Genomic DNA, 41,240 nt, shown 5'->3' with positions numbered 1-41,240 from the left:
TGTTGACGCCGCGCAGCATGCGCTCACGGGCATCGCGAGAAAATTTTACGTCTTTGGCAGCCATTTTTAGCTCCTGGCAGGGGCTTGAATTGAGCCCTGGGATTTAAGTGATGGTGAGGCCGATATTCAGCCGATGATGCCCATGATGTCGGATTCCTTCATGATCAGAAGGTCTTCGCCATTGAGCTTGACTTCGGTGCCCGACCACTTGCCGAACAGGATGCGATCGCCGGCCTTGACGTCCAGCGGGACGAGCTTGCCGGCCTCGTCGCGGGCGCCGGAACCAACGGCGATGATGTCGCCTTCCTGCGGCTTTTCCTTAGCCGTATCGGGGATGATGATGCCGCCTGAGGTCTTGGATTCGGATTCGACCCGACGAACGACCACGCGGTCATGCAGCGGCCGGAAATTCGACTTTGCCATTTTGGATATCCCTGGTGCGGAGGTTGAAAGGTTCTCCGTTGCCGGAGCGTGGTTAGCACTCGCCAGTGGAGAGTGCTAACGTGGCGCTGAAATAGGCTGTGGGCTCGTACTAGTCAAGACGGACGAGGGGACGGCCGAAGAGCAAAGGATTTGGAATCGGCGCGGAAGCCTCGCCCCCGTTACGGTGCATCCAACTGCCTAAGCTAGCGTTTCGGCCGTAAGCTCTGGGCCAACTTTCGTCTCTGTTTGGAATGTGAAATTATGTGAAATTAATGGCCGAGGTAGGTTCCGAACAGCAGGTCGAGAGGAATGCTCGTTTTGAGGACGATGTTTGGGATTTCGTGATCGAGGTGGATTGTTTCCGTGGTGAGGTTTGCGTCGGCGGTTAGATAGACAAGATGGCGCGCCCGTCCAGTGCGCCTGCCGCGCGAATCTCTCCCTTCACGAATTCCGCCGTGAACGCAGCGCGTTGAGCCGCAACGGCACCGGAAAGCCTTGACGATCATGCCGGGTTCTGGCGTGTGCTGCGATGTTGTAGGTGGTCACGCGGGCCTTGACGTCATTGCGACGGTAGTCGGTAAATGAGCAGCGGGGACCGGGTGGGGGGCTTGGGGTTAGTCCCCGCTGCTTTGAGCTGCCTTCGCAGGGTGCAGTGGCAGCACAACTAAATAGTGACTGAGCGATGACAGGACCAGACAGCGGAGCCTTGGGCACCCTGTCAGTCTTACACCGGCTAGTGCCGCCCCCAAGGCCACCCGGGCGGGTGTCTCAAGAGTGCGGCCGGGGACGGGCCTTCAAAGATTGCGACTTCCGTACCCCAGCCTACACTCCGGCCTGACGCGCGTGCCCACCCAATCTACCCCAGCGTCAAGCGACAGGTCATTAGTAGCCGATAAAGATCGCCCCCAAATCGGCCGCTTGGGCTAGCTCGGATAGACAATTCGGGTGAGCGGGTTCAACGGGGTCAAAAGGAGGGATCGGAATATCCGGGCCAAATTTTCTTACGACCCATCGGATAACAGGCTCATGCGTGGCATCCCCCGTGCCCCTTCGGTTTCACGACACAGGCCCGAGCGAGACGACCGCCAGACGCCGAGAGGCTGCCCGGTGGCGGTACCTCAGACCGACATGAGCACGCGCTGGCGGGGCTATCCTTGTCCAGCGGTTGAAGTGCGTAGGGCAGACGGTACGGACCACCTGTTTACGTATGACGTGGCGAGGGGAGCGCTAAATGGCTCCGCTTCGCCAGCCTAGGCAAGGTGCTCCTGGAGGCCCCGGTTGCGGCCACGATGTTGTTCCAGGACTGGCCCGCCTTGAGCATCTTCACTATGGCCGCATTGCGCTTCTGGTCCTCAGGCCGCTCCCGGTAGCGCCCTTCCTGCTTGGCCTTCTGGATACCCTGGGCCTGCCGCCGCCGCCTGTCGTCATAGTCCTTGCGGGCAATCGCGGCGATCATGTCCAGCATCATCCCGTTGATGGCCTCCTGCATCCGGGCGGTGAACTCGTCGGTTCCGCTTGAAGCCATGCTCCAGGAGGTGGGGAGGTCGAGACTGGTCTTCGTCTGCGCCATGTGGATCACCGGCTTCGACGTGCCAACCTGCTCGACGATCTATCTCGACAAGCCAATGAAGAACCACACTCTGATGCAGACGATCGCGCGCGCGAACCGAGTTGTGCCCGGCAAGCAAGCGGGTCAGCGCGGGATCGATCCGCTGCGCGACCAAACGCAGTCGTTGCGCGTGTGCAAGGTCGAGGAGGCGATCTTCAAGTTTACGGATCCCAACATTGCGGGGAAATCCAAGCTCACGCGGCGACTCGCGCCCGGTCGGCCGGATTTCGCAATAACCATCCGCAGGAAACATCGCGGAGCGAACCGACGCCGGCAGACGATCAATGACAAGCGTCTGAATTGTGACGACCTGCTCGCGCCGATAGGCCCCTTCGGCGACATCCCGCCAACGAACGCGTCCGCGCTGGCGAACCCAACGGACCTCGGCGACGGTGATATGCATATAGTCGCCGGCAATGGCCAGGCCACGATCAGATCCATCGCAGCTTCGTTGCGCACCGGGACGACCGCGGCGACGGAGCACAGTAGCCTTCGGCCTGTTGGCCTTCGCGATACGTTGGTTTTCGCGCGCAAGCGTCCACACCGCGTCTGCCGCTCCCTTCGCGCTGCTGTATTCCTCTATAAGCCTTTTCGCGATCGCCTCCCGCATGGCGTCGTCCATTGACGCTGCATGCTCTCTGCGTAGCCGAAAGGCCTCGAGGAATCGCTGGTGCAAGGGAGAGACTGCCATCCGGAACTCGTTCACAATGTCGTTGATCACTGCTTGTGCGACAGAGGGGTTGGCGGGCCTTCGTTCTGAATGGTCTTGAGTGAAACGGAGCCGGGTCGGCTGCTTACGTCGACCGCTTAGGAAGAGGCGACCGTCGCGCGTTGGGCCGAGCAGCACGGAAATGGCTGCAGAGAGATAGCACGCGGGTATAGATATTGGGACATGCGAACAGCGTGTCGGAGGAGCACCGTGTCGATGTCATCATCGGCATCGACGTAGATTCCGCGCATCAGCTTCACCAGTTTGCCCGTCTCTGCGTGTCTTCTCGATCGTTTCCCCGACCAGATGGAGAGGCATTCTAGTTTTTCCGTACTTCAGTACGCGAAAGTACTGCCGAGAAAGCCTTTCTTGGGTCGTCTTCCGAAGCGGAAACGTTGAAGGACAGAGGAACATTGGGCCTATGTGTCCACGCTAGCACGGTGATTCATCCAAAAAAATGCACGACAAGCTCCATCGAACAGGAGATTTGTCGTCAACCTGCCAGCGTATTACATGATGTTGCTAGCACCGAAGAATTTCAAGCATCAAAGACTTGCCAATGAACGACCTCAAAAAGGTGTGCCCACACAATGTCACAGCAGATGAGAATGCGAAGCTTTGGTCGATCGAGGATCGACAGGATTCGACACGACACCCATCTCCTGCCAGCCCATTCCCGTCTACTCGACCTAGGGCTGTCGAGCATGAGCAAGACCGTCCTTGCCTTATGGTCTGTGAACTCCGGCTTTGACCTCGCCGAATGGCAGTCGTAAATAATGCAGTCAAAAGTGTGCATACCGCGACGGCGACCACATTGTTTTAGTCTTTTCAACAGCCTAGGAATCTGACGGTATTCTTGACGGCATTCCTTGGAAAGATGATAAGATTTTATCAATCAAAACAAGAAGTTATAGACCTAATTGATCATCGAGTGGGAGTGAAGGGGAGTACTGTCGATACCTGAGCATGGCACGGAAGACTCTCGGCGAACTGCTCCCGTCGATAGTTGCCGATAGTCCGCCCGTCTGCTGGTTAGCTTAGTCAGCGAACCTCGCTCCAAGAGAACGAGTCCCGCAAACGACATTGGATAAATTCCACCCCAGATAGCTCCGGGCAGACGAAAAAGATCGAGTCGAGCGCGTCGGCTGATACCGTCTTCCTTGTCTCGGCAATCCACTCGCGGTCCATTCTGCCCCTTAATCAGGCGACGAAACGGACCACGCCGCCATCCACCCGCAGAGCTGCGCCGGTTGTCGCCGAAGCCTGCTCCGAGCATGCGTAGATGATCATGTTTGCCACCTCATCGGTGATCGCGAAGCGTTGGATGAGGGTGGTCGGACGCATCGCCTTCAGGAAGCCCTGCTCGGCTTCCTCCTGCGTGATCCCGTTTGCGTCCGCCTGCTTCGCCATGAAGTCGCCCAGGATCTCAGAGCGGGTAGGTCCCGGCAGGACGGCGTTGACGGTGACGCCTGTGCCCGCGACCGCCTCGGCAAGTCCGCGCGACACCGCGAGTTGAGCTGTCTTGGTCATGCAGTAGTCAAGCATTTCCTTGGGGATGTTGACTGCGGACTCGCTACTTACAAACACGACGCGGCCCCAGCCTTTCGCCACCATCCGCGGCAGGTAATGACGGGTCACGCGCACGCCACTCATTACGTTCAACTGGAAGAGGCCAAGCCAGTCCTCGTCGGAGATCTTCGCGATGTCCTCGACGCCGCTGTAGCCCCTGATGTGAGCCGTGCCAACGTTGTTCACAAGGATATCGGCGTCCGGCGCCTGCGCGATCAAGGACTCGGCACCCTCCGCTGTCGCGAGATCGGCGGCGATACCCGAGATCTCGCTTCCGGGAAAGGCGTGTCGCATCTGCCGCACCGCCTCGTCAATCCGGGCTTCTCCACGGCCGTTGATGACGACCGATGCGCCGGCACGGGCCAGTCCCTCCGCGGTAGCACGGCCGATGCCTGCCGTTGACCCCGTAACGATCGCCTTGCGGCCCTTGAGTTCGATATTCATGTTATTTCATCTCCAAATTATAGGTGAACAAGGCGATCGATCCACTGATCCAGGCTGGAAGCGCAGATTGTCGCCCGTCGAGTACCGGCAGCACCCGGACGAAGGCAGCGTTGGGCAGCGTTGAAGCGTGGACAGCGCCAGGACGGGGGCGTCAGCTCGCTTTCTTTGCTGCTTCAGCCTCCGCTGCGCGGGCGAGGCTTTCGACCCACTCCTGGTGATAGCGGTAGAGCGCGCCGGGATGCTTGTGCCCGAGCAAGTCCAGAAACCAGGCTCCCTGTTGCGTCTCCTCGGTCAGGACATGGCAGCCATCGTTGGTCGGCGTGATAACCCAGCCGTGATATGCGCTCGAGCCGGTCTCATCGCCGTCGACTGTCGTCGCCCAAGCGAGCCGGCGCAAGGGCTCGAACTCGGTCACGATAAGGCTCATCGGGAATCCGACGGTGACTCGACTGTACCTGGTTCCCAGCGCCAGTTCCGCCTCACCTGTCAAGATCTTGACCTGATCTTCGGCAGGAAAGTAGCTCAGCCAATTTTCGGCATTGACGAGCAGCTTCCAGACCTTTTCAGGCGGCGCCTTAATGTCGATGTCGTTCAGCGCATAGATGGCCGACGTTCTGGGGTCATACCGCTCAGGCCAGATTACATGATCGTACATGGTTCATTTGTCCTTTTTGAACAGGTCCTGGAAGATCAATGGTGCCCAGCTCTTGTCCCGCGCCTGCACGAGCTGACCGCCTTCCGCGATCTTGCCGAGGTTAACCGGCGCGTAGCCGAGCCGATCGACCAGGGCGGCGACCGTGGCAGTCGTGCTCTCGTCATCGCTCGACAGGAATACTACCGGTCGTCCGCCCGTGATGGCCGGATCTTCAGCCAAGATGCCTGCGGGCAGGTAGTTGAAGCCCTTCACGAACTGAGCGCCGGGAAAGAAGTTAGCGCGCGCGACCAGTTCTCGGCGTCGATCACACGGTCGTAGATCGATTACCGCTCCTTCTTGAACAAATCCTGGAAGATCAGCTGGCCCCAGGTGCGGCCGCGTGCGTGCACCAGCGCGCCACCCTCGTTGAGCTTTCCCAGCTTGACGGGTGCGAACCCGAGTTGTTTGGCCAAGGCCGCCACGGGAACGGTCGCGTCCTCGTCGTCGCTCGACAGAAAGACGACCCGGTGGCCACCCTCGACGATCGGATCGGCAGCCAGGGTGGCCGCAACCAGGTGATTGAACCCTTTCACGAATTTGGCGCCGGTGAACGCCTTCGCGACCAAGGCGGAGGACGGGACACCGTCCAACTCTTCAGGGACTGGAAACGCGTTCATCGCGTCGATGACCGTCTTGCCTTTCCAGCTCGGCAGAGCTTTCGCAACTTCGCGGTGCTCCCCGAACGGGACCGCCAAGATGATTGTGTCGGCCTCGAGCGCATCCCGCAGCGACTTGGCGACGACCGTGGGTCCGATCGCCCGAGCCTGCGGCGCCAACGCCTCGGGCGGCCGGCGGCTCGCGACGGTCACGTTGATGTTTTTACGGGCGAAGGCGTGGGCGAGGGCCTGGCCTATCTTACCGAATCCTACAATAGCATAGCTCATAATACTTCTCCGATCCGTGTTGATTGATTGCCCGGCCTTCAACGGCGCTGGGTTATCCTTTGGCTGCGTGGCGACCCTTCGCGTAGGCGTCCCGTCGTGAACGACTTCCGCGCGGCCGAGCCGAACGTTCAGCGCGGAAGTCGTTCCACCATGGACTCTGCTAATTCCCGCCGATCAGCCACTTGCCGCGATCCGGCGCGATTTCAGATGGCCGAGAAGCCTCCGTCGACAGACAACTCCAGCCCATTCACGAAGCTCGAATCGTCTGAAGCAAGAAACAGCGCGGCCGTGGCAATTTCCTCAGGACGCCCCATCTTGCCCCGCGGGATCAGGGATTCGAACATCTGCTTCGCCTCCTCGGTGAGAACTTGGTCCTGCATCGGTGTGGCGATCGGCCCCGGGTGCAGCACGTTCACCCGGATATTCCTGCCCTTCAGCTCGTTGAGCCACCCGCGTGCGAACGCGTGCAGCGCCGCCTTGCTCGCCGCATACACGCTGTAACCAGGAAAACCTTTCAGCGAAGCAACTGATCCGGTCATGAAGATCGACCCGCCATCGTTGAACAGCGGCAACGCCTTTTGCACCGTGAACAGCGTGCCGCGCGTATTCAGGCCGAAGGTCGCATCGAAATGCTGCTCGGTAATCTCGCCCAGTGGGACGGCTTCGCCGATGCCGGCGCTCGCGTACAGGACGTCGATCTTGCCCTTTTCCCGCTTGACTGTATCGAACAGGCGGTCGAGGTCGTCGAGATTGGACGCGTCGCCGCGCACGCCGGTTACGTTCCGGCCGATCAGCTTGACGGCCTCGTCCAGCGGCTCCTGCCGACGGCCCGTGATGAAAACATAGGCGCCTTCTTCAACGAACCGCTTGGCGCTCGCCAGCGCCATGCCGCTCGATCCACCCGTGATGACTGCAACCTTACCCTCGAGCTTTCCCATGACTTCTCCTTTCGTGGTGTCGGACAGCATCTGCCGCCGAGAACCTCGAAATGGGTCCGCCGGCGGCAGTTGTTGAGTGCGGAAGCGCGCACATCGGTGGTGCGAAATCGATCCGGCTGGACGACTGACGCCACCCGCGACGATCGGTGTCTGCTGTTCGGAGTTGGGCCGCGCTTGTTGGCATAGGCTATGATAACCGGCTGTGTTACCAACAACGAGATGCTGTTCGATGTGTTAGATACGGGCTTTGGAAGGCGCACCCCGCGGTGCGGGATTGCACCATGATCGACTGGGATGACGTTCGCTACTTTCTTGCTGTCGCGCGCGGAGGCTCGGTGCGGGCTGCCGCCGAGCGCGTCGGTGTGAACCACTCGACCGTGCTGCGACGCATAGCCCAACTCGAGGAACGCCTCGGGGTGCACATGTTCGAAAAGCTGCCTTCGGGCTACCGCCTGACGGCAGCAGGCGAGGAGGTCCTCGAGTTCGCGGACCAGATGGAAGCGTCGTCGCACCTGCTGGAGACGCGCGTCTTCGGGCGCGACCAGAGCGCGCGCGGGCTTCTGCGGGTGACGCTGCCACCGTTCCTCGCAACACACCTGCTCATGCCGGACTTCGCCGATTTCGCGCGTCTGCATCCTGACATCGAGATGGAAATCTTGTCGTCCGGCGAGGTGGCAAATCTGACCAACCGAGAGGCGGACGTCGCGATCCGCATCGTCTCCGACCGCAAGACCCTGCCGCTCAATCTTCACGGCCTGATGGGACCGGAGCTGTTCGGCGGCGTCTACATGTCCTGCGAACGACTAGCCGAGTGGCGTGCGGGCGCGCCTGATCCCATCCGGTGGATCGTCGTAAACATTCATGGCATCCCGACTTGGGCCCACGAGGGTGAGGTTCGTACCACAGGGGTTCCGTTCAGGGCCCCGGACGCCGAGGCGCAGATCGTTGCAGCACGGCAAGGGATCGGGATCACGAGACTGCCGTGTTTCGTCGGAGATGCCGACCCCCTGCTGGCGAGGGTGCCGGGCACCGACCCGCACATATACGGAACGCTCTGGCTTCTCACACAGGGGGAGACACGCAAGACGAAGCGCGTGCGGCTCTTCACCGAGTTCGTATCCCGCAGGCTCGCCGCGTACGCTCCGCTTCTCGCAGGGCTATCCATATCGCGAGACTGACACCCGGGGCGCTGAGCCGCAATGGGCGCCCAGCTGCGTCCATGCGTTCAGCGACCTTCGCGAGCGATCGCCCTGGGGAAACGGCCCACTCGGCGAAAAGTCAAATCATTGCAGCCGGCTGTTGTGGCGCAGCACCAGGCCGACCGCGCCGAGCAAGGCATCGTTCTGCGTGTGCTTGCCAACGATTATCCGCGTGCGCAGTGCGGGCGCGACATCGCGGGACTTGATGAGAGTGTGGCGTTCATATGACGCGATCAGCGGTGCCAGGAGAATGTCGCCTGCCAAAGCCATGCGGCCACCGATGATGATGAGCGGCGGGTTGATCACCGAGCCGATCAGACCAAGACCGCGGCCGGCGAAGTCCGCAGTGTCCTCGATCATCCGCAGCGCCCCGACGTCGCCCTGTTCGGCCATCATGATCACCTCGTCCATCGTCACCGGCCGCCGCGCGATGCGCGCAATCTGCTGCAGCGGCCGGGCAAAACTCGCATAAAGCTCCAGGCATCCGCGATTGCCGCACCGGCAAAGATCGCCGCCTGGATCGATGCTGATATGCCCGAATTCGCCGGCGCCGCCGGCGATGCCCGTGACCAGCCGGCCATGCTGGACTATGGCCCCGCCGACGCCGAGATCGATCTTGAACAGCACGAAATCGTCTTGGCCGACGGCCGCGCCCCACATCAGCTCGGCAATGGCTGAGCAGTTGCTCTCGTTATCGGCGAAAATCGGCTGTTCGAGAACCGGCCCGAACACATCGCGGATGTTGACCCCAGCCCAGGTCGGAACAATACTCGCACGCTGCACCACGCCTTCGCGGCTGACAGGGCCCGAGACGGAAACCCCAACCCCCAGGAGCCCCGCCATCGGCAGACCGTTCTCTTCGTAGCATTGGGCAATTGCTGACTTGGCGAGCTCGGCCGCCTGTTGTGGCTGGTAGTCCAAGCCCATGGCGATAGTTTGTTCGGCGATGACAGAATGCGACACGTCGGCGATGAGGCACCGCATCTCATCGAGGCCCAGGTGGATTCCGACACAGGTGCCCGCAGCGGGATTGAGCGTCAAGGTCGCGGCAGGCCTGCCAATGCCCCTGGCGCCGTCATGGTGGGCCGAGGATTCGATCACCATTCCGGACTTTCTCAAGCCATTGAGCGCGGTTGAAACTGTCGACCGCGCCAAACCGGTGATGTGCGCGATTTGCGAGGCAGAAAGCACGCCGCGCTCCTGCAGGCACCGCACGATCAGGCTCTCCGGTGATGCGGAGGGCTTGTCGATCAGCCAATTTCTAAGCGAAGGTTTGTTCATGATGAGCACAAAGGACGTTGACTGATAGCTCAAATATGTCATCTTGGAAAGAACGGAGATACTGCATCTCCCTCTGCGACGAACTCGAATTGCGTCCACAAGCGGTCGATACGAACCGTGCATCACCTATGGGAGTGAAACGATGGAATATCTGAGGACGGCCGTTGCGGCCGCTACGGCGTACACCCTTGTTGCGGGAGCCGCGTTCGCTGAGCCCAAGACCAACCTGTTGCATCAATGGGCGTCCGGATCGGACGCCCAGGCTATTGCCAAGCTCGGTGAGATGTTTACCGCCAAGGGTGGCGCCTGGCAGCAGACCTCCATCGCCGGCCACACGGCCAACACGCTGGCGAAACTGCGCGCCGACGTGATCGCCGGCAATGCACCCCCCGCGGTGCAGCTCAAGGGACCCGAGATCGCCGAATGGAACGAGACCGGCATGACCGCCAATCTCGACGAACTGGCGACGGCGGAAAACTGGGAAAAGGTCGTCGCTCCCGAATTGCTGCCGGTGATGAAGCCGACCGGCAGCTGGGTGGCGGCGCCGATGAATATCCATCGCATCAACTGGCTGTGGGCATCGCCGAAGGTCATGCAGGAAGCAGGCGTCGCCGAGGTGCCGAAGACATGGGCAGACTTCAACGCCGCCTGCGACAAGGTCGTGGCATCGGGCAAGATCTGCATCTCGCACTCGACCGCCGACTGGACCGATTCGACGGTGTTCGAGGTCGTCGTCTACGGAATGGATCTCGATCTCTTCAAGAAGGCCTTCGTCGAGGGTGACGTCGAGGCGATGCGCAGCGACGGCATGGTCAAGGCCTTCGAACAGTTCCGCACCATGACGACGAAATATATGGACCCCGGCATGAACGGACGCGACTGGGATAGCATGTCGCATCTGGTCGGCCGCGGCGAGGCCGCCTTCCACATCATGGGCGACTGGACGCTCGGCCTGCTCACGGCCGGCGGCTTCAAGGAGGGCACCGACTATGTCTGCGCCCAGGCGCCGACCGATTGGGGCAAGCCGGGCTTCATCCTGAATTCCGACTCGGTCGTGTTCTTCCAGCAGAAGGATCCGGAATACGTCGAGGGGCAGAAACTGCTCGCCAGCACCATCCTGTCGCCCGAGTTCCAGACGGTTTTCAATCAAACCAAGGGCTCGATCCCGGCCCGTCTCGACGTCGATCTTTCGAACGGCTTCAATCCCTGCCAGCAGCTTTCGCAGAAGGACCTGCAGGCGTCGATCGATGGCGGCACGCTTGTCCGTTCGATGGCGCATAACATGACGATCCCGCAGAAGGTGCGCGGCGCGATCATGGATACCGTCACCGAATTCGTGGCGACGCCGGACATGACCGCTCAGGACGCAGCCAGCGCGATGGCCGATGCGGCCGAAGCGCAGATGTGAAGACGCTGCCGATGATGGCTTGTCGCGCGTCGCCCGGCCCCGACTTCGCCGGAGCAGAAGATGTCAACGCGTGACCTGACCGTACCGGTCGCGGCTACCGCAACCCCGTGGCGACAGCGCCTGGGCACGATGGTGCCCATCCTGGTGCTGGCGCCGTCGCTTGCGGCGAGTTTCATCTACGTCTTCGTCTTCACGCTCTGGACGCTCTATCTCTCGCTCTCCAGTTCGTCGCTGATGCCGACCTATGGCTTCGTCGGTCTGGACAATTACGCTTCGCTCTGGGCGAACCGGCGCTGGAACATCGCCTACACCAACCTTTTTCTGTTCAGCGGCTTCTATATCGTCGGCTCGATGGCCATCGGACTGCTTCTGGCGATCCTGATCGACCAGCGCGTTCGCGGCGAGGCGGTCTGGCGCACCATCTTCCTCTATCCGCTGGCAGTCTCCTTCATCGTCACCGGCACGGTGTGGAGTTGGCTCTATAATCCCGTCGACGGCATCCAGGCCTTTGTGCGGGGGCTCGGCTGGACCGACTTCAGCTTCGCCCTGACGGCCAACCGCCACACCGCAATCTATGCGGTGATCATAACCGGTATCTGGCAGTCGTCCGGCTTCGCAATGGCGCTTTTCCTGGCTGGCCTGCGATCGGTCGATCCGGATCTCATCAAAGCAGCGCAGATCGACGGTGCGTCGGTTTCCCGAACCTATCGGAAGGTCATCCTGCCGACGATCGCCCCGATTTTTCTGGCGGTGGCGGTCATCCAGATCCAGTTCGCCATCAAGACCTTCGACCTGGTGGCGGCGTTGACGCGGGGTGGGCCAGGTGTGTCGACTACCTTCCCGGCGATCTATGTCTACGACCTGATGTTCCAGCGTGGGCAGATCGGCGAGGGTGCCGCCGCGGCGATGATGATGCTCGCGGCCCTCGCGGTTGTGCTGGTGCCCTATTCCTTGTGGATCGTTTGGCGCAGGCGGGCGGAGGGCCGCAATGGCTGAAATTGTCACCAACGCCCGGCATAATCCCGAAGCGGCCGCGGCTACGCGGCGATATTTCTGGGGTCGCTTCCTTGTCTATGCGGTGCTGACGCTTTTCGCCGTCATCTACCTTGCACCGCTGCTGGTCGTCGTCTTCAACTCGTTGCGGGAGCAGTCCGACATTGCCCGCAACGGCCTCTTCTCGCTGCCGCGCAGCTTCCGCCTCGACGCGTGGGCGCAGGCTTGGGGCACTTATTGCGTCAGCGGCACCTGCGAAGGCATGAAGCGCAATTTCTTCAATTCGCTCTGGATGACGATCCCTGCAACGCTCATCTCCACGCTCCTCGGCGCCATGAACGGCTACGTGCTGTCGAAATGGCGTTTCAAGGGCTCGGAAATTCTGTTCAATCTGATGCTGCTCGGCGTCTTCATGCCAGGCCAGATCTCGCTGATGCCGTGGGCGTTCCTGCTCGGCAAGCTCGGCCTGACCAATTCGACATACGGGCTGGTACTAATACACGTCGTCCAGGGCATCTCGTTCACCACCCTGTTCTGCCGCAACTTCTACGTCAGCATACCCGACGATCTTATCAAGGCGGCACGCATCGACGGCGCCGGCTTCTGGCGGATTTTTCGCAAGATCATCCTGCCCCTGTCGCCGCCGATTTTGATCGTCACCGTCATCTGGCAATTCACCGGTATCTGGAACGAGTATCTGTTCGGCGTCGTCTTCACTTCCGGCCAGCAGCAGCCGATTACGGCGGCATTGGTCGCGCTCACTGCTGGCGGCACGACCGCACGCGCTTACGATGTGATGAGCGCAGCCGTGCTGATCGGCGCGCTGCCGCCGCTGCTGATCTACCTGTTCGGTGGAAAATACTTCGTGCGCGGCCTGACACAGGGCGCCATCAAATGAGGCATCGCCCATGTCCGCGCTGATGATCCGCGACCTTCACAAGAGCTATGGCGGGCTCGAGATTCTGGCCGGCATCAATCTCGAGGCGCGAACCGGGGAGTTCGTCGCCCTCGTCGGCCCGTCGGGATGCGGCAAGTCAACCCTGCTCGCCATGATCGCCGGCCTGGAAACCGTCACCTCGGGCGAGATCTGGATCGGCGACCGGCTGGTGAACTCCGTGCAGCCCAAGGACCGCGACATAGCGATGGTGTTCCAGTCCTATGCCCTCTATCCGACCATGACGGTGCGCCAGAACATCACCTTCGGCATGGAGAGCCGAGGCGTGCCCAAAGCGGAGCAGGCGGAAGCCGTAAAGCGGGTTGCCGTACTGCTGCAGATCGAGCAGTTGCTCAACCGCAAGCCCGGGCAATTGTCGGGTGGCCAGCGGCAGCGCGTTGCGATGGGGCGCGCCCTGGTACGCGACCCAAAATTGTTTTTGTTCGACGAGCCGCTGTCCAATCTCGACGCCAAGCTGCGCGTCGACATGCGCACGGAAATCAAGAAGCTTCACCATCGCGTCGGCAAGACGACGGTGTACGTCACTCACGATCAGGTCGAGGCGATGACGCTCGCGTCCCGCATTGCGGTGATGAACCAGGGCTCGGTGCAGCAGTTCGACACGCCGAAGCGGATCTATGACCGGCCGACCAACATGTTCGTGGCCGGTTTCATGGGATCGCCGGCGATGAATTTCATTCCCGCCCGGCTTACCGGCTCAACCAGCATCGCAGTGCGCGCCGCTGACGGCGGCGACGCCACTCTTGCCCTTGCCGCGCCACTGCCTGTCGGTGCGCCAAAGGATGTGGTGCTCGGTGTTCGGCCCGAACACATCTACCGTTTCACGGCGGACCTGAAGTCGCGCAAACCTGCTGTCGAGTCCATGCAGGCGCCGGTCGAACTGGTCGAGCCGACCGGCGCCGAGACGCTTGCCGTCCTCAGGCTAGGCGACCTGGAGATCACCGGCCGTTTCGAGCCGGATGACGCTCCCGTCATGGGCGAGACGATAACGCTCGGCATCGACATGTCGCGCGCCTGTCTGTTCGATCCAGCAACCAGGGCACTTCTGTGATCTGATGTCCGTGCAATTCGCGACTTACCCGAGCTTGACCGATCGCGTCGTGCTGATCTCCGGCGGCGCCTCCGGGATCGGCGCCGATATGGTTCGCGCTTTCGTGGCGAATGGCGCCCGCGTATGCTTTCTCGATGTGCAGGATGGACCCGCGGAGGCGCTGGTGCGCGAGCTCGGTGGCGTCGCCAAACAGCCCCCCCTGTACCTCCATTGTGATGTGACCGACGTTGATGCGCTGCAGGCTTCGGTAGAAGACGTGCGCGCTAGGCTCGGTCCGGTCGCCGTTCTGGTAAACAACGCTGCCGATGATCAGCGCCACCCCGTTGACACGGTGACGGTCGAATGTTGGGACCGCAGCTTCGACGTCAATCTCCGGCATCACTTCTTCGCTGCGCAGGCGGTGCATCCGCATATGAAGGAACTCGGCTTCGGCTCGATCATAAACTTCTCTTCCATCGCCTGGCGTTTCGGCGCGGACCAGATGGTGGCCTATGCCACCGCCAAGGGTGCCGTTGTGGCGCTGACGCGCGCATTGGCGCGGTCGTTTGGATCCGACAACATCCGCGTCAATGCAGTCGAACCCGGCGCCGTCATCACCGAGCGGCAGCGCCAGCTGTGGTTCAAGACCCAGGACGCAATCGACCAGACGGTGCAGCGGCAACTGATCCGCCGCGTCCTGCTGGGCGAGGAGATCGCGCGGACCGTGCTCTTCCTTGCCGCCGATGACAGCCGCATGATCACGAAGCAGTCCATCGCCGTCGATGCCGGTCTGCGCTGATGCGATCGCTTCCAAATCGTTCAACGGAACTGCCAAGCTGATGTTTCGTCTCGGCCTCAACCCATACGGACTGACCTACACTCTCGGCCTGCAGGGACGCGGCACGCCGCGGCATAATCCGGACGGGACGGGGCTGGGAGGCTTCATAGCGCTTGCGCAGGAACTGGGCGCACGCACGCTCGAGATCTACGAACCGTGGTTGACCGACTTGCCAGACCCCGAAATCGTCGACCTGCGCAGGCGTCTGGCCGCGCTCGACATCGTCCCGGTGGTCAGTGGCGGACTTCTGGTGGCCGGTCCGTTGGACAGCGCGTTTCGGGCGGCGCGCCTGCTCGAGGCGACAACGATCCGTATCGCACTGACCCCCGTCCTGTGCGGCGACCGCAACCTGTGGGGCCCGAAATGGAGCGAGTTCGACGCGACGATCCGCGCTGCCTTGACGGAATGGGGGCCGCGTGCGGCGGCTGAGGGCCGGGTGCTCGGCATCGAAAACCATCAGGACTTCGGCAGCGACGAACTGGTCGCGTTCTGCGAACTCGGTGGGCCGGGCGTCGGCATCACCTACGACACCGGCAACACCTTCCCTGTCGGCGAGGCGCCGCTTGCCTTCACGCGGCGCATCGCACCGCACGTCCGCCATGTCCACCTCAAGGACTATCGCGTGCAGTTCACCGATGAGGGCTATCGTCTGGTCCGCTGCGCAATCGGCGACGGCGCCGTGCCCTTCGCCGGACTGGCAGCCATCCTCGCCGAGCATCACGACACGCTGACCGCCGTGCTCGAGCCGGGCGCGCTGGAAGCCCGCCACGTTCGCTGTCTCAGCGACGACTGGTGGAACGGGTATGCGCCGAAGACTGCGCGCGAGTTCGCCGCCTGCCTGAGTGCTGCGCGCGTAAACCGCCTTGCTGACGACGCCGACTACCGGACGCCGTGGGAGCGCGACGATGACGGCGCGCTGGTTTCGTATGAGCTCGACATGATCCGGCGCAGCGCCGCCAACATGAAGAAGTTCGATTTCATTGCAATGGAGAAATCAGCATGACTGCCCGAGAACTCAGCGGCCTGACTGCCTTCGTGACCGGCTCGGGACGCGGCCTCGGCCGCGTCATGGCCGCCCGCCTGGCCGAACTCGGCGCAAACGTCGCCATCCACGATCTCGATTGGACCCGGCCATCGCAGTATGGCGAATTCGCGGACCTCGGCGAATCCGCCAGGGGTTTGGAAAAGCATGGGACACGGGTAACCGCGGTTACGGGCAACATCGGTGACAGGCAAGCCGTTGCCGAAATGAAGAGGAAGATCGAAGCGGAGCTCGGCGATGTGCACGTTCTGGTCAACTGCGCCGGCGGCGATATCGGCGCCAAGGGGGTAAAGCCCAGTCCCAACAACGCGCTCGACATCGACTATGAAGACATCAAGGTGCTGACCGAGAACAATCTCATCGGCACGATGCTGGTCTGCCAGGCGTTCATTCCGCCCATGGTCAAACGCGGCTCAGGCTCGGTGATCAACATTGCCTCAGCGGCAGCGCATATCGGATGCTCGCCGGAGGTGGTCTACTCCACGCTCAAGGCGGCCGTCGTCCATTATACGCGCTGCCTCGCCAAGGAACTGATCGACGATGGCGTGCGCATCAATGCGGTGAGCCCCGGCGCCACCAAGACGGCACGGTTCCAGGCGAGCCGCGTCGTCGATCCGGAGCGCATGGATTCGAGCAAGAAATCGCTGAACCGCTATGCCGAGCCTGAAGAGATCGCCGAAGCGGTGGCCTTCCTCGCCGGTCCGCGCGCGCGTTTCATCAACGGGCAGGTCATTCGCGTCGATGGCGGCTTCACCATCTTCCCAGGTTGAATCGCGGCCGGCACGCGAACTGTCGGGCTGAGCGCACCCCAATGAGCAGGGCCGCGACGGCCCATTTGCCGACCTTACTTCGTTGATGAGTTGCGACGTGCTCGCAGAGCCAGGATTCGACGGTGAAGTTCGGCAACACGTCAATTCTCTTGGCGACACGCTGACGTTACAGCCCGCCTGTATGCACCCACGCAATGGCTCAGTCTGGGTCGGTCTACTCGGCGCCCTGAGAAGGCGAAGATTCCGGATCGAGGCGCTTGGGCCACCGTGCGCCTGGGCAGAGCGAAACGGTCCGGTCTATAAGCTCAGAGGCGCAACATTAGAGGTTGGGGGAACAGATGAGGGAAGAGAACGACATTGAGAAGTTGGTGCGCACGCTGCGTGCTCGAGCCCCTGACGACGCGGCTGAATTGCTAGCCCGAGAGTCTCCCGAGTTCATCCGCGACGCACTAAAGTTGTTACCGGATAGGCACGCCCGGAAGGTGGCGGAGCATTTTCCCTCGCAAAGGAGGCCCATCAAATCTCATACCGACGGCAAGGATCTCGCGATCCCCGAGGCCATCGTTGAGCTGATGGATCCGATCCCCGCCAGCGTTGCTGTCGGGACGACGGTAGCCGCCGCTGTCGAGGCCGTCAGGCGCGCGCAGGTGCCGACCGAGTTGACTTACCTCTACATCACGGACGAGGGCGATAGACTGGTTGGCCTAGTGGTCTTGCGCGATCTGATGCTGAGCGAGGCCGACGCGACGGTGGATCAGATTATGCTGGCAAGTCCGTTCGCCCTTCACGTCGATATGCCTTTGAGCGAAGCCTGCAAGGCGGCGGTACGCCGTCACTACCCTGTCTATCCCGTGGTGGACGCGGAGAACCGGCTGCTCGGGCAGGTTCGCGGCTGGCGGCTGTTCGAGCAGCAAATCATCGAGATTTCTGCTCAGCCTGGCCAGATGGTGGGTGTCCAGAAGGAGGAGCGTTCTTTCACTCCGCTGTTTTCAGCCTTCTTGAAACGTCATCCGTGGCTGCAGCTCAACCTGCTGACGGCCTTCATAGCCGCTTTCGTGGTCGGCTCGTTCACAGGCACGATCGAGAAGATCGTCGCGTTGGCGGCGTTCCTCCCGGTGTTGGCCGGACAGAGCGGAAACACCGGCTGTCAGGCGCTGGCTATTACGCTGCGTGGCCTCGCCTTAGGGGATGTGGACAAACGACCGAAGCTGCACTTGGTGCTGAGGGAGGGAGCGCTCGGGATCGCCAACGGCTTGCTCGTCGGTCTGGTGGCGGCTGCGGCCATGTGGTTCTACGCTTCACGGCAGCCGGAGTCGGCATCCCAGGCGCCCATGCTGGCGCTTGTGATCCTGCTCGCCATGTCCGGATCGTGCCTCATGTCCGGGATCTCCGGCGTGCTGATCCCGTTGGGCCTGCGGCGGGTCGGCGCCGATCCGGCCGTGGCTTCCGCGATCTTCCTCACGACGGTGACCGATATTGTAGGCATGGGCCTGATGCTGGGACTGGCCACCATGCTCGTGCTGTAGGCACGCTCGACGGACGTGATCGCGGACGAGGACGTTGTTGCCTATGAAGTGACCTCGTCGGCGTTCAACAAGATAACAAAGGCTAAGCCGCACATCGCGCAGGCCGTCCTGAGAAGCATCGCCCGCCAGCTCTCTGAGCGCTTGCGCAACGCGGCGGAAGACCTTCGGATGAGCTCCATGTGGCCCTGATGCGTCGTGCGGCGACCAGATACGTGGAGAATCGCGCAAACAATATTGATCTTGTCGGCTGCGCAATCCACCGCTGATTATGATTTGACTTAGTTGCCGTTTGTAGAGAATACTTGCTGGAAGCCAAGCAACGCTGAGAAGGTGTTTGACCGACCAGCGTAGGCGAAATGCGAATGAACGCGATAGTTTGTTGCGCAGCTGCAACAGCTGCTGAAGACTCGGAGGTTTCCTGACAGTTCTGTCGCTTTTTTTCGTGCAGGCGTGCTAGATCCGCTGCACTAGTCGGGTTGGGGTGGGTTCTCGGCATGCATTCCTCGTTTTCAATGATCCTCGGCTTCGCCGCGGCGCTGCTTTGTACCGGCATATTGCCGGCCGGCGCACAAGGTCTCTATCCGGCCTATGACGATGCGTTTTCGGCCCGCATTGCCAATCCGACCGACAACGGAGCGCTAGCTCAATTCGTCACAGTTGCCGTCAACGCAGGGCAGTACGATCAGGCGATCTCGTCGATCGAGCAGTATCTCATTAAACATCCTCGCGATGCGCGCGCCCGGCTCTCGGCCAGCCGGTTGTATTATCATGTCGGCTCCTATGAATTGGCCCGGCGGCAGGCGCAGTACGGCCTCGAGGTCGGGGACCTGTCCGCGGATGAGCAGCAGGAAGCCGTTCGCCTGCTCGCCCGCATCGAGCGCGCGTTACGTGGCGTCACCTGGGAAATCGCTCTGACTGGCGGCATGTTCAGCGCATCCACCGTTTTTGAGCCGGGCGGGGCCGAAGACGACCGCACCTTGGTCTCGCCCTATGGGCGGGCGGAAGGTTTTGTCCGATGGGACCTCGGCTCGCCAAGTTCTGACGCGCTTGTCCTCTCGGGCTCGCTGGCAGCGACAGAGCGCTTTTTCACAGAAGACCTCTCGGTTCCCGGAGATGAGGAGACTTTTATCCACGGGAACGCCGCCATTACCTTGGACAAGGGACTGCCCAACAGCGGGATCGATTCGCTACGGCTGCTGCTTTCCGCGTTCGCTGTTACAGATCGCTTCGACAGCGATATCCACGAGACCGGCGTCGGTCTAAGTGGGCGCTTCCTCGTGCGCCCCACCGTCGAGACGACGCTTTTTGCAGGTGCAGGCTACATCGATCTAAGCGGCTCGAAAGGCATCTTCGCCGATAGCAGGGTCTTCTATGAGGCAGGCGGCAGCTACCGCTTCCGCAATGGCCAGGCGCTCGGACTGCGCCTGGTCGGCTCGACTGACTTCGCCTCCGGAGCTGGCGAAATCGGCCGCAGCTATATGGGAGAGGTCCGCTACGGCGGCGTGCTGATGGAAGTTCCGGACCTGTTCGTATGGTCTCATCAGGTCGCCGTCTCGGCCGGCCACAGCGACACTCCCGACTTGTCCTTCGGCATCGGCACGAACATAGAGAGCGACTTCTGGCGCATTGCCTCGGAAAGCGATTTTCAGCTCACTGAATGGCAGAAGGTCAGTGTCGACCTCGCCTATCGCGAAACCGACTTCGAGATCGCCAGCGGCGACCGAAATTCATTCGAATTGCTCGTGAGCTACACGTTGACGCTCAACTGAAAGAGGCCGCGATGAACACCCTGTATCGTCAGATAGCCACTTGTATCGCCTGCCTTGCCTTTGCGGCACCATCTGGCGCTGAAACGGTTGGGTCCATGACGGCCTACCAGACCAACATTATCCGCAATCACGGCGAGGCGATGAACGTCGGCGCTGGCGTCGAACTCGGCGACCAGCTGCGCAGCAATATCACCGGTCTCGGAATGCTCGTGTTCCGGGACGAGTCGAGCGCCAAGATTGGTCCGAACACCAGCCTGACGATCGATGAATTCGTCTACAATCCGGGGTCCCGATCAGGAAAGATCGACATCAGGATGAACAGCGGCCTGGCCCGTTTCTACGGCGGCCAGGTTTCGAAAGGCGGCGACATGCAAGTTGCGACGCCACACATGGTGCTCGGAGCCAGAGGTGGCATCATTGAGGTGCTTGTGATTGCTGGTCAGACCGTCGGCATACTGCGCGCCGGCCGCATGACCTGCATGATGAATGGTCGCAAGCTCGTGATCACAAACCCGGGCCACGCCTGCACGTCGGACAATGACAAACTGCTGACCGGCTACGGCGGTATCGACGCGTTCCCGATTTTGGACAGCATCGATCGAATAGCCGGCACCGGCCTGCCAGGCGAACCGGGTCCGGGGCTGAACGTAAGCGCGATTTGTGCGTCAGCACTCGGCAATTCGCTCAAAGCCTGCAAGTCCACCGACGGCGCATTGCCCGGCGTGGCCATGGAGTTCCCTGACAGCCCAACGCCCCCTGTAGGCAGTGGGGTGGATGATGAGGATGATGACTGCTTTCCCGACTGCCGGTAAGGCTGGCCGAGCGGCATGAGCCCCTCGCTTGATTGGCGGCGGGCTGCCAGGCGGAAAATACCTGGTCTTGCGGTCGTACTCTTGCTGCTCGCTTGCCATTTTGCTTTCGACGGGCCGCTGTCGCGCCTGCGCGAGCGCACGTACGACCTCTACCAGTCCCTCGCCCCGCGCCAGGCGACGAGCAATCCTGTTGTCATTGTCTCGATAGACGACGCGAGCCTTAAGGCATATGGGCGATGGCCTTGGAACCGTGGCCTTTTGGCCGATCTGGTCGATGGTGTCGCCGAGTCCGGTGCCGCGGTGATCGGGCTTGCGCTGGTGCTGCCCGAGGCTGATATCTCTCCTGATGGCATCGCTGGAGACAAGCGCCTCGCCAGCGCACTGGCGAAAAATCGAACGGCGCTCGCCGTCAGCCTGGGCAACGAGGTGACGGTTTCAGAAGCAGAGCCCAAAGCCGGCTGGTCGATCGTCGGGCAGGTACCCGAGACGCTTCCTGGCTTCACCGGTCTGACAGGCTCCCTTCCTGATTTCTCGAGCGCCGCTGCAGGCCTCGGCGTAATTCGCACTTTGCCCGATCCCGACGGCGTACTACGCCATGTGCCGCTGCTCTGGCTCCGAAATACGGCTCAAGGCGTGCAGCTCTGGCCGTCGTTCGCGCTCGAACTCCTGCGCCTCTACGCCGGAGAGAACGGCTACGTAGCTCGGATGAATGTCGCCGGGTTTGACGCGCTCAGGATGGCCGGGACCATTGTGCCACTTGAGCCGCAGGGCAGCATCCGCCTCTGGGAAACCGACACCAATACGCCGCGCATATCTGCCAGTAATATCCTTTCGGGTCGCGGCGATCCGCTGCTGCGGAACGCGATCGCCATTGTTGATCTGTCAGCCGTGGGATTGACGCAGTATCTGCCCACCCCGGCGCGTCCGGCGCGACCAGGCGTCGACATCCACGCTGATGCAATCGGCCAGATGCTTGCCGCGCGTTATCTTGTAGAGCCAACGCAAGCGCGTACGCTGGAGCGGATGTGGTTGGCCCTCAGTGGCATCGTTTTCATCGGGCTTTCGGGAGTTCTCGCCCAGCGTGTCATGCTTGGCGCCCTCGCTCTGGCGCTCCTGGCTGCCACTCCCTTCGTGTTTGGCGCTCTCGAATACAGCCTGCAGGGTGCGCTCTATGACCCACTGCAGCCGGCGCTTGCGACAATCCTCGTAGCTGGCTTCGAAGGCTATGCCCTCTACAGGCGCAGCGAGCAGCGCCGGTCCACCCTGGCGCGGCAGTTTTCGCAATTTCTGTCGCCCTCTGTGGTGCAGCGCCTGGCAAATTCGGATACCGAAGCGATCCTGTCCGGAGAGAAGCGCGAGATCACAATCCTGCTGAGTGACATACGCGGCTTCACGACGATGAGCGAACAACTCGGTGCCCAGGAAATCGGAAAGGTGGTCAATCACTTTCTCGGCCTTGCGACCGATGAGATACTCAAGCGCGACGGGACCATCGACAAGTTCATGGGCGATGCCGTGCTAGCCTTCTGGAACGCGCCGCTTGATCAGCCAGATCATCGCGAGCGCGCGCTCGAGGCGGGGCTTGCCCTGATCGAACGGGTGAAGCGCGAAAATGCCGGTTTCGTCGCGCGCGGGCATCCCTCCATCGAAATCGGCGTCGCCATCGAGACTGGCGTCTGCTCCGTAGGGAATTTCGGCTCCGAACGGCGCTTCGATTACACCGCGATTGGCTCGCCGGTGAACCGCGCGGCACGGCTCGAGTCAACGACCAAAAAGCTGAGCATCCCCCTGGTGCTTGGTCCCGGATTTGCCCAAGGAGCATCGATGCCGGTTGTCCAGGCGGGCGCCTTCGAACTCCAAGGCTTCAAGGGTGAGGTGCCGGTTTTCACCGTTCCGGAGATACAGCCCTCGTCGCAATCTGCCGAGACAGTGTGATGCTTGGCACCAGTTCAACTCGCTATGTCATTGGCAGCCGGCGAGCGGAAGCCAAGGGCGGCGGAAATACGATGGGCGGCCCGGGCCACCATGTCGCCCAGTTCGCTTATACGCTCTTCCGGCACCCGGTTTTCCGGGGCAGCGATGTTCAGCGCCGCGATTATCTTACCCGGCGCCACGAACACCGGTGCGGTGATCGAAATCAGATCGTCGTTGATCTCGCCGCGACTGACGAAAAACTTCGCCTTGCGGATTTGCTCGAGCCCGCCCCTAAGAAGCCGAGGATCGGTCACCGTTTTTTTGGTGAAGCGCTTCAACGGGCCGGAAAGAATGGCCTCGCGCTCCTCATCACCCATATGGGCCAGGAACGCCTTGCTCGAACCGGCATGTAGCGGACGCCGCCGGCCGACAATCGCATTGACGCGAAGGTCCCGCTTCGGCTCCCATTTGGCGACGCAAAGGCTTTCCTGGTCATCGCGGATCCGCAACTGGGTGGTTTCGCCGATCTTCTGACCGAGTTCTTCCAGAACAGGGTTTGCTATGCGGATCAGGTCCATCTGTTCGCTGGCGGCGTGGCCCAGCATCAATGCAGCGAGGCCGAGGCGATAGCCTTTTCCATCCGATGATCGCGCCAGCAAGCCGCGCCGCACCAGCGTCTGCAAAAGCCGGAAAGCGCGCGCCTTGCTGTCGCCGGAACGCCGCGCGATTTCGGAAACGCCAAGATCTGCCTCGCCGGCCACAGTCTGCAACAAACTGATCGCGCGATCGACGGAATCGACCGTGTATCGGGTATCTGCTTGATCGGTCATTTCTCACTTCCTCGCCAAAGCGTCTCGTGCAGGAGGTTAAACGAGAAAATTTGTATCGTCTAGTGAAACGATGGTTTATCTATGTTGACAAATAGTGAAGCTTTCGTTTCACTCGCTGTCAGGAAGGAGGCCGGCACCATCAGCGGATCCCAAGCTGGGCTCGATCATGGCAAGCGGCAGCGGAAAAGAACTCCTCCGATGGAACTATCCAGAGTGGACACGGAGAAAACCAATGATGAACCGGACAATATCGCGCCGTGCGCTGATGCAATGGGCGCTCGGCGGTGCCGCCGTCTTGCAAGGCATTAGCTCGACGGGGCTGGCCCAGGCAGCGGCAACCGGCCAATTGCGTATCGGCATGGCTGCTCCGCCGACAACGCTAGACCCGCATCTGAAGAGCAATGCGCCGAACAACGCGCTTGCCACCCATATCTACGACACGCTTGTCACCAACGACGAAAAGTCGATCTCCAGACCAGGGCTGGCGACGGCCTGGCGCGCGGTCGACGACACCCATTGGGAGTTCGACCTGCGCCCAGACGTGCGCTTCAGCGACGGTGAGCCGCTCACCGTAGACGACATCGTCGTCTCATTCGACCGGGCCAACACCATCGACAGCACGGCGTCGTTCCGGACCTACACGCGCAACATCAAGTCGATCACCTCGCCCCAAACCGGCAAGCTTCTCATCGAAACCAAGCAGCCGGAGCCGCTTCTGCCCAATTCGCTCAGTCGCATTCGCATCATCCGCGCCAAGTTCAAGGATACCCCGAGTGATCAGTTCAACAACGGCACCGCGGCGATCGGAACTGGCCCCTATGTGCTGAAGGAATATGTTTCCGGCAACCGTGTCGCGCTTTCCGCCAATCCCAACTACTGGGGACCGAGACCTGCTTTGCCGGACGTCGAGCTCCGCATCGTCACCGATGCCGGCGCGCGGCTTGCCAACCTGCTCGCCGGCGATCTCGATCTCGTCGAACAGGTGCCCTACGAGGGTGTTGCCCGCGTCGAACAAGACGAGCGCTTTCACATCGTCCGCGGCGTATCGAGCCGGGTGGTCTTCTTCTCGCTGGACACGTTCAGGGACGTGACGCCCTTCATCAGCGGCAAGGATGGCAAGCCGCTCGACCGCAACCCGCTGAAGGATCTGCGTGTGCGGCAGGCGCTGTCCATGGCGATCGACCGCAGCGCCATTGTCGAGCGCTTGATGCAGGGCAATGCCATTGTGGCTTCACAGTTTCTGCCCGCCGGCGCACAGGGCACCTCGGCTGCTATCAAACCCGTTCCATTCGACGCTGCAAAAGCCACGGCCCTGCTTGCCGAGGCCGGCTACCCCGATGGCTTCCGCCTGACGATCCACGGGCCCAATGATCGTATCGTCAACGATTCGAAGATCGTGCAGGCCGTGGCCCAGATGTTCTCTCGCATCGGCCTGGAAGTCAGCGTCGAGGTCATGCCCTGGTCGGTTTATGCCGACAAGGCGGATGCCCATGAGTTCAGCGTCAATCTGGACTCCTGGGGCGTCAACACAGGCGAAACCTCGAACCCGATGACAGCTCTGGTCGCGACGCAGAATCCGGACGCCGGTATGGGCATCGCCAATTCGGGCCGCTACTCCAATCCCGATCTCGATGCCAAACTGGCTGTGGCGAAGCGGACGCTGGACGACACCAAACGCGAAATGATGCTCTCGGAGCTCAGCGACATCGTCTTCAACGACGTCGCCCTGATTCCGCTGCACCATGAGGTTCTCGTCGTGGCTGCCCGAAAGGACCTTCAGTTCACGACGCGGGCCGACCAGTATACGCTGGCCATGAACGCCAAGATTGTCTGAGGAGGTGTAGACTTGACGAGCATCGCCACGGGATCTGTTGCGGATCGCGGTCGCGCTACATACGATCTTGGCGCGACCGCCATCTTTGCTTCCAAATCGGACCCACGCTTCCACTATTGCCTGTATGTACCGCCCGCGGTTGGGGAAGGCGCCCAAGTCGACCTGCTGGTGGCCGTCCATGGTACCGGCCGCACCTCGTTCCTGGGTTTCCGTGATGCGTTCGCCGAGTTCGGACGCTGGAACGACTGCGCCATTTTGTGCCCGGTGTTTCCAATGGGCGTTCTCGGCGACGATGCCCGCAGCGGATACAAATACATGATCGAGGGCGACATCCGCTACGATCAGGTGCTGCTCGCGATAGTCGAGGAAGTCGTCGCGAAATACCGTCAGGACTGGACCCGCTTCGCTATGTTCGGATTTTCCGGCGGCGGGCATTTCGCCCATCGCTTCGCCATCCTTCATCCCGACAGGCTATGGGCGGCGTCGATCGGCGCACCGGGATCGGTGACCCTGCTCGATCCCACGCGCGACTGGTGGGTGGGCATTCGCGACCTGCCGGAGAAGTTCGGCATCACCTTCGACGCCGCCGCGCTGGCAGAAGTGCCTGTCCAGATGATCGTCGGCGATGCCGACCTGGAGACCTGGGAAATCACGCACGCCCAAGGCAGCACCCATTGGATGCCGGGCGCCAACGATGCAGGACAAACGAGGCCGGAGCGCCTCAGGACGTTGTGTCGATCGTTCGAGGAAGCGGGTGTGCGCGTACGCTTTGATTTGCTGCCCGGGGTAGCCCACGAACGCGACGCGGTTCTCGATCCGGTCAAGGATTTCCTGGCCCAGGCGCTCAAGGAACGACGGAACGCATCAAGATGAATGCAATGATCGTTGCGCCGCAGCCGGAGGCGGTCGAGGCGGGCGCTCTGGTGCTCAAACGCGGCGGCAACGCCGTCGATGCGGCGATCGCCTGCGCTTTCATGCAAGGCGTCGTCGACCCTCAAATGGCCGGCATCGGGGGCTTTGGCTCGATGCAGGTCTATATGCCGCGACGCGGCGTGCACGAGGTGCTAGAATTCTACGCCAGGGCGCCGCTCAAAGCGTCGCCTGAAATGTGGAGCGACCTTCTGGTCGGCCAGTCGCGCGACGGCTTCGCCTTTCTGCTGGAAGGCGGCATCAGCGAGATCGGCTATCTCGCCGTCTGCACGCCGGGCAGTGTTAAGGGCTATGCCGAGGCGCTGGCGAGATACGGCACTTTTGAGTGGGCCGACGTCGTCGCACCCGCCGCCAAGCAGGCGAGGCGCGGCTTTATGGTCCGCCCGCATGTCCATTGGTACTGGGCCCAGGACGGCGTAGATACCGGCGAAGTGCGGACCCTTGACAAGCTGCGCTTCAGCAACACGGGGCGCGCCATCTATTTTCGCCCGGACGGCGCGGTCAAGCTGCCAGGCGACGTCGTCGTCAACACCGACCTCGCCCAAACGCTCGAGCGCATCGCGGCCGCCGGTCCGGACATTTTCTACAAGGGCGAGATCGCCGAAGAAATCGCCGCCGACATGGCCGCCAACGGCGGCCTTATCGGGAAGGATGATCTGGCGCGCTATGAACTATCCACCGCGCAACCGCTCTGGGGCGAGTATCGTGGCTACGATATTGCGACCAGCCCGCCGCCCGCCAGCGGCATATCCATGCTGCAATTGCTCCACATCCTCGAGCATTTTGATGTCGGAGCCATGGAGCATGACGGTGCCGAGCACATCGTCCTGCTGGCGGAGGCGATGAAGCGCATGACCATCGACAAGGACCGCCATCTCGGCGATCCTGCCTATGTCGACGTGCCGGTCGCGCGGCTGCTGTCCCGCGACTATTGCAGCGGGCTCGCCGCCGAGATCAAGGCCGGGCTGCGCGCCAGGATCGAGCGCGTCGATGACCGGTCGCCGCGCGACACGACCCATATTTCGGTGGTCGACCGTGAGGGCAATGCCGTCGCCTTGACCCACACGCTGGGCAGTCCCTCGGGGGCGATCACCGATGGCCTGGGATTCATGTACAACGGAACGATGAGCCGCTTCGACCCAAGGCCGGGCCGGGCCGGATCGCTGGCTCCCGGCAAGCGGCGGGCCAGCTCTGCGGCGCCCACAATCGTATTCAAGGACGACCGGCCGGTGATCGTCATGGGAGCGCCCGGCGGCAGCTATATCGCGCCGTCCATGGCGCAGGGGCTGATGAATCTCATTGATTTCGATATGAGCATGTCGGAAGCGGTGGCCGCCCCGAGGATCGTGGCGGTGTCGAACACAATCGACGTCTCGAATCGCATTCCGCGCTATGTCACTGAAGAAATCGAGGGCCGGGGCTACGAGGTGAAGCGCTCCTGGCAAAGTTACGCTTTTGCCGCCCTCCACGGCATCCAGATCGAAGACGGAATTTGCCGCGGCGGCGCCGATCCGCAGCGCGACGGCATGGCGATGGCGGTGCCGGCGTGATGTGCCGCGCACAGACGACCGGCGACCCTTTCCGGCAATCAGGCTGCGGAGCGATGCCATGACCGCAGCCGTCGCGCGCCGGCTGCTCCAGGCCGTGATGGTCATGTTCGCAATGACGGTTATCGTCTTCATCGCGATCAACGTCATCGGCGACCCCGTCGACATTTTGATCTCGCCCGACGCCGATCAGATCGAGCGCGCGCGCGTCGTCCAGGCACTCGGGCTCGACCTGCCGCTTTGGCAGCAGTACCTCCGCTTCCTCTGGGCAGCGCTGCATGGTGACCTTGGCGAGAGCTACGTCTACAACGAGCCGGCGATCAGGGTGATCCTGCAGCGACTGCCGGCAACACTCGAACTGGCCGTCTCTGCCATCCTCATTGCCATCGTCGTCGGCGTGCCGCTCGGGCTTTATGCCGGACTGCGGCCGGATGGCATCTTGAGCCGCGTCATCATGACCGTCAGCATCCTCGGCTTCTCGTTGCCGACCTTCTGGGTCGGGCTGGTGCTGATCATGTTTTTCGGCGTGCAGCTCGGCTGGTTGCCGAGCGGCGGGCGCGGCCAGACCGCCGAACTGTTCGGTGTCCAATGGGCGTTCCTGACCAAAGACGGCCTTGCCCACCTGATCCTGCCGGCGGTGAACCTCGCCTTGTTTGACGCCTGCCTCATTCTGCGCCTGACGCGCGCCGGCGTCGCCGAAGTCCTGCCGCTCGATTTCGTCAAGTTCGCGCGGGCCAAGGGCCTCAGGGAAACGCGCGTGATCGGCGTCCACGTCTCGAAGAACATCATGATCCCGGTGGTGACCATCATCGGCCTGGAATTCGGCTCTATCGTCGCCTTCTCGGTCGTCACCGAAAGCGTGTTCAGCTGGCCTGGCATGGGCAAGTTGATCATCGACAGCATCAACGTGCTCGACCGTCCGATCATCACCGCATACCTGATGGCGATCGTCGCCTTCTTCGTCATCATCAATCTCGTCGTCGACCTGACCTATACGGCACTCGACCCGCGGGTGCGGCTCCAGGGCGAGGGACCGTGACATGAGCGTCGACACCTTGCCGCCACCGATGCCTACCGAGGCCGAGAAGGGTGAAGAGGCGCCGTTTCGAGTGCTCGTGCGGGCATTCTTCCGCTCGCCTGCCGCCATTGCCGGCTTCGTGCTGCTGACCGCGATCATCGGGCTGGCGCTGCTCGCGCCACTTATAGCGCCGCAAAATCCCTACGACCTCAACCAGCTCGACATCATGGACAGCCGCCTGCCGCCCGGCTCGCAATCGATGACGGGCATGATTTTCTGGCTCGGCACCGACGACCAGGGCCGTGACATGCTTTCCGGCATCATCTACGGTCTGCGCATATCGCTCGGCGTCGGCGTCAGCTCGGCACTTTTCGCCGCGCTGTTCGGCGCTTCTTTAGGCCTGCTCGCCGCCTATGTCGGCGGTCGGACCGAGACGGCGATCATGCGCATCGTCGATCTGCAACTCTCCTTCCCCTCCATTCTCGTTGCACTGATGATCCTTGCCTTTCTCGGCAAGGGAATCCTCAACGTCGTACTCGCGCTGGTGATCGTCGAATGGGCGACTTATGCACGTGCCGCGCGCGGCACGGCGCTGGTGGAGCGGCGCAAGGAATACATGGAGGCGGCAGAGTCGCTCGCCATTCCGCGATGGCGCATTCTGTTCGTCCATCTTCTGCCCAACTGCCTGCCGCCGCTGATCGTGATCGCAACGGTGCAGGTGGCGCGCGCCATTTCGCTGGAGGCGACCTTGTCCTTTCTTGGCCTCGGTGTGCCGATCACCGAGCCCAGTCTCGGCCTGCTGGTCGCCAACGGCTATCAGTACATGCTCTCCGGCATGACGTGGATCAGTTTCTATCCCGGCGTGGCGCTGCTGATTACCGTGGTTGCGATCAATCTCGTCGGTGATCGGCTCCGCGACGTGCTCAACCCGCGGGGGCGCGAATGAACGCGACCGTGCTCGAAGTCCGCGATCTCAGGACCCATTTCGGACAAGCAAAAGCCGTTGACGGCGTCTCGTTCAGCGTCGCGCGAGGCGAGGTTCTGGGTCTCGTCGGTGAAAGCGGGTCCGGCAAATCGGTCACCGGCTTTTCCATCATCGGCCTTGTCGATCCGCCAGGCACGATCGTCGGCGGCCAGATCGTCTTCGACGGCCGCGACATCACCCGCTCCAGCCGCGAGGAGATGCGAGCGCTGCGCGGGCGCCGCATGGCGATGATCTTCCAGGATCCGATGATGACGCTGAACCCGGTCCTGCGCATCGACACGCAGATGATCGAGGCGGTGCAGGCGCATGAAAACGTCTCGCGCATGGACGCCAGGGCGCGGGCGCGCGACGCGCTCGGCATGGTCGGGATCCCGAGTCCGGATGAGCGGCTGCAGGCCTATCCGCATCAGTTTTCCGGCGGCATGCGCCAGCGCGTCGTTATCGCTATTGCGCTGCTGCACCGGCCGGACTTCATCATCGCCGACGAGCCGACCACCGCGCTCGATGTGACGATCCAGGCACAGATTCTCGCCGAGATGCAAAAGCTCGTGGCGCAGAACAACACGTCGCTGATCTGGATCACGCATGATCTCGCCGTCGTCTCGCGGCTCGCTGACCGGATCGCCGTGATGTATGCGGGCCGCATCGTCGAATCCGGCCCGGTGTCGGACGTTCTCGCCCGTCCGTTGCACCCTTATACCGCCGGTCTGATCGACTCCGTTCCCAGCCGCAACCGGCGTGGCGAGCGGCTTCGGCAGATCCCGGGAATGGCGCCCAGTGTTGCGCGGCTGCCGGCCGGATGCGCTTTCGCCCCGCGCTGCGCGCGCGCCGACGCGGCGTGTGCCCAGGCGGTGCCTCTGCTCACTGCTGGCCCGCGCGAGCACCGCTGCGTTCATCCCTTGCCGGAGTTCCGCGTATGATCCCCTCCACTCCGGTTGCGGCAGATATTCAAAGCTCCTCAGCGGGTTCTAGCGGGATGGCGCCGCTGATCGAGCTGAACGAGATTTCTCACAGCTTCGGCACGCGGCCGGATCTCGCGGCCCGTTTGGCGATCTCGTTCAAACTCGCCAAACCGACGGCAAGCGTGCAGGCGATCGACGGTGTCAGCCTCGCCGTTCGCAGGGGCGAGGTTCTGGGCCTCGTTGGCGAGTCGGGATGCGGCAAGTCCACACTGGGCCGGATCGTCGCCGGCATCGTGGCGCCCAGCAAGGGATCGGTGTCATGGCGCGGCAAGGACTTGAAGGCGCTTCCGCCGCTCGAACGGCGTGAGGCCAAGCTGCGCGTGCAGATGATATTCCAGAATCCCTACGCCTCGCTCAATCCGCGCCGCAAAGCGGCCGATATCGTCAGCGAGGCGCCGCGCGTACACGGGCTGGTTGAGGGCGATCTCGGTACCTTTGTCGATCAACAGTTCCGGCGTGCCGGTCTCGATCCGGCGCTAAAACACCGCTTTCCGCATCAGTTCAGCGGCGGCCAGCGCCAGCGGATCGGCATTGCGCGCGCGCTCGCCGTGCAGCCGGAATTTCTCGTCTGCGATGAGGCCGTTGCCGCTTTGGACGTCTCGATCCAGGCGCAAATCCTCAATCTCTTCATGGACCTGCGCGAGAGGCTGAACCTCACTTACTTGTTCATCAGCCACGATCTCGGAGTGGTCGAGCACATCTCCGATCGGGTGGCGATCATGTATCTCGGCCGCATTGTCGAAGAGGCTCCGGCCGAGGAGATCTTTGCACGGGCCAACCATCCCTACACGCAGGCGCTTCTCGCCGAGGTGCCGCGGATCGAAACCACCAAACGCGGCTTTGCCGCGATCAAGGGTGAATTGCCGAGCCCGCTCTCGCCGCCGAGCGGATGTCATTTCCACCCGCGCTGCCCGCACGCGATGCCTCGTTGCCGCACCGAAGCGCCCCGACTGAAGGTGGTTGCTGCCGGACACAAGAGCGCATGCCACCTCAATGACGCCGCCGCCCGAACGCCTTGAAATTTTTTGAGATGACCGACCTCCAGGCGTTCCAGTCCGTGACCGACGACATGGTCCTCTGCCGCGATATCATGGTGACGATGCGCGATGGGGTAAGACTGGCGACCGACATCTACCGACCGGCAAGGGGAGGCCGCGCGCTGGACCGGCCAGCTCCCGTCATCGTTGAGCGGACGCCTTATGGCAAGGCGATGGCATCGCGCGCCGAACTCGAGGTCAGCATGACCGAACCGATGGATCGCGCGACGGTCGCCGAGCATTTCGTGCGCCATGGCTACATCGTCGTCTACCAGGACTGCCGCGGCCGCTACGGCTCGGAAGGCGAGTTCGTCAAATATCGCTCCGAAGGTCCGGACGGCTACGACACGCTTGCATGGATCGCAGCCCAGCCCTGGTGCAATGGCCGGATCGGCACCATGGGCCTTTCCTATGCTGCGCATACCCAAATGGCGGCGGCGTGCCTTGCGCCGCCGGCTCTTGCAACCATGATCCTCGATTCCGGCGGATTCTCTAACGCCTTCACCTGCGGCATCCGCCAATGCGGCGCGTTCGAGCTGAAACAGGCGACCTGGGCCTACCGGGAAGCCCGCGAGAGCGCCGTCGCCGCCGGCGACGAGTTGGTCCGAAAGGCGCTCGAAGCGGAAAACCTGCATCGCTGGTTCGGCAAAATGCCCTGGTCCGAGGGCCGTTCCCCGCTCCGCTGGGCTCCGGACTACGAGGCTTACCTGCTGGAGCAGTGGCGGCACGAGACCTTCGACGGCTTCTGGAAGCAGGTCGGCATTCATGCAGCGGGCTTCTACGACGCCATTCCCCACATTCCGATCGCCCTGATCTCGAGCTGGTTCGACGTCTATGTCCCGACGACGTTCGAGAATTTCGCCGGCCTTGCACGCAATGGCAAACGGCCGCTCGCCTTGATCATGGGTCCGGGTCTGCACGGCGATCGCAATCTGACCTTTGCCGGCGACGTCGATTTCGGACCGAACGCTCCGCTCGGCGGCAATGTGGCGGCGAGCTGGCTGGAGTTTCGTCGCCGCTGGTTCGATCGCTGGCTGAGGAGCGGGCCGGAGGACAATCTCGACGAGGAGCCGATCCGCCTTTTTGTCATGGGCGGGGGAAAGGGCACGAAAACTGAAACGGGCCGTCTCGATCACGGCGGGCGCTGGATCAAAGCCAAGCGGTGGCCGCTGCCGGACATGACCGAGCAAACCTACTACCTGCACCCCAACGGAAGGCTTTCGGAGGCCTTTCCCGCGCCCGACGCCGCCGCGCTAAGCTATGATTTCGATCCCGCCGACCCGGTCCCGACCATTGGCGGCGCGCTGACCAGCGGTCACCCGATCTTCACAGGGGGCGGCTTCGACCAGAGAGAGGACGAGAGGTTCTTCGGCTGCCGCAATTTCGGACTGCCGCTTTCCGCCCGTCTCGATGTCCTCTCCTTCGAGACCGAGCCGCTTGCCGACGATTTGACCGTGCTCGGAAGTGTGGCGGTGGATCTCTGGGCGACGACCGATGCGCCAGACACCGACTTCACCGCGAAACTGATCGACGTCCATCCACCGAGCGCCGACTATCCGACGGGCTTTGCCTTGAACCTGTCAGACGGGATTTTCCGCTGTCGTTTCCGGCATTCATTCGAAAGAGCCGAGCTCGTGAAACCTGGCGAGATCATGCGGCTTCACATCGAGCTGTTTGCGACCGCCAATCTGTTCCGTGCCGGCCATCGGCTGCGGCTGGACATCTCTTCGAGCAATTTTCCGAAGTTCGACGTCAATCCGAACACCGGTGCGCCGGCGGGGCTCGGCCGTAGCCGGCAAGTGGCGCGCAACACGGTTTTCCTCGATGCAACGCGGCCATCGCGGCTGATCGTGGAGAGATTATGAGCAAATCGGGCGGGCTCTAAGCCCAGCACAATCAGCTTGCGCAAAGACAGGCTGCTGTGGGGCAGGCCTCAATCGTATTTGGCCACAAAGCGTCCAACGGCGGCGAGGCAATCGTCCTTCTCCTCGACATGCGGCATGTGGCTGGAATTTGGGAAGACCATGCCTTCGACGTCGGGAATATGATCGAGAAAGGGCTGGACGCAGGCTTCGGTCGCTTCGTCGTAAAATCCGCGGAACGCCAGCGTCGGCGCCTCGATCAGATGCAGGCGCTCGACGATGGTCCAGTTCCGCATCGTGCCGATGACGTGGAATTCATTGGGTCCGTTCATGGTGTGATAAACCGTCGGATCCGCGTCGATTGCCGCGAATGTCCGGGCGACCTCCCGCGGCGTTGGAAGGACACGGCAGACGTGGCGGTCATAGAAGGCTTTGGTTGCCGCAACATAATCCGGGTGATCGGTGGTCCCGGCTGCCTCGTGCCGGTCAAGCGCGAGTTGCACATCGGCCGGCAGCCCGGCCCGCAATTGCAGCGCGCCTTCCATCCATAGCGCCATTGAGGCCAGCGAATTGGCCAGGATCAACGCCTTGAGCCCGGCAGGGCGTCGCACGGCATGTTCGGCCGAAAGTATGCCGCCCCAGGACTGGCCGAGCAGGGCGTAACGCTCGGCAATGCCAATGTGAGCGAGCAGCGCATCGAGTTCGCCCAAAAAGAAATCGACGGTCCAGAAGTCGCCGCCCTTGTCGGGCAGATGGGTCGACTTGCCGTTGCCGATCTGATCGTAGTGGATGACGGCCCGCCCGGTATCGGCAAGCTCCCTGAATGAATCGACGTAGTCGTGGGTGCAGCCCGGCCCGCCGTGAGCGACGACCAATGGCAGCTTGCCCGAGTTGAGATCTCCGATCACGCGATACCAGGTGCGGTAGCCCCTGTAGTCGCTGAATCCTTCGGTGGTCGCATGTGCCGTCACAGTTCCAAGCTCCGGGTCCTGGCTGGCAGGAACCAAAGTGACGGACCCTCCCAAGCCTTGTTTGCGGCCGACGGTACTAAGCGGCCCGGCGCATTTACAGCTAGCACTATTTATAGGTTTGCCCTGGCGGGAGGAGCCCTCAGGCGGAGAGCCTCAATGCTCCGGCTCGAGCAGCCGGTAGTGGGCAGCCAGCGCGATGGCGTGGAAGCGGTTGCGCGCGCCAAGCTTGCGTGTCGCCGCGTTGAGATGCAGCGTTGCTGTCGGCACCGCGCGGCCAATCTCGCGCGCGACCTGCTTGGCCGTCAGTCCGGCGGCGGCGAGGCGCAGGCACTGGCGCTCGCGCGACGTCAGGTGGACGTATGGGCAGGTGCGGATGCCGGCATCGAAACCGGCGTAGACGGAGTCGTGCAAGAGATGGCCCAGATCGCCGATTTCGGCGATTAACTGCCTTGCTTCGGCCTCGAACCCTGGCTCTGGGTCGGCGCGGATCGCGGTGAAGGTGGCCAGATCCCCACCGGCAAGACGGATGGGCACGGTGACGCCGCAGGTCATCCTGGTATCGAGCAGATAGCTGATCACCGGATCATGCCTGGACCGAAGCACATGCTGCATGACGGTGCTCTGAACGCCCTTGTGCGACCAGAGGAACGGCCTCGATACGGCGAGCGCGGCTTCCTGCACCGGGTCAAGCTGATAATAGCCGCCTTTGCACCAGAGATCCTGCATGTCGCGCGGCACGTTGTGCAGAGCCATCAGCGACGGGGTGATCAGGTCGCCCTCATGGCTGACCGGCACGGGCGTATAGTCATAGATGAATGAGGTGAAACCGACGGGCTCCAGCACATCGGTCGCCACCGCCATGGCGGCGTCGATGCTCATTCCCGTTCGGAACCGGCTCTCTAGATCGCCTGAAAAGCCCTGCATGCGACAAGCTTACCCGCTGGCCATTGCTTGTCAAATAGCCATGTCACCCGCGTGCCCAATAAATAGGCTTAAGGCTGGCCTCTCCGACCTATCTATCTTAATAGCTATCCTGCTCGGCTTCGCTGGTCGTAGTCTTTTGCGATTGGGCGAAGGTGCGGAGACCACCCGCGACCCAGATCATTTCCAGCCACGCCGCGGTCGTCGATTGCGTATAGCGTGGCCAGTCGACACGCTTTCCACGAGGAAACACAGCCATGCGACCCCAAAAGGCACTTGCAGCGTTGATACCCGGCCTGGCTCTGCTCGGCATGACGATCGTGTCGCCGCCGAGCAGTGCCTTGGCCGCGGAAGGCAAGCTTGGCGGCACGCTCCGCTTGCTGGCCAACGCCGCTGCCGGCACCGCCGATCCGCATATCAATTACACGCTGCAGTTTTTCCAGATGAACTATATTCTCTACGATGGTCTGGTGACCTACAAAAAGGCCGGGGACAAGACCGGCTTCGAGGTGGTCGCGGACCTTGCCGAAACCCTGCCGAAGGTCGAAAACGGCGGCAAGACCTACGTCTTCAAGCTGCGCAAAGGCATCAAGTTCGCCGACGGCTCGGACGTCACCAGCAAGGATGTGGTGGCTTCGTTCCAGCGCATCTTCAAGATCAGCGGGCCGACGGCCGGGACCTTCTACAACGGCATCGTCGGCGCCGATGCGTGTTTGAAAACCCCGGCGACATGCACCCTCGATGGCGGCCTGTCGGTTGACGACGCAGCCGGAACGATCACCTTCAACCTGGTCCAGCCGGATGCCGAGTTCCTGCAGAAGATCGCCATTCCGCACGCGGCGATCCTGCCGGCGGGCGCGCCGCTCAAGGATGCCGGCACTGATCCGATCCCGGGCACTGGGCCCTACATGATCGCGAGCTATGATCCGAACAAGCTGATGAAAATGGTGCGCAATCCTCACTTCAAGGAATGGAGCAAGGAAGCCCAGCCGGCAGGGTATCCCGACGAGATCGAGTATGAATTCGGCCTCACCGACGAAGCGGCGGTGACGGCGGTCGAGAACGGGCAGGCGGACTGGATGTTCGATCCGCCGCCGGCGGACCGTCTTGGCGAACTCGGCACCAAATATGCCAAGCAGGTCACGGTGCATCCGCTGATGGCGATGTGGTATGCGCCGATGAACAACAATCTGGCGCCGTTCAACGACATCCGTGTTCGCCAGGCGGTGAACTTCGCCATCGACCGCGCCGCGATCATCAAGCTCTTTGGCGGCAGCAATCTGGCACAGCCGGCTTGCCAGATCCTGCCGCCGGGCTTCCCGTCATTCGCGCCTTATTGCCCATTCACCGCCAATCCGGGCGAAAAGTGGTCGGCGCCGGATATGGACAAGGCCAAACAACTGGTTGCTGAATCGGGAACTGCTGGTCAGGAGGTGACGATCATCACCGAGGACAGCAGCGTCTCGAAGTCGATCGGGGTCTATCTGCAGGACGTGCTCAACCAACTCGGCTACAAGACATCGGTCAAGCCGATCTCGCAGAACATCCAGTTCACCTACATCCAGAACACCAACAACAAGGTGCAGATCTCGGTCTCGCAATGGTTCCAGGATTACCCGGCGCCATCCAATTTTCTGGAAGTGCTGTTCAGCTGTGCCTCATTCACGCCGGGCTCGGACGCCTCGGTCAATATTTCCGGGTTCTGCGACAAATCGATCGACGCGTCGATGGCCGAAGCAGAGACAGCCACCATCGCCGACCCAGCCAAGGGCGCAACACTCTGGACGGCCATCGACAAGGCGGTGACGGACAAGGCCCCGGTCGCTGTTTTGTTCACACCCAAGCGGGTCGATGTCGTCTCTTCCAGGCTGAAGAACTTCACCTTCAGCCCGCAATTCTACTGGATCGTCAGCCAGTCCTGGGTCGAATGATCCCCTCGAGCCAATGCGACGGAGTGCCACCGGCGCTCCGTCGCATTTCCTTTTCCGCCGGATCAGCGCATCTTCCAGGTCGAGATTTTTGCCAGGTAATCCCGTTTATGGTCCCCCGTTCATGGTCAATGTCATTGCGGACCAGCCTGCCGCCCCGGTCCGCCAGGCCGCCGCTGGTCCATGGCGCACGGCATGGCGCAAGCTTAAAGCCGATCGTTCGGCAATAGCGGCGTTCGGTGTGCTCGTCGTCATCGTGATCGCTTCGCTGGCGGCGCCGCTTTATGCGCAATATGTCGCCCACACCGATCCGTTCGTCACCAATCTCAACGGCGAACTCGTCATCGATGGGGTGACCCAGCCGGTACTGCAGGCTTCCACCGAAGGCCTTGGCCTCGGCATGACGCCGATTGGGCCGACCTGGCGGATCGGGCCGTATCTGCTCGGCGCCGACAATCAGGGCCGTGACGTCGCGGCGCGACTGCTTTATGGCGGGCGGGATTCGCTGCTGATCTCGGGCGCTGCAGCTGTGCTGTGCCTCGTCCTGGCGACCTTTCTGGGAGTTGTTTCCGGGTTCTTCGGCGGCATTGTCGATGTCGGCCTGTCGCGCATTCTCGACGTGCTCTGGGCGTTCCCGGTTTTCCTGCTGGCGATTTCCCTGTCGATCGTGCTGATCGCGCAGAGCATCCAGATCGGTCCGTTCGAAATCCGCTCCGGCAGCCTGTGGCTGCCGATCTTCATCATCGGCATCGTCTATGTGCCCTATGTGGCACGGCCGATCCGTGGCCATGTCCTGACCTTGATGCAGGCCGAATTCGTCACCGCGGCGATCGGGCTTGGCGCGTCGCCCTGGCGCATCCTGCTGCGCGACATCATGCCAAATGTGGTGACGCGCATCATCGTTTTCGTGCCGTTGATCCTGGCACTCAACATGATGACCGAATCCTCGCTGTCGTTTCTGTCGATCGGCGTGCAACCGCCGGACGCCAGTTGGGGCACGATCATCCAGGACGGTCAGGGCCTGCTCTATTCCAGGCCGATCGTGGCGCTGGCGCCCGGGCTTGCCATTGTCATCACTGTGCTGGCTCTCAACATTCTCGGCGACGGCGTGCGCGATGCGCTCGATCCGAAATCCTCGCCGAGGGGCATCTAGTGCTTGCCGCCATGAGTTTTCGGCTCGGCCAGATGGTGCTGGTCATGTTCGGCATCAGCGTCGTCGCTTTCCTGATCTTCTTCGCCACGCCCGGTGCCGATCCCTCGGCGCGCATTGCCGGCCGCAACGCGTCCCAGGAGACATTGGTCCAGGTCCGCCACGATTTCGGTCTCGATCGGCCATTGCCGGTGCAATACGGGCTGATGATGAATCGGCTTTTCGTCAGCCGCGACCTCACCTCCTTCGTCAATCGCGGGCAGCGCGTGATTCCTGCGGTGACAGGCGCCATTCCGGTTACGCTGTCGCTGGTCGGCGGCGCGGCGGTGCTGTGGGTGCTCGGCGGACTGATCGTCGGGGTGATCGCCGGCGCGACGCGCGGCACATTCATCGACCGGGCGCTGATGATCCTGAGCCTGATTGGAGTGTCCGTTCCGGTCTTCTGGCTCGGCGAGGTCGCCAATCTGCTGACACAGAGCCGCTGGCATGACACCTGGCTGTTTTCCTGGGTTCCTCCGCTCGGCTACATCCCCCTGACACAGGACCCCTGGGGCTGGTTCAAGGCGCTCGTCATTCCGTGGTTCACGCTGGCGACGCTTTATGTCGGCCTTTACGGACGGGTGCTGAGGGCGAGCCTGATCGAGATGATGCAGGAGGATTTTATCCGCACCGCGCGGGCCAAGGGGATCGGCGAGCGGCGGGTTTTGCTGCATCACGGCCTCAGGACGTCACTGGTGGCATTCGTCACCATGTTCGGACTCGATTTCGGTGCCTTGGTCGGCGGCGGCGCGCTGTTGACCGAAGTGGTCTTCGGGCTGCAGGGCGTCGGAAGATTGACCTATGAGGCACTGCAGACCCTCGACCTGCCGATGATCCTTGCCACGGTGATCTACGCCTCGTTTTTCGTGGTGATGGCAAACTTCGTCGTCGATGTCGTCTTCGTCTTTATCGACCCGAGGGCTCGCGATGTCCGTTAACGCTCCCCTTCTCGTCGTCGAGGGTCTCACCGTATCCTTCCGCAGCGACGCGGGGCTGGTGCGGGCTGTGGCAGGCGTCTCGTTTGCCGTCGAGCAGCGGGAGATCGTCGGTGTCGTCGGTGAGTCCGGTTCCGGCAAAAGCCAGACCTTGCTGGCCATCATGGGGCTGATCGACAGCCCCAATGCCGTCGTCTCCGGTTCAATCCGCTTCATGGGGCAGGAGCTCGTCGGGCTCAACCGGCGTGCGCTCGATGCCATTCGCGGCCGCCAGGTCGCGATGATCTTCCAGGATCCGATGTCGGCGCTCACCCCGGTGCATACGATCGGCAACCAGATCGGCGAGCAGGTGCGTGCGCATGAGAAAGTGTCGGCGCGGGCGGCGCGGGCGAGGGCGGTGCAGTTGCTGGATGCGGTCGGCATTGCCAATCCTGATCGGGTCGTCGACGGCTATCCGCACCAGCTCTCCGGTGGCATGCGCCAGCGTGCGGTGATTGCGATGGCGCTCTCGTGCAACCCGGCGCTGCTTGTCGCGGATGAACCGACCACGGCCCTGGACGTGACCGTGCAGGCGCAGATCCTCGAACTGATCGGACGGCTGCGCGATCAGTTCGGCTCGGCGGTGATCCTGGTCACACACGATCTTGGCGTCGTCGCCCAGGTCGCGGATCGGGTCTTGGTCATGTATGGCGGACGCTTCGTCGAGGAGGGCCGCAAGAGCAGCGTGTTTCGAACGCCGCTGCATCCTTACACCTGGGGCCTGTTCGGCTCGATCCCGCCGATGGATGGTGAGCGTCCGGCACGGCTCGCCGCGATTCCGGGAGCTCCGCCTTCCCTCTCCAACCTGCCGAAAGGCTGCGCCTTCGGTCCGCGCTGTGCCTTTCGCCACGATGCCTGCCTGGTCCAGCCCCCGCTTGTCGGCGGGAACGGCCATCGTGCTGCTTGCGCATTGCCGGAAACAAGCCGCAAACAGTTTCATATCCGCGAGGTTGCCAGCATCGAGACGCCAGTATGAGCGGCGTGTTGCGGGAGCGCCCGCTGCTCCGGACCAGCGACCTGTCGAAGCATTATCACGTCGGCCGCTCGATTTTCCCGGCGCAGCGCCGGACGGTCCAGGCGGTCGACACGGTATCGCTCGACATCTGGCCCGGGGAAACGCTTGGCATCGTCGGGGAGTCAGGTTGCGGTAAATCCACCCTTGGCCGATGCCTGGTGCGTCTGACCGATATCACCTCCGGTTCTCTGGAGTTCGAGGGCCGCGACATTGCCGACGCGTCCCAGCGTCAGCTCCGTCCGTTGCGGCGACAGATGCAGATGGTCTTTCAGGATCCGAGCGCCTCGCTCAATCCACGTCGGCGGGTCGGCGATCTGCTGGCCGATCCGTTCCGCATCCATGAGCGCCTCTCGGCATCGGAAATGACGGACCGCGTCGCCGAGCTTCTGCGCCGGGTCGAATTGTCCCCCGAGCACGCGTCGCGCTATCC

General features: G+C 62.2%; 36 protein-coding genes and 3 pseudogenes (1 of these 39 cut by a window edge). 27 read left to right on the top strand and 12 right to left on the bottom strand.

Going from position 1 to position 41,240, the window contains the following annotated elements:
* Positions 1-126: 126 nt before the first annotated feature.
* The 3 genes and pseudogenes from groES to AC0L2A_RS20660 all read right to left on the bottom strand — a co-directional run.
* Positions 127-423: a co-chaperone GroES gene (groES, locus tag AC0L2A_RS20670; protein ID WP_008871949.1), complete on the bottom strand. Its 297-nt coding sequence runs from the start codon at positions 421-423 to the stop codon at positions 127-129.
* A gap of 269 nt (positions 424-692) precedes the next feature.
* A complete protein-coding gene (locus tag AC0L2A_RS20665; RefSeq protein ID WP_473610377.1) occupies positions 693-929 on the bottom strand; it encodes a hypothetical protein in 237 nt (78 codons plus the stop codon).
* 695 nt (positions 930-1,624) lie between these two features.
* Positions 1,625-1,975: pseudogene (locus AC0L2A_RS20660) on the bottom strand (recombinase family protein); the annotation flags it as partial.
* Between AC0L2A_RS20660 and AC0L2A_RS20655 the strand changes: the two are divergent.
* Positions 1,971-2,117: pseudogene (locus AC0L2A_RS20655) on the top strand (type I restriction enzyme subunit R domain-containing protein); the annotation flags it as partial. The pseudogenes AC0L2A_RS20660 and AC0L2A_RS20655 sit on opposite strands and share 5 nt — an antisense overlap.
* Positions 2,118-3,941: 1,824 nt before the next feature.
* On the opposite strand, the gene AC0L2A_RS20650 reads toward AC0L2A_RS20655, so the two are convergent.
* The 5 genes and pseudogenes from AC0L2A_RS20650 to AC0L2A_RS20630 form a co-directional block, all read right to left on the bottom strand.
* Positions 3,942-4,754 (bottom strand): SDR family NAD(P)-dependent oxidoreductase, encoded by an 813-nt coding sequence (locus tag AC0L2A_RS20650; protein ID WP_473610375.1) that lies wholly within the window; start codon positions 4,752-4,754, stop codon positions 3,942-3,944.
* Between the two features lie 151 nt (positions 4,755-4,905).
* A complete protein-coding gene (locus AC0L2A_RS20645; protein WP_473610374.1) occupies positions 4,906-5,409 on the bottom strand; it encodes an SRPBCC domain-containing protein in 504 nt (167 codons plus the stop codon).
* Positions 5,410-5,412: 3 nt separating this feature from the next.
* Positions 5,413-5,688: pseudogene (locus AC0L2A_RS20640) on the bottom strand (NAD(P)-binding domain-containing protein); the annotation flags it as partial.
* A 44-nt stretch (positions 5,689-5,732) separates the two neighbouring features.
* A complete protein-coding gene (locus AC0L2A_RS20635; protein ID WP_473610373.1) occupies positions 5,733-6,332 on the bottom strand; it encodes an NADPH-dependent F420 reductase in 600 nt (199 codons plus the stop codon).
* A 203-nt stretch (positions 6,333-6,535) separates the two neighbouring features.
* Positions 6,536-7,270, bottom strand: coding sequence for an SDR family NAD(P)-dependent oxidoreductase (locus AC0L2A_RS20630; protein WP_473518462.1), 735 nt, complete (start codon positions 7,268-7,270; stop codon positions 6,536-6,538).
* Positions 7,271-7,551: 281 nt separating this feature from the next.
* On the opposite strand from AC0L2A_RS20630, the gene AC0L2A_RS20625 reads away from it, so the two are divergent.
* Positions 7,552-8,448 carry a LysR family transcriptional regulator gene (locus AC0L2A_RS20625; RefSeq protein WP_473610371.1) on the top strand — a complete coding sequence of 299 codons (897 nt, stop codon included), beginning with the start codon at positions 7,552-7,554 and terminating at the stop codon, positions 8,446-8,448.
* A 105-nt stretch (positions 8,449-8,553) separates the two neighbouring features.
* Here the strand turns inward: AC0L2A_RS20625 and AC0L2A_RS20620 are convergent, their stop codons facing one another.
* The gene (locus AC0L2A_RS20620) at positions 8,554-9,750 is read right to left on the bottom strand and encodes an ROK family transcriptional regulator (protein ID WP_473610370.1); all 1,197 of its coding nucleotides are present in this window, start codon (positions 9,748-9,750) and stop codon (positions 8,554-8,556) included.
* Positions 9,751-9,892: 142 nt separating this feature from the next.
* Here AC0L2A_RS20620 and AC0L2A_RS20615 point away from each other — a divergent pair, with 142 nt between their 5' ends.
* From AC0L2A_RS20615 to AC0L2A_RS20560, 12 genes are all read left to right on the top strand, one after another.
* Entirely contained in the window at positions 9,893-11,158 is a 1,266-nt protein-coding gene (locus tag AC0L2A_RS20615; protein ID WP_473518464.1) for an ABC transporter substrate-binding protein, read from the top strand.
* A gap of 60 nt (positions 11,159-11,218) precedes the next feature.
* Positions 11,219-12,154 (top strand): carbohydrate ABC transporter permease, encoded by a 936-nt coding sequence (locus AC0L2A_RS20610; RefSeq protein WP_473610369.1) that lies wholly within the window; start codon positions 11,219-11,221, stop codon positions 12,152-12,154.
* The gene (locus tag AC0L2A_RS20605) at positions 12,147-13,049 is read left to right on the top strand and encodes a carbohydrate ABC transporter permease (RefSeq protein ID WP_473610367.1); all 903 of its coding nucleotides are present in this window, start codon (positions 12,147-12,149) and stop codon (positions 13,047-13,049) included. The genes AC0L2A_RS20610 and AC0L2A_RS20605 overlap by 8 nt, the downstream gene beginning before the upstream one ends.
* 10 nt (positions 13,050-13,059) lie before the next feature.
* On the top strand, positions 13,060-14,157 hold the full coding sequence (locus tag AC0L2A_RS20600; RefSeq protein ID WP_473610366.1) for an ABC transporter ATP-binding protein: 1,098 nt from the start codon (positions 13,060-13,062) through the stop codon (positions 14,155-14,157).
* A gap of 4 nt (positions 14,158-14,161) precedes the next feature.
* Entirely contained in the window at positions 14,162-14,935 is a 774-nt protein-coding gene (locus AC0L2A_RS20595; RefSeq protein WP_473610365.1) for an SDR family NAD(P)-dependent oxidoreductase, read from the top strand.
* A gap of 40 nt (positions 14,936-14,975) precedes the next feature.
* Complete coding sequence (locus tag AC0L2A_RS20590; protein ID WP_091597531.1) at positions 14,976-15,977, top strand: sugar phosphate isomerase/epimerase family protein; 1,002 nt, start codon at positions 14,976-14,978, stop codon at positions 15,975-15,977.
* Entirely contained in the window at positions 15,974-16,786 is an 813-nt protein-coding gene (locus tag AC0L2A_RS20585; RefSeq protein WP_473493074.1) for an SDR family NAD(P)-dependent oxidoreductase, read from the top strand. The genes AC0L2A_RS20590 and AC0L2A_RS20585 overlap by 4 nt, the downstream gene beginning before the upstream one ends.
* A gap of 338 nt (positions 16,787-17,124) precedes the next feature.
* Positions 17,125-18,312, top strand: a complete 1,188-nt coding sequence (locus AC0L2A_RS20580) for a magnesium transporter (RefSeq protein WP_287049305.1) — start codon at positions 17,125-17,127, stop codon at positions 18,310-18,312.
* A 15-nt stretch (positions 18,313-18,327) separates the two neighbouring features.
* Complete coding sequence (locus tag AC0L2A_RS20575) at positions 18,328-18,501, top strand: cyclic nucleotide-binding domain-containing protein (RefSeq protein ID WP_167366518.1); 174 nt, start codon at positions 18,328-18,330, stop codon at positions 18,499-18,501.
* Between the two features lie 305 nt (positions 18,502-18,806).
* A complete protein-coding gene (locus tag AC0L2A_RS20570; protein ID WP_473584356.1) occupies positions 18,807-20,081 on the top strand; it encodes a tetratricopeptide repeat protein in 1,275 nt (424 codons plus the stop codon).
* An 11-nt stretch (positions 20,082-20,092) separates the two neighbouring features.
* Positions 20,093-20,893, top strand: coding sequence for a FecR family protein (locus AC0L2A_RS20565; RefSeq protein ID WP_473610363.1), 801 nt, complete (start codon positions 20,093-20,095; stop codon positions 20,891-20,893).
* A 15-nt stretch (positions 20,894-20,908) separates the two neighbouring features.
* Entirely contained in the window at positions 20,909-22,828 is a 1,920-nt protein-coding gene (locus AC0L2A_RS20560; RefSeq protein WP_473610362.1) for a CHASE2 domain-containing protein, read from the top strand.
* 14 nt (positions 22,829-22,842) lie between these two features.
* On the opposite strand, the gene AC0L2A_RS20555 is transcribed toward AC0L2A_RS20560, so the two are convergent.
* Entirely contained in the window at positions 22,843-23,637 is a 795-nt protein-coding gene (locus AC0L2A_RS20555) for an IclR family transcriptional regulator (RefSeq protein ID WP_091597394.1), read from the bottom strand.
* A gap of 232 nt (positions 23,638-23,869) precedes the next feature.
* Between AC0L2A_RS20555 and AC0L2A_RS20550 the strand changes: the two genes are divergently transcribed.
* Genes AC0L2A_RS20550 through AC0L2A_RS20515 form a run of 8 tightly spaced genes read left to right on the top strand, consistent with a single transcriptional unit; the run spans position 23,870 to position 33,815 of the window.
* On the top strand, positions 23,870-25,471 hold the full coding sequence (locus AC0L2A_RS20550; RefSeq protein WP_473610360.1) for an ABC transporter substrate-binding protein: 1,602 nt from the start codon (positions 23,870-23,872) through the stop codon (positions 25,469-25,471).
* Between the two features lie 12 nt (positions 25,472-25,483).
* Entirely contained in the window at positions 25,484-26,344 is an 861-nt protein-coding gene (locus AC0L2A_RS20545; protein ID WP_473610359.1) for an alpha/beta hydrolase family protein, read from the top strand.
* Entirely contained in the window at positions 26,341-27,951 is a 1,611-nt protein-coding gene (ggt, locus tag AC0L2A_RS20540) for a gamma-glutamyltransferase (RefSeq protein WP_023800417.1), read from the top strand. Before AC0L2A_RS20545 ends, ggt begins: the two co-directional genes overlap by 4 nt.
* 58 nt (positions 27,952-28,009) lie before the next feature.
* Positions 28,010-28,987, top strand: coding sequence for an ABC transporter permease (locus AC0L2A_RS20535; RefSeq protein ID WP_091597385.1), 978 nt, complete (start codon positions 28,010-28,012; stop codon positions 28,985-28,987).
* A 1-nt stretch (position 28,988) separates the two neighbouring features.
* A complete protein-coding gene (locus AC0L2A_RS20530; RefSeq protein WP_413468470.1) occupies positions 28,989-29,912 on the top strand; it encodes an ABC transporter permease in 924 nt (307 codons plus the stop codon).
* Positions 29,909-30,871, top strand: a complete 963-nt coding sequence (locus AC0L2A_RS20525) for an ABC transporter ATP-binding protein (RefSeq protein ID WP_091597382.1) — start codon at positions 29,909-29,911, stop codon at positions 30,869-30,871. The genes AC0L2A_RS20530 and AC0L2A_RS20525 overlap by 4 nt, the downstream gene beginning before the upstream one ends.
* Before the next feature lie 56 nt (positions 30,872-30,927).
* A complete protein-coding gene (locus AC0L2A_RS20520; RefSeq protein ID WP_473610379.1) occupies positions 30,928-31,932 on the top strand; it encodes an ABC transporter ATP-binding protein in 1,005 nt (334 codons plus the stop codon).
* Positions 31,933-31,943: 11 nt separating this feature from the next.
* Positions 31,944-33,815: a CocE/NonD family hydrolase gene (locus AC0L2A_RS20515; RefSeq protein WP_473610357.1), complete on the top strand. Its 1,872-nt coding sequence runs from the start codon at positions 31,944-31,946 to the stop codon at positions 33,813-33,815.
* Between the two features lie 68 nt (positions 33,816-33,883).
* Here the strand turns inward: AC0L2A_RS20515 and AC0L2A_RS20510 are convergent, their stop codons facing one another.
* Together AC0L2A_RS20510 and AC0L2A_RS20505 are read right to left on the bottom strand one after the other, a co-directional pair.
* Positions 33,884-34,783: a proline iminopeptidase-family hydrolase gene (locus tag AC0L2A_RS20510; protein ID WP_023800432.1), complete on the bottom strand. Its 900-nt coding sequence runs from the start codon at positions 34,781-34,783 to the stop codon at positions 33,884-33,886.
* Positions 34,784-34,936: 153 nt separating this feature from the next.
* The gene (locus AC0L2A_RS20505; RefSeq protein WP_287171679.1) at positions 34,937-35,662 is read right to left on the bottom strand and encodes a LuxR family transcriptional regulator; all 726 of its coding nucleotides are present in this window, start codon (positions 35,660-35,662) and stop codon (positions 34,937-34,939) included.
* 299 nt (positions 35,663-35,961) lie between these two features.
* Between AC0L2A_RS20505 and AC0L2A_RS20500 the strand changes: the two genes are divergently transcribed.
* The 5 genes from AC0L2A_RS20500 to AC0L2A_RS20480 form a co-directional block, all read left to right on the top strand.
* Positions 35,962-37,635 (top strand): ABC transporter substrate-binding protein, encoded by a 1,674-nt coding sequence (locus tag AC0L2A_RS20500; protein ID WP_473610356.1) that lies wholly within the window; start codon positions 35,962-35,964, stop codon positions 37,633-37,635.
* A 121-nt stretch (positions 37,636-37,756) separates the two neighbouring features.
* On the top strand, positions 37,757-38,785 hold the full coding sequence (locus AC0L2A_RS20495) for an ABC transporter permease (protein WP_128245430.1): 1,029 nt from the start codon (positions 37,757-37,759) through the stop codon (positions 38,783-38,785).
* A gap of 11 nt (positions 38,786-38,796) precedes the next feature.
* Positions 38,797-39,759, top strand: a complete 963-nt coding sequence (locus AC0L2A_RS20490) for an ABC transporter permease (protein WP_473610354.1) — start codon at positions 38,797-38,799, stop codon at positions 39,757-39,759.
* Positions 39,749-40,771 carry an ABC transporter ATP-binding protein gene (locus AC0L2A_RS20485; protein WP_473610353.1) on the top strand — a complete coding sequence of 341 codons (1,023 nt, stop codon included), beginning with the start codon at positions 39,749-39,751 and terminating at the stop codon, positions 40,769-40,771. Before AC0L2A_RS20490 ends, AC0L2A_RS20485 begins: the two co-directional genes overlap by 11 nt.
* Positions 40,768-41,240 carry the start of an ABC transporter ATP-binding protein gene (locus tag AC0L2A_RS20480; protein ID WP_473610352.1) on the top strand. The gene runs 520 nt beyond the window's last position, so 473 of the gene's 993 nt are visible here — the first part of the coding sequence; it begins with the start codon at positions 40,768-40,770; its stop codon lies beyond the right edge, outside the window. The genes AC0L2A_RS20485 and AC0L2A_RS20480 overlap by 4 nt, the downstream gene beginning before the upstream one ends.

The organism is Mesorhizobium sp. WSM4844 (genome assembly GCF_055811775.1).
This window is presented reverse-complemented; position numbering and strand designations above follow the sequence as displayed.

Bases quoted from the DNA above. Each gene is read 5' to 3' on its own strand.
- groES (WP_008871949.1), bottom strand. From the start codon at position 423: ATGGCAAAGTCGAATTTCCGGCCGCTGCATGACCGCGTGGTCGTTCGT.
- AC0L2A_RS20665 (WP_473610377.1), bottom strand. From the start codon at position 929: ATGATCGTCAAGGCTTTCCGGTGCCGTTGCGGCTCAACGCGCTGCGTT.
- AC0L2A_RS20650 (WP_473610375.1), bottom strand. From the start codon at position 4,754: ATGAATATCGAACTCAAGGGCCGCAAGGCGATCGTTACGGGGTCAACG.
- AC0L2A_RS20645 (WP_473610374.1), bottom strand. From the start codon at position 5,409: ATGTACGATCATGTAATCTGGCCTGAGCGGTATGACCCCAGAACGTCG.
- AC0L2A_RS20635 (WP_473610373.1), bottom strand. From the start codon at position 6,332: ATGAGCTATGCTATTGTAGGATTCGGTAAGATAGGCCAGGCCCTCGCC.
- AC0L2A_RS20630 (WP_473518462.1), bottom strand. From the start codon at position 7,270: ATGGGAAAGCTCGAGGGTAAGGTTGCAGTCATCACGGGTGGATCGAGC.
- AC0L2A_RS20625 (WP_473610371.1), top strand. From the start codon at position 7,552: ATGATCGACTGGGATGACGTTCGCTACTTTCTTGCTGTCGCGCGCGGA.
- AC0L2A_RS20620 (WP_473610370.1), bottom strand. From the start codon at position 9,750: ATGAACAAACCTTCGCTTAGAAATTGGCTGATCGACAAGCCCTCCGCA.
- AC0L2A_RS20615 (WP_473518464.1), top strand. From the start codon at position 9,893: ATGGAATATCTGAGGACGGCCGTTGCGGCCGCTACGGCGTACACCCTT.
- AC0L2A_RS20610 (WP_473610369.1), top strand. From the start codon at position 11,219: ATGTCAACGCGTGACCTGACCGTACCGGTCGCGGCTACCGCAACCCCG.
- AC0L2A_RS20605 (WP_473610367.1), top strand. From the start codon at position 12,147: ATGGCTGAAATTGTCACCAACGCCCGGCATAATCCCGAAGCGGCCGCG.
- AC0L2A_RS20600 (WP_473610366.1), top strand. From the start codon at position 13,060: ATGTCCGCGCTGATGATCCGCGACCTTCACAAGAGCTATGGCGGGCTC.
- AC0L2A_RS20595 (WP_473610365.1), top strand. From the start codon at position 14,162: ATGTCCGTGCAATTCGCGACTTACCCGAGCTTGACCGATCGCGTCGTG.
- AC0L2A_RS20590 (WP_091597531.1), top strand. From the start codon at position 14,976: ATGTTTCGTCTCGGCCTCAACCCATACGGACTGACCTACACTCTCGGC.
- AC0L2A_RS20585 (WP_473493074.1), top strand. From the start codon at position 15,974: ATGACTGCCCGAGAACTCAGCGGCCTGACTGCCTTCGTGACCGGCTCG.
- AC0L2A_RS20580 (WP_287049305.1), top strand. From the start codon at position 17,125: ATGAGGGAAGAGAACGACATTGAGAAGTTGGTGCGCACGCTGCGTGCT.
- AC0L2A_RS20570 (WP_473584356.1), top strand. From the start codon at position 18,807: ATGCATTCCTCGTTTTCAATGATCCTCGGCTTCGCCGCGGCGCTGCTT.
- AC0L2A_RS20565 (WP_473610363.1), top strand. From the start codon at position 20,093: ATGAACACCCTGTATCGTCAGATAGCCACTTGTATCGCCTGCCTTGCC.
- AC0L2A_RS20560 (WP_473610362.1), top strand. From the start codon at position 20,909: ATGAGCCCCTCGCTTGATTGGCGGCGGGCTGCCAGGCGGAAAATACCT.
- AC0L2A_RS20555 (WP_091597394.1), bottom strand. From the start codon at position 23,637: ATGACCGATCAAGCAGATACCCGATACACGGTCGATTCCGTCGATCGC.
- AC0L2A_RS20550 (WP_473610360.1), top strand. From the start codon at position 23,870: ATGATGAACCGGACAATATCGCGCCGTGCGCTGATGCAATGGGCGCTC.
- ggt (WP_023800417.1), top strand. From the start codon at position 26,341: ATGAATGCAATGATCGTTGCGCCGCAGCCGGAGGCGGTCGAGGCGGGC.
- AC0L2A_RS20535 (WP_091597385.1), top strand. From the start codon at position 28,010: ATGACCGCAGCCGTCGCGCGCCGGCTGCTCCAGGCCGTGATGGTCATG.
- AC0L2A_RS20530 (WP_413468470.1), top strand. From the start codon at position 28,989: ATGAGCGTCGACACCTTGCCGCCACCGATGCCTACCGAGGCCGAGAAG.
- AC0L2A_RS20525 (WP_091597382.1), top strand. From the start codon at position 29,909: ATGAACGCGACCGTGCTCGAAGTCCGCGATCTCAGGACCCATTTCGGA.
- AC0L2A_RS20520 (WP_473610379.1), top strand. From the start codon at position 30,928: ATGGCGCCGCTGATCGAGCTGAACGAGATTTCTCACAGCTTCGGCACG.
- AC0L2A_RS20515 (WP_473610357.1), top strand. From the start codon at position 31,944: ATGACCGACCTCCAGGCGTTCCAGTCCGTGACCGACGACATGGTCCTC.
- AC0L2A_RS20505 (WP_287171679.1), bottom strand. From the start codon at position 35,662: ATGAGCATCGACGCCGCCATGGCGGTGGCGACCGATGTGCTGGAGCCC.
- AC0L2A_RS20500 (WP_473610356.1), top strand. From the start codon at position 35,962: ATGCGACCCCAAAAGGCACTTGCAGCGTTGATACCCGGCCTGGCTCTG.
- AC0L2A_RS20495 (WP_128245430.1), top strand. From the start codon at position 37,757: ATGGTCAATGTCATTGCGGACCAGCCTGCCGCCCCGGTCCGCCAGGCC.
- AC0L2A_RS20490 (WP_473610354.1), top strand. From the start codon at position 38,797: ATGAGTTTTCGGCTCGGCCAGATGGTGCTGGTCATGTTCGGCATCAGC.
- AC0L2A_RS20485 (WP_473610353.1), top strand. From the start codon at position 39,749: ATGTCCGTTAACGCTCCCCTTCTCGTCGTCGAGGGTCTCACCGTATCC.